Consider the following 57,671-nt stretch of genomic DNA (forward strand, 5'->3'; position numbering starts at 1 on the left):
TTCATATCTAAAAAAACATGTAAATATAGATGTAATTGAATATTATTACTTTTTAATTTCTTTCCTTTATACAGTTTTAATACCCATATTACCTAGAGCAAAGATACTAATAAGCCCTATGGATAAGAATCTATTATATAGAGTGGGTTTGAAACAAATCGATATCTTCAACTTAATATATTTAACTGATGTTTTGAAGAAAATACCAGTTTATTTAAGTTTTATAGCTATAGGTTTAGGACTTAGTTTAAACCATCCACACCCTTGGATTCTATTAGTTAAAATAATACTTTCTATTTTTTATTTTATGGTCATTTCATATGTTATTCAAATTATTTATACAAATATAAAGGTTAAAAGTAATAGGAAAATAGCATCCATTTCATATTTTTTTATTAATATAATACTAGGTATAGCAGTTGCTATTATCGGTTTTGTGATTGCTTTTCTGATTTTAAATATTTTTATAAGACCATTTTTAATCTTCTCGGCGCACGTTTTAAAAATCAAAGAGAAATTTGAATGGAGTAACTATTTTTATAGTGTTAAAAATCAATTATTTGATATACATAGTAAAGCAACTGTTATTCTAGACGTTATATCACCTCATACAATATTTATAAAAATTAATATTTATAATGTAATATGGCTTATTTTAGTGTGTTTATTATTAGTGATATTTTATCGTTTTAATTTGGTTGGATATTGGTATAGGAAGGACGATATATATAATTCTTGTTTAAACAGAGATGTTTCTTTGCCTAATTCACTTTTCTTTGTACAGTTGAAACAGTTACTGAGCAATAGAGAAGAAATAAATTTACATAAACCATTTATTTATATAAGTTACTCTATTTGGTTTTTTTTAGGAGTTATAATTTACTTTTCACAATTTTCAAGTAGTCAGTTAGCAAATGCAATGGCATTTTTGATGATTCTTAACACAGTAACTCGTGACAGTTTCTCGGCTGGAGTGGATTTGTTTACCAGAACTTTAAGATTTGATTCTGATGGTAAAAGTATAGGTCTATATAGAATGTCCAATACTAAATTTCAAAAGATTTATGAAGCAAAAATTCTCTTAATTCGCTTTTTAGGAATTAAGGAAACAATTATAATTGCTATTTTATTGTCCATATTTTTTGATATGGATATATACCTATACTTCGTTCTAATACAGATTATTGTTATCAATGCTATCATAATTCCTAATTTATCACTACTTCCGTCATATCTATCACCTCACTTTAATTATCAACATTACAGTGAATTTGATTATTTTGAAGATCAAAGTATTTTAGAAGATTCATTGTTTGATAAAATTAAAAATTTCATTTCATCATCCTATTTCTTTATTTTTTTTATAGGTTTTTTATTACAACGTGAATATGTTGATATAATATTTTTTATTATTATATATAACATTTTACTGTTTATAATACTTATTTATTTTATATATTTTTCTAAGAGTAAAATAACTAAAAAATGGGAAAAGAGGGATTTATATCTATAATGTAAATTACAAAAAAATATTTCTTTTTAATTTGTCTATCTTGGTTGTGGGTTTTTTAATAGGAATTTTACTTTATTACTTCTTAGGTGTAGACCTAGGTAAGGCAGTAATATCTGAAGATTTGAATGTTAAAGATTTATTTGTTCACAATTTGACTTATTTTATAATAGCGGTTTTCGGTTTTTTATCTTTGGGTATTTTGAATGTTGTAATGATATTTTTAAATTCTGCTATAATAGGTTTTTTTATAGCTCACGGCATAAAGAGTGGTCAGACAATTAAAGTCATTTTAGCGTTAGCTCCGCATAGTGTATTTGAGATAGGGGCATTATTGATAGCTTCTACATTTTCATTAGGTTATATATCATACTTGTATAATAAATTTATTAAAAAAAGGGAAATTAAAACTAAAATATACAGAGATTTTGTTCTCGTAATTTTACTTGTATTAATATTAACTCTTGTTGCAGCGTTAATTGAAAAATATGTAAATTTAATATAAGAGGGGCTATAAGCGTGTTAACTGTAAAAAATGTACAAAAAAAATTCGGAAAATCAATATCTGTTTTAAAAGACGTAACTATAGATTTTGATGAGAACAGTATAAATTGCATAGTTGGCGCAAACGGTGCTGGTAAAACAACTTTACTAAATATAATTAGTGGATTAATACTGCCTAGTAATGGCAATATATTTTTGGATGACAAAAGTATACTTAAAAATGTTAGTTTAAGAAACAAAATTTTTTATGTTCCTGTTGACCCTTTTTTTTATGAAAAATTGAGTGCAAAAGATAATTTGGAAATAATAAGTAATTTATATGGAAAGAATATTGGTTCAGAATTAGTAATACAGACTTTAGAAGAAGTTGGTTTAAAGAGAGAAGACTTAAGAACTCCGGTTCAAAATTTTTCTACCGGTATGAAACAAAAGCTTAATTTTGCATCTATGTTGTTAGTAGATGTACCCGTTATATTATTAGATGAGCCGTTTAATGCGTTAGATTCAATTACACAATCTAGGTTTTCAAAAATTTTGAAGGATTTAAGGAGGAAAAAGAAAACTATAATATTTACTAGTCATTTACCAAGTACAATTTTAGATCTCGCTGATAATATATATTTTTTAAAAAAGGGAATTATAGTTGAGAAAAAAAGAAGGGATTTTTTTGACAGAGAAAGTTTAGAAATATGGTTATCTGATAATCAAAGGGAGGAGAATCAAAATGAAGAAGAATGATTTGTTAGTAATGCTAGTAATTTATGTTATTACTTCTGTAGTTATGTATATTAGAGTGGGGGTTAGTTTTCAGTTTTTTATGTACTTAATTTTATTCCCAATAGTATTCATGATTTTTGCATCAATCATGAATATCATTAAGAAAAAGTAGTATTGAGATGAGTAATATTGAATAATAAAGTAAAATTTGAAAGAATCGCACTTTCTATGACTCAAAAAGATCTTGCAAAAAAAGTTGGAGTAACAAGACAAACTATATCCCTTATTGAACAAGGTGATTATAACCCTTCATTAGCACTTTGTAAGAAAATTTGCTTTACCTTGGGGAAAAGTTTAGACGAACTATTTGGAGAAGATATGAAATGAAACATTATTTTACAAAGAAAATATTGCCAAAAGACGAAAGGAAACGCGAAAATATACTCTATACGATTTCAGAATCTACTATAATATTCTTTGTGGCCTTATTTATTTATGCTATTATCAATAGATCTTCATTAAATGGTACATTAATGGATAAAATGGTTATTGGAAGTATTATCTTCTTTATTTCGTTTATATTCATTAGATATATAGCAAGTGAAGTAACTAGAGATGATATTGATACAAAGCGAAAATTTTATTTTCAACTATATTTCAAAATGTTATCGAACTTTATAATTTCTATGATTATATTATTGTTTATCGCTTTTACAAATATTATTTATTTTAAATTAATTACATATATAATTATGTTTTTCTGTTTTTTTATTCCTCTCATGATTGTCAGTTATTTAGAGTTGTATATTTCCTATAGAGCTAGCAAGAATCTATTTAAAGAGTGATTACGGATTTATATTATTACTCACTTTTTAAAATTCAAAATAAAGCAATTGGACTAAAGTATTAATATGAGGGGCTGGGACATAGGGTTTCAGTTCCTAAGAAAAACACCACAAAAATCTTTTGAAATGATTTTTGTGGTGTTTTTCATTTGAATTCTACTTGAAATTAGCACTTATCGTGCTAATTTTCTTATGTTTAGAGCCATAAGGGCAATTCCAATTTCACATTCGACTTTAGATTGGGTGCGTACGGATAATCTTTTGAAACCCAAATTAGCCTTCAGATTTCCAAAAGCTGATTCGACATCTATTTTACGTTTTTTGTAGATGCCATTCATTTTAGGATCTGAAAGCAATTGTTTAGTATAGTTTTTTAGATATTCCCATGTGAAGTTTTTCAGTAATTTTTTATTTGTATTCGGATTTTTAGTTTGTTTCATACATTTGCTTCGCAATGGGCAATCGAAACAATCTTCACATCTGTATTCTTTGAAATCTCGACGATAACCATAATAATCATGTCTAATTCTATATTTGAAGAAATGTAACTCTTTATTATTCGGGCACAAGTAATAGTCGTCTAATTCATTGTATCGCCAATTTGCAGAGATAAACGGATCATTTTTAAATTTCTTTTTCCCTTCTTTAATATACATTCCATAAGTGATTAGTGGCGCCTTCTCAAAATCATCTAGTATCATTTTATAATTACTTTCACTACCATAACCTGCATCAGCTACAATATACTCCGGAATGCCACCATATAATTCTTTCATTTCATTCAAAAACGGATCCAGTGTTCTTGTATCTCCCGGTTTATTATACACGCCGTAGGCGAGTACAAATTGATTATTCGTTGCTATTTGTAAGTTATATCCTGGTTTTAATTGTCCATTTTTCATGTGGTCATCTTTCATTCTCATAAATGTCGCATCATAATCTGTTGTTGAATAGCTCTTTCTGTCACCATAAATTTCTTTTTGATTCTCATATTTAATTTTGCGTTCTCTAAATCATTAATTGCTTTTTTGCTTTTTTTAATTTGGGTTCGCTGTTTTCTCAATGTTTTACGTTCTTGAGTATTGGCCGTGTTTTCGATTTGAGAAGTCAAATTTTTTTCTTTGTTCTCTAGATAGGTTTCGATTTGATTCATCTCTTCTTTAGACAACTCTTTTGAGGATTCTTTTTTTATTTCCTCAGCTACTAAAGTTTCGTAAAGTGTATTAGACTTTTCAACAACCGATTGGCTGAATATTTCGGTATTTGCGAGCCATTGAAACGTATATTTATTGGCATTTGCTTCAAGCTTAGTTCCATCGATGTAAACAACATCTTCAGATATTAATTTATCTTCGATTAACTAAGCTCTAAAACCAACAAATAAAGTTTGTAAAATTCCCATCATGTGTGGATTCATTCTGAACCTATTTATAGTTCTGTAAGAAGGTGTTTGCCCTTGGGCAAGCCACATGAGACGACAGCTATCTTTAAGAAGGAATGCTATTTTGTGTCCTGAAAAAACAGATTGAGAATAGCTATAAAGAAGTATTTTTAACATCATCTTGGGATGATAAGAAGAGGGGCCCCTATGATTGTAATAGTCATTGAATTCTGCGTCAGGGATGGACTCAACAAGATGATTAATAATAGTAGAAACATCATTTTCTGGAAATGTAATTTCCGTTTCAATTGGTAGTGTTAGTTGAGACATGTTATAATTTTTATACATATAAAGTTCCTCCGTATCATTTTGTTTGTGGTTATTCATTATTATACGCGAGGACTTTATTTTTTTGGAATAATATATAAAGGGAATCGTTTAAGTAAAAATGATTTTACCTAATCGATTCTCTTTTTGGGCTAGGAATTATGTCCCAGCCCCTTTTCCATTTAAGTAAATAAAGAGAATGAGAGAACAACAATAAAATGAATGACCGCTAAAACGGCAGACCACTTTTTAGAAAGGTGACACGTAGAATGTAAAATCACGCCGAATAACCAAGCCGTCAAAATATTTTGGATGTTAATCGCTGCAAGTTGCGGTTGCCCTGGTGAAAAGATATTCAAAGAGGCGATATTGATATCAGGTAATTTTAAGCCGAACATCCATTGAATCAGTAGGGCCACAATAGCCACCACAGATAAAATAACAAGCATGAGTAACGTGGACGCCCAAATACTTTTAACGGACACATCAGATTTTGCGATTTTAGCAATGATTAACACAATCACAAAATAAATGAGCCAGTTAAAAAAATTACCAAAAGGCACACCAATGCCGGTTAATATAGGCATTATAGTCGTCATGCCATCAATTTGTTCTTGTGGGAGCCCTTGTTCTTTAAAAGTGGCCGTGAAATCTGTGACAAAGGGTGTAAGAATCCCTGCGATGATAGATAACACAATTAATAAAAGAAGGTTTCGAAGTAGTTTCGGATGATGGCGCTTTTTTTCAAACGCATCGATATGTAATAAGTTGCTATGATTCATAGTTTGTCATTCCTCCTAATCATGTAAATCTTACTTTATATAAACGATACGATAAAATAATTAATTAATCAACGTCAGTTTTAAAGGGGAGCATTGTTAATCAAATTAAAATTATCGTAAAAAATTCTACAATTAGGTTTCGCATGATTGAAAAATCATATAAACTTAAAATAAATAAAGTTGTGTTGTTAGAAAAAAACATCTACGACTAGTTTTAAAGATTATTAAGTGAGGAGAGAACGTTTTGAAGAAAAAATCAATGATTATCTTGTCGATTGTCGGGATTGCCCTGTTAATCATCGCAGGATTTATCGCAAAAGCAGTGACAGGCTCGAACAAAGATGACAAAGCAGCTTACGATACATATCAGGTGAAGACTGAAAGTCCGATTAAAGTGACGGGCAAGGTTTCGCCAGAATCTATTAAAACATATCAAAATAATGCCCAGTTAGGCGATTTCGTCAGTGTACAAGTCAATGAAGGACAACGTGTGACACAAGGGACCCCTCTAATCAACTACGACATTAACCCGAATAAACGCAATGAGTTATACCAACAAGTGCGTCAAGCAGAAGCGAAAGGCGATCAAACAGCCATCAATGAAGCGTGGAAACAATTGAATCAATACGATAGTCAAGTAAACGATAGTGTCTATGCGACGTTCAATGGGATTGTATCGGATATTAAAAAGACAAATGTGGGTAAAGGCGAACCGATTTTGAAATTAATCGCCGATGAACCTCAAATTAAAACGACGGTCTCGGAGTTTGATTTAAACAAAATCTCAGTCGGTGACGACGTGAATGTTACCGTGACTAGCACGGGTAAAAAAGGAAAAGGCAAAATTAAAAGCATTTCTGAACTCCCAACAAGTTATGACCAAGCTCAACAAGCAGGTGGACAAGGTGCGATGAGTGGAGCCGACCCAAGTGGAGATTCTGGAGAAGGACAAGCGATGACCGCGTCTAATCCGACGGAAACCAATCCAACTGGAGGAGATGACAGCGCGTCTTCAAAATATACTGTGATGATTGGGGACTTAGATTTTGATGTGCGTAACGGTTTCTCAGTTGAAGCTGAAATCCCCCTCGACACGATTAAACTCCCATCGTCTGTGCTGACGAAAGATGATCACGTGTATGTGGTGGATAAAGACGGTACAGTTGATAAACGACAAATTAAATATGATGACAATAATGGGGACCTCATTTTGAAAAAAGGTCTGAAGAAAGGTGACAAACTCATCAAAAATCCTGATAGCGATTTAAAAGACGGGAAAAAAGTTGAGGTGTCCTCATGATAGAACTCAATCATGTGAACCGAAGTTTTAAAAACGGCAACGAAACGAATCACATTTTAAAAGACATTCACTTACGAATCGATGCAGGTGAATTTGTGGCGATTATGGGGCCTTCAGGTTCAGGGAAAAGTACGCTTATCAATATTTTAGGGTTTATCGATCGCGGATACGAAGGCGACTATTTGTTTGACGGCCATAATTACCAACAACGTTCAGATAATGAACTGGCCGCCATCCGTAACCGTACCGTTGGCTTTGTGTTCCAAAACTTTAAACTGATTCAAAACAATACGATTTTAGAAAATGTGAGCATTCCCTTACTCTATGCCGGCCTTTCTGCAAGAGCCCGTAAAGAACGTGTGCGAGCGATGTTACATGAAGTTGGTCTTTACGATAAAGAACAACTTGTGCCGAACAAGCTTTCAGGAGGCCAACAACAACGTGTCGCTATCGCAAGGGCGATTGTTAATGAACCTAAGTTTATCATTGCGGATGAACCGACAGGGGCGCTAGACTCAAAGACTTCACAAGATATCATGACATTGTTTTTAAAGTTAAACAAAGAACAAGGTACAACCATGATTGTAGTCACGCATGATCCGAAAGTCGCCGCACAAGCCGATCGCGTCATTCATATTTTAGATGGTCGTATTCAAAAAGAAGAGGTGAACGTACATGAGTAACTTTAACAATATTATTCACGTTGCCTTACGTTCTATCCTGAAAAACAAACGTCGTAATATATTTACGATGATTGGGATTATTATCGGTATTGCCGCGGTCATTACCATCATGTCATTGGGAAACGGGTTTAAAGAAACCGCCAATAAGCAGTTCAATGATGCAGGGGCCTCTAAAAATACCGTGCTCATTGATTATATAGACAATCAAATGGCCGAAGGGAAACCCCCGGCGAACACGACACCTTTCACGGCCTCAGATTTAGATCTTGCCAAACAAGTGAAAGGGGTACAAGATGCGAAACTGAAGAAGAATGACCAAGACGGATTAAGCAGTGAAGCCCGGAGTGTTAATAAAAAATCTGACATCACGATTAAACCAAAAACGTCCGCACGTGAGACCCAACAAGGAAAAGGATTCACGTCTGATGATAACGAGACCTCAGACCGCGTCGCAACGATTAGTTCCGAAGTGGCTGACAGTCTGTTTAAAGGAGATGCGGTCGGCAAGACGATCTATATTGATGGGATGGGATTTGAAGTAGTTGGCATTCAAAATGAGATGGTCACACCGAATCTTGTTCAAATCCCTTCTAATACATTGAAACGTTATTTGCCGAACTTAACTTCCGCAACGCCGCAACTAGAAGTAAAGTTTAATGAAAGTATGAGCAAAAAAGACGTGGCCAATGCGGTCGCAGATAAATTAAACAAAAGCGGCTCGGCTGTGGGCAGCGGAACCTACCAATACACAGATATGGAAGCGCTCATGAAAAACATCAACAAAGTATTTGATGCGATTACGTACTTTGTGGCAGCGGTGGCAGGTATTTCCCTCTTTATTGCCGGCATCGGTGTCATGAACGTGATGTACATTTCTGTGGCGGAACGTACGGAAGAAATCGCCATTCGACGCGCATTTGGCGCAAAAGGACGTGACATTGAACTTCAATTTTTAATTGAAAGTGTCATTTTATGTTTAATCGGAGGCATCATTGGTTTAGTCATTGGAATAGCGATTGCCGCCCTCGTTGATGCGTTAACGCCAGATTATATTAAAAGTTCAGTTACCCTAGGATCAGTCCTCCTTGCGGTGGGCGTCTCCTCCTTAATCGGTATTGTCTTTGGATGGATTCCGGCCCGTGCGGCATCTAAGAAAGAACTGATAGACATAATCAAGTAAGTTTAATGAAGATCTAGTAAAATTGCATAATTCTACTAGATCTTTTACTCTATGGTGTGAAAATCAGACAATTGAAGTTGGTGTGAAATTTGAAAGAATTACTTTCTACAATATTAATGATATAACTATAGGTACATTAATTTTTTTGTTGTTTTCTAATTCTCTGCTAACGCTAATAGGAAAAGTAATATTTAACTTTTTGTGTGTAGCATTAATACTAATTTATTAGAAAGATTTTCTTTTAGAGACCAAGTGTCTTATTTTAATTTAGTTATTATTAAGCCTAGAAGAAGCCAAAAAGACAACACCAAATTCTTATGATAATATCATTATGAATGTTCTTACAGTTATATCTTACAACTAAAAAGGGGATACTTGGAGGTAAGAAGATGGACATTAGAGATTTTAAATTATATGAAATTATCTTTTTAATAATTTCTATGCTATCAATTATCACAGTATTTCTTAATGTTGCTGATATATTAAAAATACCAATACAATGGCAATATTGCTTTCAAGCAATGATATTTTTATCTTTAGGTATATTAACTATAAGAAAAATGAAAAAAGGTGGAATTATTGCAATTATAGCTAGTATCGTAATAATATCGGCTATTTTTTATTGATTCTATACTTTTAACGGTTGGTGAGTTGTTCACTAGCCGTTATTTTTGTTTTAAATTCAAAAATAGTACACACAAATATCTCTATAATTGGGCTCTTTGTCAACGTCGGCTGATATAAGTCAAAATGTATGTTAATGATATTAACTCTTTGTGAAAAGATAAAAATCAAGAGTATTAATACTGGAAATAGAATGAAAATAGTATAGAATATTTATGAAAGATAGGACAAGATTCAATTTATGATATGATGAAGTGCTATCGAATAATTGAAAAAGGAAATAAGAAAGTGAATAAACAAAGAAAATCATTAATTATGAATATAATCGTCGGTTGTATTGCTTTAGCCATTTTGCTTGGAAGTGTGAGTGTTTATCGCCACTTAAAAAAACGTCATGAACAAGAATGGGCAAATTTACAAACAAGCCAACAAGATAAACCAGCGGCGCATGTGACAGATATTCCACGGCTTAAAACCGTGATGGACGCGCACAATCCTGTTTATCCTCAAATTGATCGCTACTTAGAGCGTGAAAATTTTAATGGATCTATAGCTATTTATGATAATGGCCATTTGAAAATGAACAAAGGTTACGGCTTTCAAGATATTGAAAGTGGAAAAACCAATGATGCCAATACGCTCTTTTTAATTGGATCTGCACAAAAGTTTTTTACGGGCATTATGCTAAAGAAATTGGAAATTGAAGGTAAAGTTAATATTAATGCGCCAGTTACCCAATATTTGCCACAGTTTAAAACGAAAAAGCCGATAACGTTGAAAGATTTAATGTTACATCAAAGTGGACTTTATAAATATAAAGGGTCGAAAAATAGATTGAATTTAGATGAGGCCGTTACCGCCATTCAGAAAAAGGGCATCAATCGAAAATATTATCACAAACATTTTTATAATGATGCGAATTATCTCGTATTGGCGAAAGTCATTGAAAAAGTGACGCATCAAAGTTATACCGAAAATTACTACAAACACTTTGGAAGTCCTTTAAACTTGAAACATAGTGCCTTTTTTAATGATGTCCGTTATCAAGAAGATATGGCCAAAGGATATAAACGCAATAAAAATGTACCGGTCTTTACGCCGACGCTCTTTTTAGATCAATATTATGGTGCAGGAAATTTATATATGTCGACACACGATATGGGATTAGTTGTTAGAAATCTTCAAATGAATCGTATGTTTCCTGAAAACGTCACCCAACCTTATATTCATGAAATTAACACCGCACGTTATCCTGAAAATTATCGCTATGGTTTTTATGCGTTCCCAGGCTATAATCGCATCAATGGGGTCTTTTACGGACAGACGTTCACCACTTATTTTAATGACCGCTATATTGTGGTCATTGCGACAAACTATGAAAACAATAAACCGAACCTTTTGGAAAACAAAATGAAACATATCTATTTTAATATGTTAAAACAACCGAAAACGCGTTAACTGTTCAAATGCAAAAGCCATCAAAATTTACATTCAAGTAGATTTTGATGGCTTTGCTTTTTAAACAACGTTTCCACACGGACCACGTTTTAAGTTATTTCGTAAAGTGGTATATAATGATAGTGATAAAGCTAAAAAATAGGAGGAAGAAACTTATGAAAACATTTTGTAAAATAGGCGCTTATGTAGCAGGAGCCATCGGTGTCGCAATGCTTTGGGGTGTGGCAATTTTAACGTTACAACAATATCGTGAAGATGAACATATGCTTGAAGACACAAAAGCATCATAAACAACTGAGAAATGTGAGGGGATTGGATGAAGGTCTTGTTGATTGAAGATAACCACATGATTGGCGAATTACTTCAAAATATGTTGAAGTTACGGCACTATAGTGTGGATTGGTTAAAAAGTGGCGAAGAAGTTGCACTTTATATGAACCAAATTCATTATGATGTGCTTCTTGTGGATTGGATGCTTCCCGATCAAAGCGGTGTGGATATTATTCGTGCCATTCGTGCGCAACATGAACCTATCCCCATCATCATGTTAACAGCGAAATCACAAACCGCAGATAAAGTGGAAGGTCTAACGGCTGGGGCGGATGATTATGTGACAAAACCCTTTGAATTTGAAGAACTAGAAGCTCGGATGCTTGCGGTGATGAAGCGGTATCACGCAATGGATACGCACAAGAAAACGATAGGCAATGTGACGTATGACTATCAAAAACATCAATTTTTAATGTCAGCACAAGTTATGGACTTAACACAAAAAGAGTATCAATTACTAGAATTGTTGTTTTTAAATGCCGTTGTTTCGCGCACGCTTATTATTGAAAAAGTATGGTATTTGGATCAAATCGTTTCAGACAACAATGTGGATGCGCTTGTCCGCCAACTACGCAAAAAGTTAACGACCTTAGGAGCCACTCTTCAAATTAAAAGCATCCGTGGCGTCGGCTACAAATTGGAAGTGATATCATGACAGAATATCGCTTCTGGCCAGCCTTCATCAAATATGCCGGGATGTTATTTGTCTTATTAAGTACGCTTTTTTTAATAATCGTCATTTTATTCAGTTATAAATTGAATCAAGAAATGAGCGAAACAGCGAAGCGTCAGACCGCAAGCGTTCACCACGCAATTGAACATCAGCAAAATGTAAATGCGTCACACGATTATTTTATTGTCAAAGAGGGGCGTATCCAAGAAGCACGGACGCCATTTTCAAAGGATACGTTAGAAGATCGATTTGTGCATGCCTCAGAAAAGCTACCATTTATTGATGAGAGTGCGCATGGTGTGTTTGATGTGCGTAAGGTTCCATTATCGGACCATCGGACATTATATAGTTTGACGAATGTGAGTGACTTTCATGAAACAAAAGGGTTTTTAGTTGCCGTATTAATGGGGAGTTTTGGTCTTGGCTTCTTAATGATGATGGCGTTAGCTTATTATTTGGCAGCACGCCCTGTCCGAATTTATGAACAGTTGATGCAAGACCAACGGCTTTTTATTCAAAACGCCTCGCATGAGATGAAAACCCCGATGGCCTCGTTATTGCTTGGCACACAGTACATAGAAATGCTAGATCGTGAAAATCTGAGTGAGACAAGTCAACACACCTTAGGACAAATGAAGTCAGAAGTCACGTATATGCAACAGTTGATTGATTCAATGCTTGAGATAGAAATGAATGTACAAGATTTAGAGGCGATTAATATTAGTCCAGTTTTAGACGATGCGGTGCACTCTATCGAAATGGCTTATGGCGTTCGGATACAACGGTTGTATGCCCACGATTTGACCTATCCTATCTTACCATTCCATTTAAAACAGATGGTGAATATTTTATTAGAAAATGCCGTGAAACATAACACCTCAGAGGTGCATATTTCTATAAGCGCCTCAAAATTAATTAATGGCATAGAACTGCGTGTTCATGATGATGGTATGGGGATTTCTAAAGACGCGCAACAACATATTTTTAAACGTTTCTACCGCGGTAACGTTGTCCAAAAAGGCTCAGGCATTGGGCTGTCACTTTTACAAGCGCGTGTTCAACAATATGGTGGGACAATTGAAGTCATTTCCAAAGAAGAAAAAGGAACAACTTTTTTAATAAAACTTTAAAATTTTCAGGTTCATTTCAGTTTTCTTCAGTATATTAACCTTATTAAGAAAACAAGGGGTTGATATACATGCCATTACATCCATTATTAGTACACTTCCCAATCGCATTATTAACATTTGCGACATTTTTGGCACTATTAGCTGTTATTTTGAAGAAAAAAGATTTATCCTTTTCATTAGCACTTTTACTTATCGTAGGGATGGTCACAGGGGCCATTAGTTACTTACTTGGCGATAGCGGAGAAGCATACGCGATGCAACATTTTAATCCACAGCATGTAGAAAGTTTGGTTCACTTACACGAAACGTTCGCAATGTTAGCATTGATTGTTTACGGTTTAGCAACAGTGATCCAACTTGGGGGAATGTGGTTTAAAAACTACGCCACTTATTCAAAATGGGGCGTACTCATTTTAACAATTATCGGATTTGGACTGCTCATCATTACGGGACATCTCGGCGCGAGCATTACTTACGGAAATTAAGGGAGGATACGGCTATGGCAAGAAATTATTATTTCCACCATGTAGAACATCGAAAATCTCAAAAAAGTTCTAAAAAGACGTTATGGGCATCACTCATCATTACACTCTTTTTCACAATTGTAGAATTTGCAGGAGGGATTATTTCTAACTCTCTTGCTTTACTTTCAGATTCATTTCACATGTTGAGTGATGTCGTTGCGCTTGGTTTATCCATGGTGGCCATCTATTTTGCCAACCGTAAACCGACCGCAAGATTCACATTTGGTTATTTACGCTTTGAAATTATCGCAGCCTTTTTAAACGGGTTAGCTTTAGCATTGATTTCGCTTTGGATTTTTTATGAAGCTATCGTGCGCATCATTTATCCAAAACCTGTTGAAAGTGGACTTATGTTGGTCATTGCGACAATTGGTCTGATTGTGAACATTATTTTGACACTCATTTTGATGCGTTCACTCAAAAATGAAAATAACATCAACATTCAAAGTGCATTATGGCATTTTTTAGGCGACTTGTTGAATTCTGTCGGTGTCATTGTCGCGGTGGTGTTAATTTATTTTACGGGTATCCAATTGATTGACCCAATTTTAAGTATAGTGATTGCGGTAGTCATTTTACGCGGGGGCTATAAAATCATGCGAAATGCCGTGTTGATTTTAATGGAATCTGTACCTGAACATTTAGATACAGATGAAATTATGGACGATATGAAACAAGTGGACCAAATTCTAGATGTCCATGAATTTCATCTTTGGTCGATTACGACAGAACACTATTCTTTAAGTGCCCATGTCGTATTAGACAGTAAAAATGGGAAAGATGCTTATGAAACGATCAATAAGTTAGATCGTTTACTCAAAGAAAAATACGGCTTAGCTCATACAACACTTCAAATAGAGCACTTAGAAGTCAATCATCTCGACGAAGCTTATTTTGAAGAAATTAAATAAAAGTATAAAGTAAAAGCAAGTTGAAAGCGGATCAACTTGCTTTTTATGTTGTGTTTTTAAACCGAATACGGAAGTGTATAGTGGTATGATGGTGAGAAAGGGGGAGTTGGATGTTTGGGACGTTTTATAATGTCATTATGATTGTTATTGGCAGTCTGATTGGCGCAATGTTGAAAAAAGGGTTACAAGAGGCTTACCATACAATATTAATGCAAGCAATGGGACTTGTAGCTATAGGTCTTGGAATAAACGCAATCGTTCAACATTTACCTAAGAGCGACTTTCCTATTTTGTTTATTGTGAGTTTAGCGATAGGCAGTGTGATTGGCCAAATGTTGCAGCTCGAACAACGATTTCAAATAGGCGTCGCACGTTTTTCAAAAGGTAATTTGGCAGAAGGTTTAGCGACCGCTGTCTTACTTTACTGTATTGGGGCGTTGTCCATTTTAGGCCCGGTTGAAGCAGCATTGCATGGTGACTATACATATTTATTAGCTAACGGGACGCTCGATGGTATTACGTCTATTGTGTTAGCTTCAACGTTTGGGATAGGGATTGCTTTTTCCGCTATTGCGGTCTTCCTCTGGCAAGGGGGCATTTATGTGGTGGCGTTGTTTATGAAAACCAGTTTGAGTTTGTCTTTGATGAATGAAATTCAAATTATTGGAGGCATTTTAATTTTAGCAACGGGTCTTAATATTTTAGGAATGGTAAAAATCAAAACCATGAATATGTTGCCGGCATTAGTCATACCACTCGTTTTTTTCATGTTGTTAAATCTTTTCTAAATGACTGTGAAGGCTTGCCAGCAAAAGTTTTTAAGAAACGGTGCATCTCTGTGATTAAGACAAATCGTTGATATCAATACAAACATTTATTTAAAATTAGAAAGCCATCAAAATTGACTAATAAATCAATTTTGATGGCTATTTTAATGAAACAAAAAAGCGTCGTTCATCATGAATGTTCGGTGTTTTGTGTCGCGTTATGTTTGGCTTCAGGTTTGTTGCGACCCGCAAGTAGTAACAACCATGTCACGAGGACGAATGGAAGTGTTAAGATCGGAAGACCGAACGGTTCAAAAAGGGTTGCGATTGCCCCATAAAACATAGGTGTCATAACAATGACAAGCACAAACATCAAGTAGCGATTCCAAAATGTGAGTTGTCGGAACGTCACGGCTAGCGCAAGCACACCTAAAATCAAGTTATAACCAAATAAGCCATGGTTGAGTGACATGATGTCTGAACCAAGTAAGTAAACAAATACGAGGGAAAGCGCATTGGCGATAACAACGAACACGCCTGCCCATCGAGAAGCGACGAAAAAGGCTACGATGATAAGAATTCCTGAAATCACATTTTCCACTAAGAAAATTTGACTAATGCCATTAAAAAACGCTGCAATCGGATGTAACGGTTGTGTTAAATCAATCGCGTTCACATGTTTAAGCGGAAGTAACTTCACGGTGCTTTTTAAAAAGCCAAACTGTGAATTCATTAAGAGCACAATCCAAGTGACGACCACAAATGGCATTGTCAATTCAGGTAAGCCTATGTGCTTCAGTACACTTTGCATCGCTTTCGCAAAAGGCATCGCAAGTAATACTGCGAGGAGTGACACGATGAGGGTTTGCCAAGTCATAATCATAAAAATAGAGAGCGCAATTGCTACAAGGACACTGTTAAATCCTGCTAATCCTGAATGAATTTCTTCTTTTGTATAGCCGAACCACGGTGCAGTAAGTAAACTGAGAAGACTTCCAATCATCGCAGCCAAGCCTACTTTCCAATCTCCAATCCATAACGCAATTAAAATGAGTAATCCTGTCCAGACATTTTCAAGTAACACCACTTGAGAAATGTTTTTCAAAAAAGTTTGAAGTGACAACGGCATAAACATTCCTTCTTTCTAAATCATTGTGCGATAAAGCGAAAAATAAATTATTGTTTCATAACTTTAGGAAACGTGTATTGTATATTTAGTTGATTATTTCTTTGGGAAATACTTTTCAATAATAACATAATTATTTGAAGAGCGTCATTTAAAGGATTATAATTTGTATGTAAGTTTTTTCAAATTCCATTGAGGAGTGAGGGTTATTAATGAATTTTACACAGCGTGAACAAGATAAATTAATGATTGTTGTTGCTGCTGATTTAGCACGACGACGTAAAGAACGCGGCTTAAAATTAAATCATCCAGAAGCAGTCGCTTTAATTAGTTACGAAATTTTAGAAGGCGCGAGAGACGGTAAGTCTGTCGCTGAATTAATGAGTTACGGTCGAGAAATTTTAAGTAAAGAGGATGTTATGGAAGGTGTCGAATCGATGGTCACAGATATTGAAATCGAAGCGACATTTCCAGATGGTACAAAACTTGTAACCATTCACCATCCAATTGTATAGGGGGGCCAATGATGAAACCAGGTGAAATTATCGTTCAATCCACTGAAATTATGATTAACGAAGGTAGAGAAAATACAAAAATTAAAGTGAAAAATAGTGGGGACCGCCCAATTCAAGTCGGTTCACATTATCACTTTTTTGAAGCAAACCCAGCATTAGACTTTGACCGTGAACAAGCTTACGGTAAACATTTAGATATTCCAGCAGGGGCGGCTGTCCGCTTTGAACCAGGCGATGAAAAAGAAATCCGTCTCGTACGTTATGCGGGCGATCAAAAAATATACGGATTCCATGGTGAAGTGGACGGACCACTTGATCAATCACGCATTACAGAGCCGAATATGAAAGAGGGGAGTGAAGTCAAATGAGTTTCAAAATGACTGAATCACAATATACAAGCCTATACGGACCGACAGTAGGGGATTCGATTCGTTTAGGAGATACCAATCTTTTTGCGAAAGTTGAAAAAGACTACGCCAACTACGGAGATGAAGTGGCATTTGGTGGTGGTAAATCTATCCGTGATGGTATGGGACAAAATCCAAATGCGACACGAGACGATAAAAGAGTGGCAGATTTAGTCATTACAAATGCAGTCATCATTGACCACGATAAAGTCGTGAAAGGCGACATTGGTGTGAAAAATGGCTACATTATGAAAATTGGTAAAGCCGGCAACCCGGATATTATGGATGATGTCGATATTATCATCGGGGCTTCTACTGAAATTATTGCAGCAGAAGGGAACATCATTACAGCAGGTGGTATCGATACACACGTACATTTTATTAACCCAGAACAAGCAGAAATCGCACTTGAGAGCGGAATCACAACACAAATTGGTGGGGGGACAGGAGCGACTGAAGGCACAAAAGCGACGACAGTTACACCGGGACCATGGCACATTCACCGCATGCTTCAAGCAGCTGAAGCACTACCAATCAATATTGGTTTTACAGGGAAAGGCCAAGCGGTTAACCCTACCGCACTCATCGAACAAATTCATGCAGGTGTCATTGGCTTAAAAGTGCACGAAGACTGGGGTGCAACACCTTCAGCATTACGTCATGCATTAGAAGTAGCGGATGAATATGACATTCAAATCGCGCTTCACGCCGATACCTTAAACGAAGCGGGATTCATGGAAGATACGATGAAAGCTATTGGTGACAAAGTATTGCATATGTATCATACAGAAGGGGCCGGCGGTGGCCACGCACCAGACTTAATTAAAGCGGCATCATACCCTAACATTTTACCTTCTTCAACAAACCCAACATTGCCATATACACACAATACGGTAGATGAACATCTCGACATGGTTATGATTACGCACCACTTAAATGCATCTATTCCAGAAGACGTTGCATTTGCGGATTCACGTATTCGTAAAGAAACGATTGCAGCGGAAGACGTTCTCCAAGATATGGGCGTATTCAGTATGGTAAGTTCAGACTCCCAAGCGATGGGTCGCGTAGGGGAAGTTATTACACGAACTTGGCAAGTCGCACATCGTATGAAAGAACAACGTGGACCGCTAGAAGGTGACGGTGAATATAACGACAACAATCGTATCCGTCGTTACATTGCAAAATATACGATTAATCCTGCGATTACACATGGTATTTCAGATTATGTAGGTTCTATAGACGAAGGCAAATTAGCCGACTTAGTGATGTGGGATCCTCGCTTCTTCGGTGTGAAACCGGCATTAGTCGTAAAAGGCGGACTTATCAATGTTGCGATTAACGGTGATGCGAACGGTTCTATCCCAACATCCGAACCTATTAAATATCGTCCAATGTATGGTCAATACGGTGGCAACATACAAAGTACGTCATTAACATTTGTGTCACAAGCGGCTTATCAAGACGGTATTCGTCGTACACTCGATTTAAAACGTCATGTGCGTCCAGTGAAAAACATCCGAAACCTCTCTAAAAAAGATATGGTGAACAACGACGCACTTCCAAAACTTGATGTAGATCCAGAAACATATGAAGTGTTTGTAGACGGTGAAAAAATCACAAGTGAAGCGGCAACTGAATTACCATTAACACAACGTTACTTCTTATTCTAATCACATCATCTATAGATAAAAATGCTTGCAATATTGGTTTTAAAATCTATGTTGTAAGCATTTTTTTTGCTTTTTTAGAATTCACTTTTATTTGGCACTTGCACATAATTAAATTAAAAATTTAAGTCAGTTAAGCATAAGGTAGGAAGTTGTGAAACTGATAAAAATTTAGCCTCTAAATAGAATAAAAGAATGTCTTGTATAGTCATTTTAGACATGATAAATTTAAAAATAGGCTTTATCAACGTAACGATTACGATTTATAAAAAGAAGATAAGAGGTGTACACATGATTTTGTCTGACAATGACATCAAAGCATATATTCAATCTGGAGCGCTTAAAGTGACGCCTTTTTACACATCACATGTAGAACCGGCCTCTATCGATTTAACGTTAGCAGATCATTTTTTAAAGCCGATACATCCTAAAAATGGAACGCAAAAACTCAGTGAACCAATTCAATATGAAGATGTTTATCAAGAGAGCGTTGTCGTGCCAGCACATGGTTTTATTTTAGCGACAACTGCAGAGTATTTGGCGTTACCTGACAATTTAACAGGATTTGTCGAAGGCCGCAGCTCCATTGGGCGTGCGGGATTATTTATTCAAAATGCAGGTTGGATTGATCCCGGTTTTGAAGGCGCCATTACGTTGGAACTATATAATGCCAACGACTTCCCACTAGAAATTGAAAAAGGTCAACGTATTTGTCAAATTGTGTTAGCTGAAACAAAAACTACGCCAAATCATATCTATGCTGGGAAATATCAAGGACAGGCCACAACCACAGGCAGTCGTGTTTTTAGAGACTGGATGAAGGATGGTGACTATTAATGGAGATTGTTATCGTGACCGGTTTTTTAGGTGGCGGCAAAACGTCAACGCTAAACTTTTTGATTCAAGATACTTTGGATCAAAACTTAAAGCCCGCCGTTATTATGAATGATTTTGGCGAACGTAATGTGGACCAACATTTTATTCACGAACCAATACATATTAAAGCAATGACGAACGGCTGTATTTGTTGTACTTTTAAAAAAGATGTCGCTGCACAACTCCATGAAATATATCTTGAACATCAACCAGATATTATTTTCATCGAGTGCAGTGGTCTTGCGCATCCATTAGAAGTTTACGATGCGTGTTTAACACCTGTATTAACACCTCTAATTGAGCGTGTGCGCATGATTGGTGTGATTGATGCATCAGTTTATTATCAAAAAGAGGATTATCCTGAAGATATTCAAACACTTATTAAAGAACAAACGCAATTTTGTAGTCATTTAATTTTGAATAAAATAGATTTAATGGAAACAGAAGCGCTTCTCAACGTGGTTAATCGTTTAGAAATAGATTATCCAGAAATTCCTTATTTGCTCACACAACATGGAGAAGTCACACTCGCAGAAATGCCTGAACAAACCGTGATTGCTAAAGAAGAGCGCCCTAAAACGCATGGGGCATTGACGCAATGTTTCCATGAATTTAATAAACCGATTAAACAATCTGCATTGATTGAAGGACTCAAACAACTTGAAGGTCATGTTTATCGTGTGAAAGGCTTTTTAGAACTGGAAGGCATGGACCAACCCTGCATCATGCAATATGTTCCTGGACATCTTGAACTCAAACCGTGTCAACTGGATATGCCGTCGTATCTCGTTGTCATAGGTTATGAGTTGTGTCAGACGAGAGTGAACAATACGTTTGATGATATTGAATTTGCCTCATAATAAAAATTACAGCAGTGAATTTACATGCATCATAAAAGCCATCCTAATTCGTCTCTATATGAATTGGGGTGGCTGTTTGAGTTCAGGAACTTGCGAATACCGTCTATATTTTTCCATCACACTATGCAGGAGGTGCATTGACTAAACTCATTATTAAAGTGAAACTTTTTGATGTAGATTTACTTATATTAGTATTGTTCATTATGCTATTTACTGTGCTGAATATCCTCGAATTGAAAAAATAGCGCATTGTGTAAGCACTAAGTGAAAAGTTGAGCAAGCGCTTTCAAAGTGATAAAATAGAAGTGTAGAGTTAGACGTAAAAAGAAATTGAGAGGTGATATTTCATGTATGAACATGTACTTGTCCCATATGATTTTGGAAATAGTTTCAAAAATGTACCAGAACAACTTAAAAAATTAACTCAAGGCGCTTCAACGTATAAAATTGTGATTTTTAATGTCATCTCTGAAAATGAACTTGCCAACTATGTGCGTTACCAAGGCAAACATTTCGAAGATGTCGTTCAAGAGAAAAAAGAAGAAATGCGACCATTTTTAAAAACTTTAGAAGATCAAGGTTTAGATTATCAAATTAAATTTACAACAGGAAGTCCAACAAACGAAATCGTCAATGAAATTGAAGGCGAAGGTTATGATATTGTCGTGATGAGTAATAAACGCTCAGAAGTAGATATCAAGCATGTGTTAGGTCATGTTACACATAAAATCGCCAAACGCGTCAATGTTCCTGTATTGATTATTAAATAAGACGAATGCAAATAAAAATTTAGAAGGTGAATGTGCAACCGTAGTTGTGCGTTCACTTTTTTTGATATGAATCTTATTTACACTTTACATTGTTAAAGTGTTTTCATATAATGAACAAGTGATTTTAAAAAGGAATTCCATTAAATATTCTGAATATTTAATATAATACGGTTACTGACATAGAAAGGGAATTTTAAGTGAAAAAATTTGTAGTAATTTCAGGGTTGATGTTGTTTTCTTTGTTTTTTGGTGCGGGAAATCTCATTTTTCCACCCATGCTCGGTCATATCTCAGGAGATTTCGTTTGGCGTGCCATGTCCGGCTTTATGGTAACAGGAATCTTGTTACCGTGTTTAGCAGTGATTATTGTGGCTTATTATAACGAAGGGGTTGAAAGTATTGGGAACCGGATTCATCCTATCTTTGGCGTGACGTTTGCTTTTATTGTTTATTTAACGGCAGGGGCTTTTTATGGTATCCCAAGAGCGTCGAATGTGGCATATGAAATCGGCGTCGCACCGATTTTACCGGTACAAAATACATTTACGCTTGTAAGTTTTGCCATCATATTTTTTATAGTTGTAACATTTTTAGCGTTGTATCCAACACGTATTATGGATATATTAGGCAAGTATTTAACACCTATCTTACTCTTTATTATCGGTTTATTGTGTGTTTTAGCGATTGTGAATACCCATCATGCTCCAGGGCGTGCACAAGGTAAGTTTACTTCACAACCTGTCTTAAATGGGATTCTTGAAGGATATTATACGATGGATGTTTTAGCGGCTTTGATTTTTTCTGTTGTCATTGTGAATCAGTTTAAAGGGCAAGGGATAACTTCAGCACGACATATCACTCTACGCGTGTTACAAGCGGCGATGATTGCGGCGGTTCTTTTAGCAACAGTATATATGGCTTTAGCTTGGATGGGGGCGGTCACACCAAGTAGTCACACGATTAAAAATGGCACCGCAATTTTAACCTTGCAATCCACACAAGTATTTGGAATGTTTGGCTATTATTTATTTGCATTGATTGTTGTTTTGGCTTGTTTAACGACATGCGTTGGGTTAATTACAGCATGTGCGTCATTTACTTTGCACTATATTCCAAAATTAGGGTATCGTCGACTCGTCTTGATTTTTTCAATGTTAGGATTAGTATTTACAACATTCGGACTAAATATGATTTTGAGTATTGCTGAACCGATTCTATTATTTATCTACCCGATTGCCATCGTCCTTGTATTGGTGTCACTCATTAATATGATTTTTACGTATCGATTGAGATGGGCTTACATCCTTCCGACAATGGTAACGATGCTTTTATCCATCATACAAGTCGCTCTAACCTTTAAAATAGAGATCCCATGGTTCACTTCGCTATATGAACAAATACCATTAGCGTCGGCACAACTCGGCTGGCTCATTCCATTTTTAATATGTATGATTCTCGGCTTGATGATTGATTTTACATTACAAAAGCGACGCTTACCCACTGTATAATCACATTAAAAAAACGGATTGGCGTTTCCCAATCCGTTTTTTTATGAGAGTAAGTCTTTTAATATGATTGCTTGGTTGTGTTTTGTATCTTTAGCGCCGTATAACAAAATAACATCGTCGTCACTGTCATTAACAATGGCTTTTAATTGATCAAACGCCTCTTTTTGTGCTTGGTTTTCTTTGAGTTCCTGTTGATATTTGGATTTAAATGTTTCAAATTTTTCGGCGTCATGATTAAACCATTTTCTTAATGCTTGAGAAGGACCAATTTCCTTAAGCCAATGATCTAAATGCGCATCTGATTTGGAAATCCCTCTCGGCCATACGCGGTCGACTAAAATACGTTGTCCTTGTGATTGCTTTTCACTATAAATACGTTCAGTGTGAATCTTCATAGGTCCACCTCCTTTGTAGGACTATTCCCTAGAACGTTTGAACTAATGCAAAAGGTGACACATCAAAGTGCAGGATCGATATGACAAATTTATGACACCTTCTATGTGAAAAGGGTTCTACCATATCTCTTGAAGGAGGGATTGTGCTAAAATAGGTTTATCATAAAATTATGTGGAGGTGTGCCATATAATGAATTTCATTATAGGTATATTGGTTGTACTCATGGTGATTGCTTGGATTATGGCCATTCGTGCGGGTAAAAAAGAAGGAGAAGCGGCGAAAAAGCAATTGAACTTATGGGTGATGATTGGTGCGGTATTAACAGCTTTATCATTCTGTTTAATGTTTATCGTCTCTCAAAATACGTAAAAGACGTATAGATATAGTGGGGAGATAAAAATAGGGATTAATCATTAATTCACTAAGACTATACGACATTCATAGTTAGATTTTTATTGCTAAACATACTATAATGAATTTGTAAATAAATAAGGCAACGTGCTGTCACACGTTGCCTGTAAGCCCGTTAAAAAGACGGTAGCTGTTTTGATTGTTATAAAATAACCATTAACCGCCTAAAGTTAGATGGTTATTTTTTTGGTTTTGATGACTGATTAAGACTAAACTGATGATGGTTAATAAAACCCAATCATCATGTGTTATCCAACCGTTAAACATATAAAACCCAACGTTATGTAGTCATTCCCTCTCACTTTTCTTTTTTATTATGCATTCAATGGAGCCTCTTTTTTAAAATTTCATTAAATATTTCAAAAAATGCTAAAAAATTATATAAAATAGGAAAATGTGAATGTTAAATACGGGATGGTGACATATGTTTTTCTTTAATACACTCATTATTTTAATTTTATTTTTAGTTATTGGTTATCTTGTCGGGCATGAAGAAGGGAAATTAGTCTTTTTGAAGGCGATTGCGATTGGAGCGTTACTTGTATTTCTCAGTTATATTACGATACTTATAGGGTCCTTTATCGTTTGGTTTCCAACGGTGCTTTTTTTTGGATTTTCGGAGAGTCTGTTTCAAATCGGCCTTATGACGATGTTATTAAGTGGCATTATTCAATATATCTTTTTAAAATTTATGAGCCGTAAAATTATGATTAGTGATACGCTCATTACGATCCTTGAATATTTTATTCAATGGCTTTTAATATATTTCACGTTGTATCAATTTATTGCCAACCAACTGAAAGGGCTCTCAGATATTGATGTTCACCAATTATTTTCGAATATTTTATCGATGGATAGCATCAATATTTTCATTTTGCCATCGTTACTTGTGAGCTGGATCTCAATCTCTATGGTAAGAATGAGTCGTAAACAATATCAAAATAGCAAGAAAAATGAGTCTTAAAATGTAACATTCGCGTTGCATTTTAAGCTTTTTTTATTTCAAAATGAAAAATCATATTGTTTATAAAATGATTTGATGCTACACTCTAATTGATAATGATTTTCATTATCATCGATGTAAGGTTGAAAAGGAGACAGAATGATGCGTTATTTAATGAATGGTTATGTGTTATTAGCGCTTCTAACAATCCTTACTGTGTGTTCTTTATTTATTGGCGTGAGTAGTGTGCCCATTACAGCGCTCTTTCATCTCAATGAAAACCAACTGAATGTGTTATTTGCAAGTCGAATCCCGAGGACCGTCAGTATTTTAATTGCTGGGAGCACGCTCGCTTTAGCTGGACTGATTATGCAACAAATGATGCAAAATAAATTTGTAAGTCCAACGACGGCAGGCACGATGGAATGGGCGAAATTAGGTATTTTGATTTCATTAATTTTCTTTCCCGCAGAGCATATTCTGCTCAAGTTATTATTTGCTGTTTTATTAAGTGTGGCGGGAACGTTTCTGTTTGTTCAAATGGTGCACCGTATCCGTTTTAAAGATGTCATTTTTGTGCCACTCATTGGCATTATGTTAGGGGGCATTGTTTCGAGTTTTACGACGTTTATCGCGTTAAAAACGAATGCCGTCCAAAGTTTAGGCAACTGGATGACGGGGAACTTTGCAGTGATTACGAGCGGACGGTACGAGGTCTTATATCTCAGCATCCCTTTACTCATCCTGACCTATGTTTTTGCCAATCAATTTACAATTGCAGGCATGGGACGTGATTTTAGTAAAAATCTCGGTGTAAACTATGATGTCATTATGAATATCGGTTTATTTATCACCGCAACGATTACCGCATTGGTTGTCGTGACGGTTGGAACACTTCCCTTCCTTGGTCTCATCGTTCCGAATATTGTTTCAATGTTTAAGGGAGATCATCTTAAAAATGCACTTCCTCATACGGCCATGTTAGGCGCTATGTTTGTGACGTTTTCTGATATCGTGGGCCGTGTCGTCGTTTATCCGTACGAAATTAATATTGGACTGACCATTGGCATATTTGGCACAGTGATTTTTATTTTAATGCTGATGAAAGGACGTCGACATTATGCACAATAAGCCCTTAAAAAAACTCGTCATTTTAATGAGCGTGACTTTAATATTAGGTGCCCTGTATTTATTTGTAGGACTGGATTTTGAGATTTTTGAATATCAATTTAACAGTCGATTACGAAAACTGTGCCTCATGTTGCTTGTAGGTGCCGCCGTTGCAGCGTCGACTGTCATATTTCAAGCGATTACGGTCAACCGTTTGTTAACACCTTCAATTATGGGACTAGATGCCGTTTATTTATTTAGTAAAGTTCTCATTCTCTTTCTTTTTGGCACGAGCTCCATTTTCATTACCAATTTTTATCTTAACTTTACAGTCACACTTGTGGTGATGGTTATTTTTGCATTGGTATTGTTTGAAGGGATTTTCAAATACGGTCAATTTTCGGTCTACTTTATTTTATTGATTGGCGTCATACTTGGCACATTTTTCAGAAGTATCACCGGATTTTTAGAATTGTTAATCAATCCAGAAGATTTCCTCGTTATTCAAAGTGCGATGTTCGCAAACTTTGACGGGGCCAATACCACTCTAATGACAATCAGTGCCATTGTGCTCGCTGTATTACTTCTCATTACGGTGGTGATACTCCCGTATTTAGATGTCTTGTTACTCGGACGTGCACAAGCGATAAATTTAGGCGTGCATTATACGCAAATGACACGATGTTTATTAATCCTCGTTGCTTTAATGGTAGCCATTGCGACAGCACTTGTCGGGCCGATTACCTTTTTAGGTCTGCTTACCGTCAACTTGGCGCATGAACTTATCAAAAATTTTGAACATCGTTATATTTTACCTGCAACCTTATGTATCAGTTGGATCAGTTTATTTATTGCACAGTGGATTGTCGAAAATGTGTTTGAAGCGACAACACAAGTAAGTATTTTAATTAACCTTATTGGGGGAGTTTACTTCATTTATCTACTTATGAAAAGGAGGGAAGCGGCATGATTCGCATTGAACATTTAAATCAATTTATCGATGAAAAACAAATTTTGACAGATGTAAGTGTGGATATACATAAAGGGCGCCTCACGTCCTTAATTGGGCCAAATGGTGCTGGTAAAAGTACATTATTGTCAGCTATGAGTCGCCTAAGAGTGTTTCAAGAGGGACATGTGGAAATTGAAGGTACAGCACTTCAAGATTATACGACGCAAGCATTATCTAAAAAATTATCGATATTAAAACAGACGAATCATACGGAATTAAATATTACCGTCGAACAATTAGTCAATTTTGGTCGTTTTCCGTATTCTAAAGGCTATTTAAAAAAAGAAGATAAAATCAAAGTAAATGAAGCCATTGAACTTTTAAAGTTGGAAGACATTCGACATCGTTATTTAAAAACATTGTCAGGAGGTCAGCGCCAACGTGCCTATATCGCAATGACCATTGCACAAGATACAGAATATATTCTTTTAGACGAACCGTTAAACAACTTAGATATGAAACATTCTGTTCAAATTATGCAAACCTTACGCGAACTCGCTGCGTTTCATGACAAAACCATCGTTGTAGTTTTACATGATATCAATTTTGCATCGGTCTATTCGGATGACATTGTGGCCTTAAAAGATGGAAAAGTCGTTAAAGCTGCACCTAAACAAGAAGTCATCTCACAAACCGTTTTAAAACAACTGTATGATATGGATGTCAAAATTGAAACCATTCGAGGTCAACAAATTTGTATTTATTTTGATGAGTTACCGTGTATGTACCACCAAATGGGACAAAAAACATTCGTTTAATATTAGGAGGACCCCCATGAAAAAACTTGGTTTATTATTAATGGTTGCACTTGCATTTGTTTTAGTCGCATGTGGCAACAAAGAAGAAAAAGCAGCTTCATCTAAGAAAAGTGATGCAAAAGAAATGATAGAAGTCAAAAATGATTTTAAACTGCGTGGTAAAGCAGAGGACGGTAGTGAAGATAAAGCCTATTCAGATACAGTAAAAGTTCCAAAAAATCCTGAAAAAGCAGTCGTTTTTGATTACGGCGCATTAAAAACAATGGAAGAGATGGATCTTGAAAGTAAAGTGGCTGCATTACCAAAAGGTGAAAACAATGCGCAATTGCCTGAGTTTTTAGAGGATTTTAAATCTGATAAATATCAAAATACAGGCTCATTAAAAGAAATTAACTTTGATGTTGTAGCCAAAGTCAAACCGGATGTCATTTTCTTATCAGCACGTACAGCAAATCAAAAGAATTTAGATGAATTGAAAAAAGCAGCGCCAGATACACCTGTAGTTTACATGGGAGCAAAAAATGATCGTTTTGTAGAATCAATGAAAGAAGATACGGTGACACTTGGTAAAATCTATGACAAAGAAAGTAAAGCAAAAGCATTAAACAAAGAATTAGATCAAAAAATCGCAGAAGTTAAAGCCAAAGCAGAAAAACTAAACGAGAAAGCAATGTACCTTCTTGTGAATGAAGGTGAATTATCAACATTTGGTGCAGGGGACCGTTTCGGTAATCTTGTGTTTGACACACTTGGATTCCAACCTGTAGATGAAAAAATTAAGAAAAGTAGTCATGGTCAAAACGTCACAAATGAATATGTTAGTGATAAAAATCCAGACATCATTTTTGCGATGGACCGTGGTAAAGCCATAGGTAAAAAATCAACAACACAACAAGTTTTAAGCAATGGTGTGATTAAAAACGTCAATGCGATTAAAAATGACAAAGTGTTAGAATTAGATCCGAAACTTTGGTACTTTGCTTCAGGTTCAACAACAACAACAATTGAACAAATTGAAGAAATTGAAGAAGGTTTAAAATTAGATAAATAAACAACACTTCAAAAATAGGTAGAAAAGTCGCGATATTGAGAAATCGAAAAGCCATCGAAATTTATCTTTTAATAAATTTTCGATGGCTTTTTTGTAGGATTAACTAAAGAATACGTTTTTGATTACGCGGAAAAATGATACGATGAGTTGAAAAACGTCTGCTGTCATGGGTTTTGCCTCCAATCTTATGGATTTTATTTAGATGAAGTTAAGGATTCGCTTTGAACTAAATCATCGGCCAATTGATGCCAAAACTGTTGTAATTCTGCGCGTGTACGTTTTGTATCCGTACTGTCTTGACCTACAAAGTCAACGTGATCCCAATCATGTTTTGTAGGTGTCACTTGCCATACACCTTTTTGATTTTTATCTGTTGCTGGTGTGAATGCTTCATTAAATGGATGTTGTGAAGAAATAACAGAAACGAGACCGTCATTTTCACGCCATTCTTTTTCAGTCGCTTTACCAATTAAATTACCAGTCGCTGTGAACGGGAAGAACATGTTGTAATCTGATTTTTGTTTACCACCAATTGAAGCATGTGTCGCTTCGCCTGTGTATGTTTTATAGACGATATTCGGATTGACCGTTGTTTTACGATTTAAATCTGTCGCACCATCACGTGTTAAATCGTTAAATCCGTTGTCTTTTGATTTCCATAATTTAGAGTTTTGCACCCGTTTCACATAGTCAGCATAAGATTCATTCGGTTGTTGTTTTAAGCCCCAATGCGCAAGGCCAAAGTCGACTCTTGAATCTTTATTACCAAATTGTTTCGCGACATCAAAGACAAGTTGACGCACAATCGGTTCATTGCCGGCTAAGTCAGAAGCGTGCGTTCCGTTATGAGGTGTTCCTAATGTCGTGATGGAGGAGACCATATTGTCATGTCCGCCTTTAAATAATGGAGAGATGTCGCCTCCGTGTTCTTTTTGGTAAGCAACTTCTTCGGGACTACCATTTTTGAGTAATTCTTCTAATTGACGGATGGTTTGCCCCCCCATACTGTGACCGACAAGATGTACTTTTTTACCAGGTTGCCACTCTTTATAAACCCCTTCGTATGTTTTACCATAACGCTCGTGACCATATTTAGCAGCATGTGCTGCTCCGTAATCGACACGACCGCCCTTAAGGTAATAGTACAATTCAACGGCACGATCATAGTTACTACCAAAAGCACTGATACTTGCTTCATAAGATTCATAACCGTTTTCTTCTAAATCTTGGCGAATATTCATTTTATCGCCACCCCAATAGTGAGAAAGCATGGCAGGGTTAATGTCATCTGTAAAGCCGTTAAAGCCGTGGACTAAAATAATGGGATCATGGTTTTTAGCAGAATCTTTATTTAAAGTGGGTGTATTCTGTTGATTTTGATTATGTAAGGTCGTATTAGGTTGTGGAGCAGGTTCTGCTGCTTGTGCTGTGCTTACCCCTACAAATAATGATTCCGTGATTAAAAGTGCTGAAGCTATTACACTAAAATGTTTAAATTGCCTCGTTTTAATTTTTCTCATCGAATGCCCCCTAATTAGATAAGTTTAGATGAAGATGTTAATTAACAATCTAGGGATAAAACCAAAAACCTTACTGATAATCGCTTTGAACTGTTCCATAATAAATACACCTCCTCTCTTCATCGGAAAAGAAAGCGCTTCCGAGAGTTTATAAAAAAAATCCCTGGTGCTAATCTAGAAAATAAACAAAATATAAAAAACTTTTTTGTGTGTATTACAATAACTTAATTTCACAATTCTGTCAATATTACCATTAAATTTAAAAGTTAATAACAAATCATACTGATATATGTAGATTGTCGATATATAGTGATTCCAAGATATAATATATACTATTTTACATAAAATATATAAAAATTTAACAAAAATAAAAACCACCAAATTGAATAAATTTGGTGGATATTAGTATGGTTTATTCAAAGTTATTCTTAATAAAGCGCTCTAAAATAGAGATAAGTTGCTCCATATCATCGCCTTCGAAATTTAATTCTTTATAAACTTCTTCAGTGACTTCATGTAGATAATGTTGGACTTTTAGTCCTTCATTTGTTAATGAGATGTTAAGATTTCGTTCGTCATCTTCATCGCGTACTTTTTGGACTAATCCTTTCTGATCTAACTTTTTTATCAGTGGGGTTAAAGTACCAGAATTTAAATAGATACGATTTCCTAAAGTTTTAATATTAACGACTTCATCAGGTTGTATTGATTTTAAAGTAATATAAGATGTGTAGGTCAAATCGTATGACTTTAAATGTGTCGCATATTTTTTGATAACTTCTTTGGATGCAACATAAAATAAGAAACACAGTTCGCTTTTTAAGTCATCGTGTTTTAATGTCATTTTTTGGCCTCCTTGCGCTCTTTGTAATAGTATAACACTTTTTTCTTGATAGACGTGAAATCGTTACATATAATTGAATTGAACTTAATTTAATTTGGTTTTAATCTAATTATAATAAAGGATGTGTAGCGTAGAAATGAAAGAATTTAAAGAAGTTTTAGAAAGTCGACGCTCAGTAAAACAGTATGATCCGAATGTGAAAATTCCCCGTGAAGAAATGAAAGAAATGATAGAGTTAACAACAAAAGCACCGTCTTCTGTTAATATGCAACCTTGGCGCTTTGTAGTTGTGGATACACCCGAAGGGAAAGAGACCTTACAACCTTTAGTTCAGTTTAATACGCGTCAAAACGAAAGCTCTGCGGCGATGATCGTTATTTTTGGCGATATGAAAAACTATGAATATGCGGATAAAATCTATGACGAAGCCGTAGAACGTGGATATATGCCGAAAGAAGTTAAAGATGTTCAAGTGGCTAAATTTGTAGAAATGTATGAAGCGTTAGATCGTCCAAGTATGAATGATATTGTCAAAATAGATAGTAGTTTAGCCGCAATGCAGTTCATGCTTGTTGCTCGTTATTACGGTTACGACACAAACCCTATCGGTGGCTTTGACAAAGAGAATATTTCAGAAGCTTTAGGGCTTGATCCAGAACGTTATGTACCAGTAATGATGATTGCAGTTGGTAAAGCCGCAGTAGAAGGACACCAATCTGTACGTTTACCTTTAGATGATGTCTTGTCATTCCGATAAAATATATTTTTAATTCAATATAAATATTTCACCTCGTATAACTATCATATTTTTAGCCAAAGTAGTACATTATTAATGTAGATAGAAAGTACGAGGTGAAAGTATGTTTGTAGAAAAAAATGTACCGATCAATATAGAGAACTTAAAAAGTGAAATTGCATCTTATACGAAAAAAGCCGTGCAATCTGAAGATAATTTAGAAGAAGTTGTTCAGTTTATTAAGTTAGAACATATATATAGCGCAGCACTTGAAGAAATAAGCACGAAATTGCATATTTTAGACCAAGATTTCCAATTGAAAAATGCGCACAATCCAATTCATCATATGGAAAGACGTGTTAAAAAAATTCCAAGTTTACTTCAAAAGCTTGAACGTAAAGGATTTGAAGTGTCAGCAGCATCTGCACAATCTAACATCATGGATATCGCGGGTATCCGCGTCGTATGCAATTATATGAGTGACATTTACAATGTTGAACAACTGTTGTTACAACAATCAGATATTAAATTACTAAAGCGTAAAGATTACATTCAATATCCAAAATCGAATGGCTATAAAAGTCTACATATCGTGGTTTCGGTTCCTGTATTTCTTACAGATGGGACGATTGAAGCTCCTGTTGAAATTCAATTACGGACGATAGGCATGGATATGTGGGCGAGCTTAGAACATCAATTGCATTATAAATCGACCAACGGAGATAGTGAGAGCTATCGTCAAACATTAACCGAATGTGCCCTTGAAATAGGGGATGTTGAACGCAAAATGGAACGTATCCATCAAAACTTACAACAAGATCAATTGAATCAACGTTAAAAAGCGTGTCCTTCCTAAAAAAAGGAGGACACGCTTTTTATGTGAGTTGATAAAGACTGCGTTGTTTTTTAGGTAATGTATCAATAAACGGTTCAGGATCTTCAGCATAACGATTGCTGGCGCCCCCCTTCATACGTTGAAAGTGAAGGTGAGGGCCTGTAGTTTGACTCCCTGTATTGCCAGATAACGCCACGATATCCCCTGCTTTCACGATATCACCCGCACGCACATTAAACTCATTTAAATGCATGTACCATTGATAATAAGGCTGATTCGCTTCTTTAATCTCTAAAACGTTACCACCATATTCATCTTGAAAGGTACGTGTCACTTGGCCATCTGTTGCCGCTAACACACGCGTGTCTTCAGGTAAGCGGTAATCAACTCCGTAATGACGGTCATCACCATTAAAGCTGAGTCCACGACTATATGTGCCAAACCCATGCGTTTTTCGATCTTGATGAAAGGCATCATTAGATTCGTATTGCTGTTGGATAGCGTCTGAATATTGTTGTATATTATTAGAATGAAAGAAAAAAAGTAGAGGTAATACTATAAGAATAACGAGAAACAGTAAAGTTGTAAAAAGCGTAGTTATTTTGTTCATAATGAGACTCCTTTTTAAAGGGTGAACAATATTGTACAAAATATCTAAAGGATGTCGCAAAAAAAATGCTCAACATGAAAAATAAACATCGAACGATGTAAATATAAACACTAAAAAGAGAATTAGTGAAAATGCGTTTATAAATTTTTTTCACAAAGACACGCTTTTCTGGGAGTATTACAGAAATCTATTTGATTTTGTAAGCTTAAGTTATTTAAAGTTTGGCCAAACGCAATCTAGTCAGCAATTATCATTTTTCATTATAAGAAGTTAAAACATTAATAGATGATTGGTTTCGAGCTGACGTCTTACTACACTCAATTGAGTAAACAATCAAACTTGCTGTTGTTATTAACAAGCGGAAATTATCAAATTCTTTTTACTGTTTTAGTTGCATTAAAATAGCCATCAAATTTAGCAGAGTGTAAATTTGATGGCGTTTAAGTTATTGGTGAGCTTTATGTCCAACCATATGATTATTGTCTCAATTTAAAATTTTCTATAGCTAATTTAATCTCGTCTCTAACACGCTGAAATTCTGACCATTCTTTACCTGCTGGATCATCAAAACCCCAATGCTCTTTTTTTACGTTTGGGGGTAAAATAGGACAATTATTGTCTGCATCACTACATAATGTTATGACCAAATCTGAATGTTTTAAAATATCATTTTCAATCAAGTCTGACGTATGGTTTGAGATATCTATATCTACTTCTTTCATAGCTTCTATGGCTTTAGGATTAACCCCATGTGTTTCAATGCCAGCAGAATAGACATGCCAATCTTCACCCAATATTTTCTTTCCCCAGCCTTCAGCCATTTGGCTACGACAAGAGTTTCCTGTACATATAAAATAAATTGTTTTCTTATCCATTACTGAAGCCTCTTTTCTTAAAAAATGATTAGTGTAAGGTATAAACCAAAGAGTGTTACAAACAGGACTGGAATAGTAATGATAATTCCAGTTTTAAAGTATGTTCCCCACGAAATCTTGACGCCTTTTTGTGTTAAGACATGTAGCCACAATAATGTTGCTAAAGAACCAATTGGTGTAATTTTAGGACCTAAATCAGAACCTATGACATTCGCATAAATCATCCCTTCTTTTAATATACCTGTAGCATTAGATTGACCAATCGCTATTGCATCTATTAAAACAGTTGGCATGTTATTCATAATTGAAGATAAGAAAGCAGCGATAAAGCCCATACCCATGATACTGCTAAATAACCCATAACCTGAAAGATTTGTGAGGACATCCCCAAGAATCGTTGTAATGCCTACGTTTTTTAAGCCAAATACAACAAGGTACATACCAATAGAGAACACAACAATATTCCATGGTGCACCTTTAATGATTTGTTTGGTATGTACAGCCCTAGACTTACGCGCTAATAATACGAATATTAAAGCAATGATACCAGTAATCATTGATACGGGAATATTAACAATCTCACTTACTAAATAACCGACGAGTAAGAATAGTAATACAATCCATGAAATCTTAAATAATTTGGGATCTTTAATTGCACTTTTAGGAGCTGTAAGATTTGCTGTATCGAACGTTTTTGGTATAGATTTTTTGAAATATAACCATAAAATGAAAATACTAGCCATTAGAGAGAAAATATTAGGAATAATCATGCGACTAAAATATTCAATAAATCCAATATTAAAGTAATCAGCAGAAACAATGTTGACTAAGTTACTAACAACTAAGGGCAGTGATGTAGTATCTGCAATAAAACCACTGGCAATAATAAAGGGGAAAATCACGTTTTTATTAAATCCTAGATTTCTTACCATGGCTAATACAATGGGCGTTAAGATTAAAGCTGCACCATCATTTGCAAAAAATGCTGCTACTATTGCCCCTAATAAAATGACATAAACAAACATTTTTAATCCATTACCATTTGAAGCCTTGACCATATGTATCGCAGACCATTCAAAAAATCCAATTTCATCTAATATTAGTGAAATAAGAATAACCGCTACAAATGTTAAGGTCGCATTCCAAACAATACCTGTTACTTCTAATACATCGGAAAAACTGACGACTCCTGTAATGATAGCAATGACAGCTCCAATTAAAGCGGTAATACCAATATCTAACCCCTTAGGTTGCCATATCACAAAGATTAAAGTTAAAAGAAAAATCACAACTGCTAAAATGGTCATAAACAATCACCTGATTTTATATTTTTACATATACATCTTTGATTAGATGTATTAATGATGTTTAAGTTTTGGATAATATCATCTAATACAACATGATTAAGTTGATACCAGTGTTTATTACCCTCTTTTCGTATTGTCACTAATTTGCTATCAACTAATGATTTCATATGATGACTTAATGTAGGTTGTGAGAATTGAAAGTGCTCTAATACGTCACAAGCGCATAATTCGCCACAAGAAAGTAAATCTAATATTTCTAATCTACTCGAATCTGATAATACCTTTAATAATGTTGAGAGTTCTTTATAAGGCATAAATAAACCTCCTAGTCATTAAATAGATTAACATCTATATAGATTATTGTCTATGTATTTATGTTAAATAGTTATGTGTGCAGAATTAATAACTTTAGTTATAGCACTTAAAGATTTATCTTGTTAAAGTAAATAGACAATGAATAACTTTTACATTGAAAATCGGAATTTAAGTCACGCTTCTTGGTACAGTTTTAAGAGGATAAAGAATTATTAAACTCGCCTGGCGTATTCACATTAGGAAAAATTGGGAATCAACTATTAAAAAACACTAGGATTCAGGAAATAAGAAGGATTTGTAGGAATGTAATTTAGACATTATGAAAGAGATTTAATTATCAAAGACTATTAAAGAATTTAAAGCTACTAATGCTTATTTGCTAATTCAAGTTGTATTAAAAAAGCCTTCAAAATTTATGTGAAAATAAATTTTGAAGACTATCTAAATTAAAATGGATAGAGTAATTCATCCCAATATCTATTAATTTAATCTTATCTGTAAATGAAGTTTTGTGTAGCTGCTTGGCTAGCTGATAATGTACGAGATGTAACGACGCCTGCACCGTGACCGTAGTTCATTTCAGATACTGTTACAGAACCGTTAGCGCCAACGCTTTCAACGTAAGCCACGTGTCCGTAAGGTCCTACAGATGTTTGCATGATTGCACCAGCTCTTGGAGTGTTGTTTACAGTGTAACCTGCAGCACGCGCAGCGCTTGCCCAGTTACTTGCGTTACCCCAAGTGTTACCGATACCGCCACCTACACGATCATATACGTAGTAAGTACATTGACCGACAGTGTAAAGGTTAGCACCACCAGTTGAAGTGAAACGTACAGGTGCACTTGTTTGAGCTGTTGCTGGTACTGAAGTAGACGCAGCAGGTGCTGTTGTTGTTGTGTAATTATAGTTTGTAGTTGAAGCAGTTGGTGCTTGCACTGAAGCTTGTGTATTATATGATGCGTACTGTGGTGTCGCCGCATTTGTGTAAGTTGTTGTTTGACCAGTGTATTCTGTGTAGTTTGTGTTGTCACGTACAACTGGTGTAGCAACAGTATTGTAAGCAGTAGCGTAGCTGTAATCTACAGCTTCGTTAGAGTAGTAGTAATAGTCATAAGTTCCGTTTGCATCGTATGTGTAATATACGTATTGCATTGATGGGTTCCAGTTACCGTCTAAAGTGTGGTGTTTGTTACCATTTTCGTCGATAGTAATGTAGTCATGAGTTGCTTCTGAGTAAGAAGTCGTATAAGCAGAAGTTGGGTTTTGTTCTGCAGCTTGTGCGTCTTGTGCAGCAACTCCTAAAGTAACCAAGCCGAATGCAGCGATTGTAGCAGTAGTTAATTTTTTCATAGTAAAAAGTCTCCCTATCAAATTTAATATTTATTATCGATTTTCTAAGTGCTTTTTGTAATCCTCTAGAATCATAGCATATATAATTTCTAAGTAAAGCATTGTAAACAATTTTAAGTGGTACTGTAACATAAATGAAACAAAAGACAACAAATCGTCTCATTAAAACCTATGTGGAAATATAAAATTATAAAGTTTTGTGGTATAAATTTGCTGTTTTTGAGAAAAGAAGATCTAAAAATAAACCTGAGTTATCGGGTGTGAAAGGAAAATAAAATTTTGAAATAAATTAGCCGTTTTTATTAATGGTTAATTTATTTATAGAATGTATAAAATTTATACCAAAGTCAACCCTATAAAAAAACAGACGATTTGAGATTATAATATAATAGAAGAAAGGCGTCACGTTTTTTCATTTCGAACAAAACGGTGGATCAAATTTTAGTAATCACATTTAAAAAAAGTGGTTTTTTTTTTTTAAAAGTGGCTTTTGAAAATTAGAAAGCTAAACAGTGTTTATATAAGAGGCGAAAAAATAGATCTCTTAAAAAGAATTGATAGAGTTTTAATTTCAAGAGGTGAGATTAGGGATAATAAATATATGGTTTGGATACAGTTTTTATAATCAAGCGCATGCTTTTTGACATACAAAAAGAACCGATGAAGTCATTGACCTCATCGGTTCTTTATATGAGCTTGGTATTAAACCAGAGCAGTTTATTTAAGCATTAAATTATGCTGTTACCCAGTGACTTGGGCCTTCAGTGTCATATAAGTGTTGCGCAAATTTATCTTGAACTGCAGCTGGAGCTTGTGCAGGGTTAACACCTACGTATGAAGGGTCAACTTGTTGTGCTACAGCATCCCATGTTGATGGTAAGAATTGGTAAGCACCTGCAGCACCTGATGAAGGGTTAACTGCTGAGTAGTCGCCACCTGATTCGCGGTCTCTGATAGATTGTAGATGAGAATTCACGTCTGAACCACTTGTAGAAGTTTGAGTTGTTTTTGGTGCTTCTATTGCAGCTGGTGCTTCTGAAGATGCTTGTTGAGTTGTGCTTGCAGCTGTGTTAGATTCTGATTGAGTTGATGCTTGGCTAGCAACATCTTGGATTTGAGCTGGTTGAGCTACTGAAGTTTGTTCAGAAGCTGTTTGTCCACCAAATCCATTGTAAGACCATCCGAATTGAGTACCATCTGACCAGAAGTGGAAGTTTGTACCTTCGTATGTGAAGTTGTAGTCGTATGCACCTGCTTGGATAGGTGATTCATTTAATGATTGATCGTTGTTTAATGCTTTTTGTGCTAATTGTGCTTGATCGATTGAAGATTGAGTTGCTTCACTCGCATGAGCGTCTGTTGTATGTGCAGCGACACCTGTCGCACCGATTGCTACTGCTAATGATGATGCTAATAATGTTTTTTTCATAACTTATAAGTCCTCCAATAAAATAATTTTTTCATTTTCAAAAGTTTGCTTAACTAAAAATTTCAACAACCACACTCTAACAGGCTATAGAAAAGATGTAAATTACGAGGGAATAACAAAACATTACAGCCATATTGCAAATCTCGTTTATGTAATATCATTGTTATTTGATTTATATATTTTAATTAATAGGAATAAGTATAAAAAGGGTGCTCATAGTTTTCAAAATATTGTCTGAAAATTAAAATAAGAATGAAGTATATTACAAATATTACAACGTTTCATCTAAATGTAACTTAGATGACGAGGAAAGCGCCTTAATAAATAATGAAAAATCACTATAAAACTGAAATTTCTCAAATAATGTTTGATTGCATTGATTCCTAAACCGTATAATTAATATCAATCGAGGTGAATATAATGAAAAATAAAATCGAAGCTTTACAACTTAAAGCTGCAAAACTAACACGAGAAACGCACGCATTAGGCATCCCTGTGATGATTGTCTTTGAAGGTGTCCCGGCATCAGGGAAAACACGTTTAACGAACGACTTGTTACTCACATTAGATGCCAAATACACACAATTTATTGCGACAAAAACGCCTTCTGAACATGATTTACGGTTTCAATTTCTACAAAACTTCTGGAACACATTACCTGCTAAAGGCCATATAAATATTTACTTTAGAAGTTGGTATGCGCATTATATTGATTATAAAATTCATGAAATCAAAAAAAGTACGTTCAAAGTTTACGATAAACTGAAAAATGAAATTTATGAATTTGAAACGATGCTTCGTAATGATAAACACGAAATTATAAAATTTTACATCCAAATTAATGAAGAAAAGCGTCAAGAACATATTGCCCAAATGAAAGATAACCCGCTCACACATTGGAAAGCGCAAGAATATGAACAAGTTATTCCTATAGTGACTTATCAAGAAGAATTTCAACATTTACTTGATAAAGAATGGGAAGTCATTGACTATACACGTCGTGAACATGCCATTCAACAGATGTATGAACATTTAATAGAACGTTTAGAAAAAGCCATCAAGCATTATCATCAACGAGAAGAGAAAAAAGAAGGTGATTTTACGCCTGATTTTGAGACAGACATGTTTAATGTAGACATTCAAAAAGTGAAAAAACGTGACTATGACGAATTGGTGCTTTCCTTACAATTACGCTTAAGAGAGTTGCAGTTCGCTTTGTATGAACGTAAAATCCCTTTGATTTTAGTCTACGAAGGAATGGATGCGGCAGGTAAAGGCGGAAATATTAAACGGATTCGAGAATATTTAGATCCCACAGGTTATGAAGTCAACGCCATCAGTGCACCAACCGATGTTGAGTTAAATCATCATTATTTATGGCGTTTCGCCAAAGACATGCCTAAAAGTGGCCACATTGAAATATTTGATCGGAGTTGGTATGGTCGCGTGCTCGTTGAACGTGTCGAAGGATTTGCTTCACATGATGAATGGACAAGAGCCTATGACGAAATCAATGCGTTTGAAGAAATGTGGGTCAATGAAGGTGCGATTTTATTAAAATTTTTCCTTACATTAGATAAAGAAGAACAATTAAAACGATTTAAAGATCGTGAAGAGGACGTCAATAAGCAATGGAAAATTACAGATGAAGATTGGCGAAATCGAGACAAATGGGACCTTTATTTAGAAGCGAGTCATGATATGATTCAAAAAACGAATCAACCGCATGCCCCTTGGCTTATTGTTCCGGCTGATCACAAAAAGTCAGCACGTATAGAAGTGTTAAAATATGTCATTCAAAAATGTGAAGAAAGATTGTGGGGCGTAAAACGATATTAAAAAATACGCCTTATGTCTTATGCATTTTTAACGTATTTCTACTATAATAATAGATAAACTAATCGTTCCGATGTATATTACAAAAGTTAGAAAAGAGACTGAGGAAATTTCATGTTATTTAATCACTACGAGCCATACACAGTTAAATTATCGCAACACGGGGATGACATTTTAGAAATGGTCACGATCGGAAATCATGAATCAGAAAATGTCATTGTACTTCTCCATGGCGCCATTATGAACTACAAAATTATGACCGTCTTCGCCAAATATTTGCATCATGCGAAATTAATTTTTATTAATAGTCCGGGAAGAGGCAAAAGTAGTGCGCTCACGCGAATGGACCACAACTTAGAAGACTATGCGACACGTATTAACGAAGCACTTCAATTAGAATTAGCAGGAAGCCAAATTAAACGCATGGCCATGATTGGCTATTCAATGGGTGGACTGATTGCGACAAAAATTGCGGGCTATAATACGTTACCGATTACCCATTTAATCTATTTAAATAGCGCAGCCAAAATAGATTATAAAGAATTGCGCCTCTCGAAGTTATTTTATGAGTTGATTAAAGATATTAAACCCGATCAACAAGATGGTATGATTAAGAGTATTCCTGAATTTATTTTAGAACAAGGGGTCTCTAAAAAACACAATGATAAATTTAACTTTACGGAGTATCTAGCACCAGTTGATGCCATGATTACAGATTTAATGTATACGTTGAAAGCAGACTACTTGGAGGATATTGATAAAATCGAACACATGCCAAAAGTGTTGTTTTTATTAGGTGAAGATGATGTCATTTTCCCAAACAAAGACTCTGCGATTACAGTTGAAAAATTTGAAGCGCGCAATGCCGAGGTGAAGTCGATTATTTATCCTGAAGTAGGCCATCTTGATTTTCTACGTGTGTTAGATCAAGATGCCGGCAATAATTTAGGGAGTATTGAATACAACATTAATATGTGGTTGAATATGGGGGAGTAGGACAGTAAACCGTCTTACTCCTTTCATTTTCTATCCTAAAATGAGGAGGAACGGGAACATGTGGATTGATATTACGCATCAACTTTCAAAAGACTGGGCCCCTTGGCCGGGAGATCCTGCTTTTGAACTTCATTTTTTTGAAACGAAAGCGAATAACGGGGCAACGAACATTGCAAAATTAGCGGGAAGTACCCATATTGCAACGCATGTGGATGCGCCACGACATGTCGATGATAAAGGGGCTACCGTTGATCAATTGCCAATAGACCCCTTTATTGGTCGAGCGACGGTTATTGAAATTTTAGACACACCAAGAATTGATGAATCTATATTAAAAGAGGATGTAATTGAAGGGAAAATCGTTTTATTTAAAACCCAATCCCACACTAATCCGAGTCAATTTCCTGAAACGGTCCCTGTGCTCACCACTGATGCCATTGATTTTTTAGCTCAGCAAGGTGTGCAAGTGATTGGAGTGGACGTCCCCTCCATTGATCCTATCGACTCAGAGAGCCTTGAAAATCATCATCATATGATAAACAACGAGATATTTAATATTGAGAATTTGCGGTTAGCGCATGTTTCACCAGGTGTGTATGACTTTATAGGATTGCCTTTAAAAATTGTCGGGGGTGACGCCTCTTATATCCGTGCAGTCCTCCGTCCTCTCCACTCATCACAGGATAGAATATGATACAATAATGAATATTTTCATAAAGAATCGAGGAAAAAAGTATGGAAAAGCAAGGAAAAACGCCATCCATGCCGATATTGTTCATTATTTTACTCGGGACAATGACAGCATTTGGCCCTTTATTATCTGATATGTATAGTCCAGCGTTACCCCTTGTCCAAAAAGATTTAATGACGACAACTTCACAAACACAGTTGACGTTATCTATTGCGATGATTGGGATCGCATTTGGACAGTTTATTTTTGGAGTGATGGCTGACCGCGTTTCACGTCGTAAATTAGCCCTCTCCATTTTAGTGTTACTCATCGTGGCTTCTCTGATTATAGCGATGAGTGCTTCAGTGCAGTTGTTATTGGTATTACGGTTTATCCAAGGTTTGGCTGGAGGAGGTGCCATCGTTATTGCGCGTGCGACAGCCGGTGAAAGTTTAAAAGGGGCGCATCTTAGCCGCTTCTTCACGGCACTCATGGTCGTTAATGGGATTATTTCGATTTTAGCGCCACTCGCCAACGCCGTGTTACTTTCCATTGGGTCATGGCGTTACATCTTTTTAGCGTTGGCAGGGATAGGGGCGCTCTTATTTATAGCTGTTGCGCTTCATCCCCATATGAAAAAAGTCCAACAAACACAGACGAAACAAACGAAACTCTCACTTGTTTTTAAAGATTTTGGTCGTTTGATGAAGGCCCCTTCCTTCGTCTTGCCGATGCTTTTACAAGGTGTGACGTATATTATGATTTTCAGTTTTGGGGCGGGCGCGCCATTTATTACACAAAATGTTTACGGCATGACGCCACAATCATTTAGCTTATTAATGGTCTTCATTGGCATTGGCCTTATTATTTCAAGTCAACTTTCAAACCTTTGTTTACGTTGGTGGTCACAACTGAGTGTTTTAACATTATTTATGATGATTCAAGTGTTAGGCGCCATCATGACGATTATTGTGTTACTTTTACATTTACCACTAGTTATGTTAATCATCACTTTATTTTTTGCAGTGACGCCAGTAACGGCGATTGGACCGCTCGCGTTTTCATTAGCGATGCAAATGCGAACAGGGGGTAGCGGAAGTGCCTCTAGTCTTTTAGGGTTAGTGCAATTCATTTTAGGAAGTGCCATTGCGCCATTGATTGGGATTCAAGGCCCAGAAAGTGTGGTTCCGTACAGTGTTGTATTAGGGGCGACTGTTGTTTTATTACTCACGTTAGGTCATTTCACTTATCATCGATTAAAACATCAAATTGCATCATAAAGACACAGGACGAGTATTCATCTAAAGTTAGAAAGCCATCAAAATTTATCTGAGAATAAATTTTGATGGCTATTTTTATATTATAAAGCGTCGTAAGGGATGCTGTTTAACGCTTGAGATGGTAGGATCTGTAATGTGGAAAGTTGGTTTAGGGTGTCCGTGAGTCGACTATGCCAAATATCAAAGTTTAACTGAGGCAGATATTGTGATTGTGGCGTCCAACCAAAGTATTGCGCAGAGGCATAAATGAGACCTATCCCGACAACAGCACGTAATAAAATTTTCATAAATTCACTTCCTTTAAGTTCTTATAAGTCTACTATACAGGTTGAAAAAGCGCATAGCATGGGGCTTTTGGAATATTTTATTCTCAACCTAAAGAAGGAGTAATGTCAGTGATGCATTAAAAATAGAATTATAAATCACACGATAAAATTTACTTTCATGCTTTGGTGTTTACTGTTACTATATAACTATCGAAACTATATTGAAGAAAATATATGTAAAAGGAATGAACGATTTGGATACAAAACGCCCAAAGCAATACCCACGTGCACGACAAACTTACGCCATAAGGAAATTTAATATTGGTCTTGCCTCAGTGATGTTTGGCACATTTTTATTTTTAAGTGTGACAGATCATGTAAAAGCTGCTGAATCTGACAATGGCGCTACAACTTCAGAAAATTTACTCCCTGACGTGCATAAAGAAGTGATACAACCTTCAGAAGCTACGTTGGAAAACGATAAAGTTACTCCAGAAAATGACGCATCACAAACTACAGATACCGTCACGTCTCAAGTAGAGCAACCAAAGGAACCATCAACGCCAAATACACCGCAAGAGTTTACCGCGGACAATGCATCACTAGAAAAAGCACCACAAGAGACAACAGCTGCTTCATCACCAGAAGTCAATTCTCAAGATGAGTCCTTAAAAGATGAGACGCCAGTGACAAAGCAAAATGAAGCAACGGCTCCCCCAACATCTGAAAAAGAACAAGGCGAGTCTCAACTTAGAGCGACAACTAACACAACTGTGGTTCCAGCCGTTAACGAACCTGCTCCAGAGGCGAACGCTACAGAAGTCTCCGTGGACGGTATTGAAGAACGTGTGTATCAAAAATCCATTCCTGTCTTAACGGGCTCAAAAATAGCCCGCACCATTGGTATGGGAAGAGGAAATAGCCAGGCGCGTGAAAGTCTAGGCGTTGTCTTGCCGGCAGATACAACATTATATGTCCGTCAGGCAAAACCTACGAATGAAGCGGATTTGAAAGTTAATTTGGTCACAGACGATAGCCAAACGAATCAAACAGCTGTCGTTTCTAAAGACGGCACGTGGACAAGTATTCGCACGACCGTGGATAGTGCGGCGTTCATGTATATGCCAAGAGGGCTTGAATCTGAACCTTTAATTGAATATTACATTGAAAACAATTTGTTCCAAGCGCTACCAACTTATCGCAAAGGACAAAATCAAGAAACATTCGAAACACAGTGGGTAGATCAAGACGCGAGTTTCGCCTATGTAGATGGTGATAAACATGCAATTTTAATCCCACGTGTCGATCGAGACCGTGTACTCGCAATGAAAACGAATACGTCTAAATTTTTATTTACAAGTTTAGATGAACTTATTACGTATTATGATGATGTCGTTACGCACTATGATCAATGGGCAGGATTAATTGATGATCCGACTTCAGTGAGTTACAACTTTGGACATAAATATTTTACAATGCCAGACAAAAATGGAATCGGGACGGCCTACTGGTCGAATGATCATATGGGGATGAACAGTAATTCTGTTTATGGTTATTTGGAAAAAGGATGGTTGATTTTACACGAAATTGGTCATGGTTATGACGGCGTGATGGCACAAGACAAAAACGTGAACTTATTAGAAGTTATTAATAATGTGTATGCCCATCATTACGAACAAGAGGTTCAAAAGCTTGGCAGTGATTGGTTATATCAAAATAAACAAACTGAAGCACAACAACGGATTCATGACACATATTTATCAGGCAATACCGATTTTACGTTCAACAGTTTAGGGGGGCGAGAAAAACTTGATTTTATGACGCGTATGACACGGTTTGCGGGTATGGATGCATTTGCAGGAATGCTTCAACAAATGCGTGAACAAGCCGCAAGAGAAGGTTTACCGACAGATGTGCCAAGATGGTTAGGGGAATATATGTTAGCTCAAAATGGTGCCAATGCCCTCGCTTATTTTGACTTGTTCCATGTCCCGACGTCTCCACAATTGGAAGACCGTTTAAACACTTATAATAATAGTTACATTTATACATTAGCATCACTCATCACTGATGAGGCAGAACGTCAAAAATATGTCGACCGTCTGGATTTAAAAACGATCTACGAACTCGTCAAATCTTCAGACCTCGAAGATACGACGATACAAGCCCCAGCGACGATTACTGTTAATTTAAATGGTCAAACATTACCGCCACATGCGAAAGTACAACTTAAAGATGGGTCAACCATTGTCGCAGAAGCGGTGGTTCAAAATGGACGTGTATTATTCGATTCCGTGCGTGCAGGGGTTTACAAAGTGGTGGCGCCCGTATCAACAACATATGCCTTACCAGAACATACTTACCTTATTGTAAGCGAAAATGGAGAAAATACGGCGACATTGAACTATCCTGAAACGTCAGATGTACAAAAACTTATGACACAACAAATCGCCATTAAAGGTCTTAGTGATGGCGTTGTTTCTACCATTACGTACAATCCAAGCACAAAAGAAGTCGCATACCGACATAATAACGGACAGCCTCATATTTATTTTGAAAATCAACCTTATGCACAAGTCACAATTCAAACACAAAATGGAGAAGTTCTCCTAGATAAAATATTCATTGGCGATGAGAAATTAACAGCGACAGAACAAACTTTTACAATGAATTATGGAGATACGATTACAGTGATGCACAAAGAGGCTGAGTCACGACGCCAAGTGCTACGTCCTGAAACAGGAGAACGTCTCAATTTCCAAGATGCAGCGATGCAGACGGTGACGTACACACTGACGGATAAAGGGTTTATCGTGAATAATGAAACACAAGCAGATGCGGATGCGCGTTATTTAGATGCATTAGAAAGTGACATCGAGCGCGTCATAACTTTGATGGATGCGCATCCTGAACGTGATTATCGCACGCAATTGTATCGTATCGCTGAAGGCTTGCCTTTTACAGATACGGCAAATCAAACTCGCTTACGTGCACTATTAGCGCCATACTTAGATCAAGCCCAACTTGATGCGCCGAAAGTCAATCCGGTGCAACTGGATCAGCGCCAAGTCTATGGTACGGCAACACCTCATGCGACGATTACGGTTACATTACCGAACAACGAAGTCCTTCAAACCACAACAAATGCGCAAGGGGTTTGGGGAGTGACTGTTCCAACAACGACGCCACTTCAAGTGAATGATACCCTTGCGATTACAGCGTCTATGGAAGGCTTACAAGCGTCTCAAGCGGTCGCAACGAAAGTCATTGATACAATTGCGCCGAATACACCGAATATTTATACGCCTCAAGCAGGAACTGATGTTGTAAATGGGTCAGCCCAACCGAATATTATGGTCAAAGTTACATTTGCGAATGGAGAGACTGTTGAAACAACAGCGTTAGCGAACGGAACTTGGTCTGTTCAAGCGCCTGCACCGTTAATGTTAGGGGAAGCGATTTCTGCTTCAGCACATGATGCGGCTGGAAATACATCGGGAACAATGTCGACACAAGTCATAGATACGATTCCACCACAAGCACCGGGGGTCTCGAATTTAGAGTACGGTGATAACATCGTGAGAGGTACAGGCGAGCATTATCGCGATATCATTCTTGTGAGATTCCCGGACGGACAAATTATGCAGACGAAAGTTGGGAAAAACGGCACGTGGATGGTCGGCGTGCCTTATGAAACACAAGTGCAATTAGACGTTGGCGATGTGATCTATGTCTTTGAATATGATCAATCTAACAACCGTTCTCAACCTGCGTATGCTTACGTTGTAGATACGACAGCACCAAAAGCACCCGTAGTTAACACAGTTACTGAAGGAGATAGCGTTATTACAGGTCAAAGTGAGCCTAACAGTCATATTTCCATCGCGCTTAATAATGGCGAAGTGATAGAAACCTACACAACGGCGGACGGAATATTTACGATAGATGTGCCTAACAGTGTCGTGTTACTAGAAAATAACGGTTTTAATGTGACGGCTACAGATATTTATGGAAATGCTTCAACACCAACGGTAACAACGGTTCAACCGAAAGAAGAGGTTGTACCACCAGAACCAGAAGTAGCAGAAACTTTCCCAGAACCAGTCATCTTCCCAATTCGTGAAGGCGACCGTACAATCAGTGGGACAAGTGTGCCATTGAGTCGTGTCATGATTGTGATAGAAGATACGAATGCCTATGGTGTGACGGCAGATGAAAATGGCAACTATACTTTACAATTGCCAGATGCGATACAATTATACGAAAACAATCGTATTAACGCGTTTGCGACAGATACAAAAGGACATGATTCTGGATTAATCGTGACGTTTGTGGAACCGAAAGCAGAAGTTCCTGTTGAGCCAGAACAACCGAGTGAACCGGAGCCACCAGTAGTGGAGGAACCAACGGAAGAAACACCGGACCAACCAAGTGAACCGGAGCCACCTGTGGTAGAGGAGCCAACAGAAGAGACGCCAGAACAACCAAGTGAGCCGGAGCCGCCGGTAGTGGAAGAACCAACAGAAGAGCCACCGGCACAACCAAGTGAACCGGAGCCACCAGTAGTGGAAGAACCGACAGAGGAAACACCGGAAGAACCAAGTGAACCGGAGCCACCTGTGGTAGAGGAGCCAACAGAAGAGACGCCAGAACAACCAAGTGAACCGGAGCCACCAGTAGTGGAAGAACCGACAGAGGAAACACCAGAACAACCGAGTGAACCGGAGCCGCCGGTAGTGGAAGAACCAACGGAAGAAACACCAGAACAACCAAGTGAGCCAGAATCACCAGTGGTAGAGGAACCGACTGAAGAAACACCGGAAGAACCAAGTGAACCGGAACCACCAGTAGTGGAGGAACCAAGTGAGCCAGAACCACCACTCGTGGAAGAACCAACGGAAGAGACACCGGAACAGCCAAGTGAGCCAGAGCCACCGATAGTGGAAGAACCAAGTGAACCAGAACCACCGGTAGTGGAGGAACCGACAGAGAAAACATCGGAACAAGCAAACGTACCGGAATCCTCTACAATGGAGACCTCAACTGTGGAAGTGTCACCTATCACTTCTCAACTTGAGCCATCCGCAACCGTGTCTAATGAAGAAATTCAGCAGCCAATCATTAATAAAGTGGGAGCGTCCCAAGCGCATGGACTGCATGCTTTAGAATCTGAAGCAGAAGTCATTGCGCAAGTAGATGCCTATTATGAAGAGACCCTTCAAACAAAAGTGAGTGCGCCTGTTCATGTGACACAAGGAGAAAATACAAATACTAACACAACGCAAGTATTACCTGAAACAGGAGACGTATCGACTTCTACGAAAACAGGTTGGTTACTGACTTTACTCGGCCTTCCGTTCATCGTGCGTGTCTTCAAAAGACGTAAAGAAAGCTAAGTTGAAAAAACTTAATTAGGATTTAGACTGTTGCAACATGAAGGGAAAAATGAGGGGGCATTTTTCTTAAGTCCCTCATTAGAATAAAAAATAGATATGTATCATAAAGGCAAGAGGTGTCCGCTCCAAAAGACACCTCTTGCCTTTTAGTTTTGAAAAAAAGAAGTGGGTAACATCGCTACCCACTTCGAAATATTGAATGCTGTTTTATGAAGTTAAGAAGTCGCCACCATTAAGATGTAGCGTTTGTCCTGTCATGTAAGAGCTGTCTGTTGATGCTAAAAAGACATAAGATGGTGCGAGCTCTGCAGGTTGTCCGCGACGACCCATAGGTGTATCGCCACCTTGATTTTCCACTTTGTCTTCATCAAATGTTGCAGGGATGAGAGGCGTATAAATAGGGCCAGGTGCCACTGCATTCACATAAATGCCTTTTTCCATGAGGGACGTCGCAAGTGAACGTGTGAATGAAACAATGGCTCCTTTTGTAGATGAATAATCGATTAAATGCGCAGAACCTCGATAAGCCGTCACACTAGTTGTATTTATAATTTTATCGCCTGAAGACAAGTGAGGAAGAGCCGCTTGTGATAAATACATCATGCCAAAAATATTGGTTTCAAATGTTGCTTTAATTTGATCTGGCGTCACGTCGGCATAGTCATCTTGTGGAAATTGAACCCCACCATTATTGACTAAAATATTTAAGCCACCGAATTCTTTCACAACTTTATCAATGAGCACTTTTGATTCGTCAGGTTGACGTAAATCATGTGAATAAGCTTTTGCTTTAACGCCAATTTCTTCTAAACGTTTCACTGTATCTTCGGCATCGATGTGTTCATTTAAATAACCAATAGCCACATCTGCTCCTTCTTTGGCAAAAAGAATCGCAACTGCGCGACCGATTCCAGAATCGCCGCCTGTAATTAATGCGACTTTCCCTTTTAATTTGCCCGCAGGTTGATAACTGTCTAATTCGCAGACAGGTCGAGGGTTCATGTCCTTTTCAGAACCGGGTTGTGTGTCTTGCGTATAGCCTTTAATTTCATCATGTAGTTTTTGTAAATCCATTCTTATTCACCTCAAAAAGTTTATAGTTCGCCTCTGTCCCAATAGCGTGGACGTTCAAAAGCTTCGACAATCGTTTCAGGTTGGTCAGAAACGAAAACGCCAGGTTGAGACGTCTGAACACGACTTTGTGCTAAGCCTTTAGCAGCTGTTTCAGATAGGACTAAAGGTTTAAAATGTTGATAAGTTAATTCAGCAAATTCTTCAGTTTTGTTGAAAATGTCTTCTGTGTCAGAAAGGACAATTAAACTGTCGAATAATGTCGGATGAACAGTGTCGAATGTTTCTGTAATGCCAAAGTCTTCTTCAATATGTTGAGGTTTATCAGAGATGAACGCATAATTTAAATGATGCTCAGCCATTGTTTTTGCATAGGATTTTAAAGTGTCCGCATTGATGTTGCCATCGACAACGATACCGACAGAATGACCTCGAAGCGGACGATCAAATTTTTCCATCGTTAACTGACTGTCTGATTGTTCAAGTTGAACTTCTTCGTTTTCTTCTGGTACTTGAACGCCAATATTTTCTGCTACACGTTCAGCCAGTTTTCTAGAAACTTTATTCAGTTGATTTACCGCATTTTGTTTTACCATCACGCTTTGACATTTACCAAGTTCAAATGAAAAGCCGTCAACCGTATGATTAAATTCAGGTTCCGTTAAACTATTCAAGTAGAGACGAGCTTGCGTATAGTAATCTTTAAAACTTTCGCTACGTTTTTGAATTTTATGTCCTTCGACTTTTTCTTGATAATGCTCAAAACCACCGTCTTCCACAGGTGTTTCATGCGGGTCGTTGTGGTTGAGGGCATTGTTGTGGTATGACGTTTGTCCTTGATGAATATGCATTTGATGCATGCCATCACGTTGGTTATTGTGCACAGGACTGACAGAACGATTGATAGGAATTTGATGGAAATTTGGTCCACCTAGGCGTGAAATTTGTGTATCCGTATATGAGAATAATCGTCCTTGTAAAAGAGGATCATTCGTAAAGTCAAGCCCTGGAACAATATGACCTGGGTGAAAGGCAACTTGTTCCGTTTCAGCAAATACGTTTTCGACATTGCGATTTAAAGTCATTTTACCCACAATTTTGACAGGAACTTCATCTTCTGGCCAAATTTTAGTTGGATCTAATATATCAAAATCAAAACGGAATTCTTCACTTTCTGGAATAATTTGAAGCCCGAGTTCCCATTCAGGATAATCGCCTTTATCAATCGCTTCAAATAAATCTTGACGATGGAAATCAATATTTTTACCAGAAACAATTTGCGCTTCGTCCCAAACCATTGATTCTAACCCTTGTTTTGGTTTCCAGTGAAACTTCACAAAGTGCGCTTCGCCTTTTCGATTAATTAAGCGGAACGTATGCACACCGAAGCCTTCCATTTGACGGAAGTTTTTAGGAATACCACGGTCACTCATCGCCCACATTGCAGTATGTGTTGATTCAGGATTTTGCGCAAAGAAATCCCAAAATGTATCATGGGCAGAGCCGCCTTGTGGAATTTCATTATGAGGTTCAGGTTTCACCGCATGAATTAAGTCAGGAAATTTTATCGCATCTTGAATGAAAAAGACGGGTATATTGTTGCCGACAAGGTCAAATACCCCTTGATCCGTATAAAACTTAGTCGCAAAACCACGCACATCGCGCACTGTATCTGGAGATCCTTTAGAACCTTGTACAGTTGAAAAACGCACAAACACAGGTGTTGTTTTGTCAGGATGTGTTAAAAAGTCAGCATACGTATACTCAGATAAATCTTCATACACTTGGAATTCCCCATGGGCACCGTAACCACGCGCATGTACGATACGTTCTGGAATACGTTCATGGTCAAAGTGTGTCATCTTTTCTCTAAAGTGAAAGTCTTCAAGTAAACTTGGGCCACGGTCACTTGCGCGTAACGTATTTTCATCTTCAGACACTTTAAGACCTTGGTTTGTCGTCATTGCTTGGCCGTCATTATTTTTGCGAAATGCTTCTAAATCTTTATCTTTTTTGTTTGTCATCTCTGATGTACCCCTTTCTTTCGAAAATTTCGTAAAAACGAGACGTTTCTCTATACCATAAGTATGAATTTTTAAAACACGGATGACGACTTTTTATGATAGTCATCAAGATTGTTAAATCCTTTATATGTGAAACACCCTAACTAAGATGAAATGATTTATTTAAAGAAATGCTTACTTTTCCTGTCGTTTTCATTAAAAATTTACAATCTTACGTTAAAATAAAGATGGGGAAAATTTAAGGAGACGTGTGTAATGAAAATTACGTTTGATGACATCATCAATCAACAAGGGTTTATTCAAGCGCATTATTATGACGATGTTCATATGGGAGACATTCGTTTTGAAATGGCTGACCCTATAGATGTAAGAAATGATTTAGTCGCTGAGGCATTAGGGGCACTATGTGGGCAATACTATGACGAAATCGAGATGGCATTTAAAGTCTCGACAAAAACAAAAACAGAAATCGAGAAACGTACAGGTGCGACGTTAATTTGTAGTACGGGTTTACGCTTTTGGAATTTAAATAAAATGATTAGTAATGAAGTGAAAACCATCAATTTCAATGGAGATGTGGCTAATTTATCTGCATTAACATTGACACCAGGTGAAACAAATAAAGTCTCTCTCGATTTTGGTAAAGAATCTATACATATGTACGATATGTTTGATCGATGGAACAGTCGCATTGTCAAAACCAATGTGATGGACACGCATTTTCCAGAGATTACCTCAGATTATTACGCGATTGGGACTATTTTATATAAAGATTATTTCAACACGAGCTATATGATTACCGGACTCCAACTTGACCCGATGACGGCCAACATGACAAAAATAGAAGCTGAGCAAGCCATTGCTGGAATGGTTAATTTGCCACATACATTAGGGTTAACCGCTGTGGGCCATACAAAAATTGCATGTCAACGTTGGGGAGATGAATTAAACGAAGCAATCCGCGCCGTAAGAACTTCGCAACAAGAAGTTCTTACGCAACAACACCTCTTAGTCGAAATCGAAAATGATCTTAAACGCTTAGGGCTACCACTAGATAAAAAGCCTATTCAACCGACAGGCATTTCATGGGGACACTCTATGAAATTAGACTTTTTGGCCTTATATATTTTAAAACATCGTGGGCGTGAATATGCGTCGTATTTAGTTCAAAATATTCCTGAGGCCGCCGAACAATGGATTGCAAACTATCGGTTAGATTTTTATGAACGCTATTATCCTGGTGTCCTTACGTATATGCCAGAAGAAGTTAAAAATTACGTTCTACAACAACTTGAACGTTATGAGATTGCGCTCTATAGTGAAGCGGACTGGCAAGCCTTTATAAAAATCCGTGAAAACTTGCGACAGACAAGACAATAATATTTGATGAAGAAACCTTTATTATCGGTATGAGCGACGGATAATAAAGGTCTTTTTTATTCATTATTATATTAAGATAACATTATGAAAAATTTGTTAAAATACTTGGGAAATTATGTTGCCTTTAATACATTTATACCGCACAATGATACCTAACACCATTACATTTTGTGAGGGGATTCACCGTCATGCGTGTTTTATTCGTTTAAGGGGAGGTTATTATTTTATGAAATTAGTTGGAAAATTATTAGCGGGGATAGTCTTAGGGATAGCGATTGGACTTTTGGATATTGAAGTGCTTCATCGCTTACTCGTCACGGTCAAAGGTGTGTTTGGACAAGTGATCAATTATATTATTCCACTCATTATCTTTTTCTTTATTGCCGCAGGGATTACGTCCCTTGGAAAAGGTTCAGGACGTTTGGTTGGTTTAACTGTAGGCGTCGCTTATACATCGACGATTATCGCAGGATTAATTGCGCTTACTGTCGCATACATATTGATGCCGTTGATTGCTTCAGGTGGCAAGGTACCTGGGGAACCGCCGGAAATTAAACCCTTCTTTACTTTTGAATTTGAACCATTAATGGGTGTGTTAACCGCACTCATCACGGCTTTCGCGTTTGGTATTATTGCACACGCGGTCAATGCGACAACGATTGTTAAAGTGATAGATGAAGGACAACGTATTGTAGAAGTACTTATCGAAAAAGTGATTATCCCATTTTTACCGGTCTATATCGCAACAATTTTTGCAGAAATGACTGCACAAGGTACTGTCGTTAGCATTTTAAAAGTTTTCGGTCTTGTCTTAGTAATTGCGATTTTACTGCATTGGATATGGTTATGTGTGTTATACACAATTGCGGGCGTATTAAATCGACGTAATCCGTTTGCCATGTTAAAAAACATGCTTCCTGCTTACTTTACAGCAGTAGGAACAATGAGTAGTGCGGCAACGATTCCTGTTACATTAAAGCAAACAAAGCAAAATAAAGTCACACCTGCCTTAGCTGATTTCAGTGTACCATTACTTGCGACGATTCACTTATCAGGTTCAACGATTACGCTTGTCAGCTGTTCAGTTGCGGCGATGATTGTGTTACCAAGTTTATCATTAGTGAGTGTGCCGACGATGATTGGGTTTATATTCATGTTAGGCATTATCATGATTGCCGCACCCGGTGTTCCAGGAGGGTCAGTCATGGCAGCCAGTGGTATTTTAGGTTCTATCTTAGGATTTAATGAAGCGGCCATTGGTTTGATGATTGCCTTATATATGGCACAAGATAGTTTCGGTACGGCAACGAATGTTACTGGTGACGGCGCTATATCAGCCATTGTGGATCGATTGGGATATAAAAAATAATACGAAATAAACACGTACAACTTGAAAAGCTGTACGTGTTTATTTTTACTGATCTTCCTTATCAACGATAAACATGATGGCGAAAAAAACAATGCCGGCAGGTATCCCGATGATGGGCCCGAATAAAATAGAGAGCAAAGTAGGATAAAACACTAAAAAAATAACATCAGTCAGTGACCATGAGTAATTCATCAATTTTTGAATAAGTTCATTTATAGACATGTGATCCAACCTTTCATTGTTTATTTGATGGACTTGTGAAAAGGCGATAAATGATAAATAAAATTAAAAAAATAAAACTGAATGAAATGCCTACAAAAAAAACTAAAAAATAACTAGGAACAATGAACAAGAAAGTCAGTACAAATGAATCAAACGATTGGAAGCGGACTCGCTTTAAACGTGGCCACCACGATTTCATCCTATGTTGCTCCTAATAACGTGAGCGATTGCGCATCGCTTGTTTTTCTTCTTCTGAGATATGGAAGTAATAAAAAATTGCAATGCCGAGAGGAATGCCGATAAATGGGGTTACCGCCATGCTGAAGAAGATGGTATACAACGCAACGAAAATAATTTCTTTTAATGTCCATTGATGGTTCATCATACCTTCGAAAAATTGTTTGATAGACATCATTTGTCCTCCTATAAAAAACGTATTTGATTGGATTGCTTCTATTATAACATGTATCGGCCAACGTTTCTTATATGAATGAACGGGAATAGAAGTGATATCAAAATAGAAGGAAAGAGGGAGAATAAATGGCTAAAAAACAAAATCCTTTAAATCAATTTTACAATGAAAAATTTGAAGAACAGCCTCAACCTTATCCAGGTATTCAAAGTAAAATGACACCTGTGCCTGATTGTGGCGAAGAAACATACAAAGGATCTGACAAACTGACAGATCGAAAAGCCCTTGTGACTGGTGGAGATTCAGGCATTGGACGTGCTGCTGCCATTGCTTATGCGAAAGAAGGGGCAGATGTTGCAATTGCGTACCATCCGGATGAACAGTCAGATGCTGAAGAAGTGAAAGCTGTTATTGAAAAAGCAGGACGCAAAGCTGTGTTACTTCCTGGAGATTTACGTGATGCAGATTACGCTAAACAAATGGTCAAAGATGCGCATGAACAATTGGGTGGTTTAGATATTTTAGTTCTCAATGCAGGCATGCAACAATATGAATACGATATCCAAAAATTATCCTCACAACAACTCACTGACACATTCGAAGTGAATGTTTTCTCTAATGTGTATTCTATTCAAGAAGCGCTTAATTATATGGACGAAGGCTCAAGTATTATTATTACGTCTTCTATTCAAGGTGTGAAACCTAGCGCGCATTTATTAGATTATGCGATGACGAAATCATGTAATATTTCTTTAACTAAGGGACTTGCGGCACAACTTGGACCTAAAGGTATACGAGTGAACGCGGTTGCACCAGGTCCTGTTTGGACACCATTACAAATTTGTGGAGGCCAACCTCAAGAAAATATTCCTAACTTTGGTCAAAAAGAGCCTTTACAACGTGCAGGACAACCGGTAGAACTTGCAGATGTTTATGTCTTATTAGCATCTGAAAATGCAAGCTTCATTACAGGACAAGTGTATGGTATTACTGGTGGATCACCTATCAATTAATATACAGTTTAACAGTCTCCACCTATAGTGAATAAAGCGCCCTCAAAATTTATCTGAGTATAAATTTTGAGGGCTTTTTTATGGCACTTGTGATTGTCTTTTTCACAAATATGTAAAGGGTGTGAAGTGAATTTTAAGCTAAGATTAAAAAATGGTTATAGAGGTTATTTTGAATAGATTAAGCTAAATTTTTTTAATATACTATGCCCAAATGAAAGAAAAGGAAGATGCTTCATGTGGGCAATCAAACGTTATCAATGGGTACTCATTGGTATTTTTGTTTTTTACTTGATTATGAGTATGTTGACACCTTTAATTCATGATGATCTTCAGTGGGCGAACCCCTATGGCATCGAAATGTTAAATGAAGGGTTTCAATCATTGAACGGCCGTTATTTAGGAAATCTACTTGAAATTATTGCGGTGCGTCTACCGTTATTTCGTTATATAACCTATAGTGTCTTTGCGCTACTCATCATTCGCATAATTTTTCAATATATTGTAGATATGAAACGCCAAGAATGTGAGCGGAGTTTTACGTATCTAACTATTTTTATGTTCATCCTCATGATTCCAACGACTATTTACAGTCAAATTTATGGTTGGTTTGCGGGGTTTTACAATTATGTGCCAGCCACACTGTGTTCTCTCTACATTTTGCGATGCAGTTTAAAACTGTTTGAAGGATGGCACTTAACACGTACAGAAACATTCGCTTGGGTGACTGTCGCACTGTTAGGGCAATGGTTTATGGAAAATATGACACTATTTAATGTCGCGATCGTTAGCCTTTTACTCATAGGCTTGTTTTACAAATATAAACATATTCCAACTCGAGCGATTGCGGTAGGGGT

Annotated in this window: 54 protein-coding genes and 2 pseudogenes (1 of these 56 running past the window's edge); 39 read left to right on the forward strand and 17 right to left on the reverse strand. The window is 36.6% G+C overall.

The window, feature by feature from the left end; translation table 11 throughout:
• Positions 1 to 142: 142 nt before the first annotated feature.
• The 4 genes from PYW36_RS01530 to PYW36_RS01545 all read left to right on the forward strand — a co-directional run bounded on the left by PYW36_RS01530 (position 143) and on the right by PYW36_RS01545 (position 3,118).
• Positions 143 to 1,513, forward strand: a complete 1,371-nt coding sequence (locus tag PYW36_RS01530) for a hypothetical protein (protein WP_229717298.1) — start codon at positions 143 to 145, stop codon at positions 1,511 to 1,513.
• 46 nt (positions 1,514 to 1,559) lie between these two features.
• Positions 1,560 to 2,015, forward strand: a complete 456-nt coding sequence (locus tag PYW36_RS01535) for a stage II sporulation protein M (RefSeq protein WP_229717297.1) — start codon at positions 1,560 to 1,562, stop codon at positions 2,013 to 2,015.
• Between the two features lie 14 nt (positions 2,016 to 2,029).
• The gene (locus PYW36_RS01540) at positions 2,030 to 2,752 is read left to right on the forward strand and encodes an ABC transporter ATP-binding protein (protein WP_103159632.1); all 723 of its coding nucleotides are present in this window, start codon (positions 2,030 to 2,032) and stop codon (positions 2,750 to 2,752) included.
• A gap of 165 nt (positions 2,753 to 2,917) precedes the next feature.
• On the forward strand, positions 2,918 to 3,118 hold the full coding sequence (locus PYW36_RS01545; RefSeq protein WP_198645704.1) for a helix-turn-helix transcriptional regulator: 201 nt from the start codon (positions 2,918 to 2,920) through the stop codon (positions 3,116 to 3,118).
• A 631-nt stretch (positions 3,119 to 3,749) separates the two neighbouring features.
• Here the strand turns inward: PYW36_RS01545 and PYW36_RS01550 are convergent.
• A pseudogene (locus PYW36_RS01550) lies at positions 3,750 to 5,305 on the reverse strand (IS1182 family transposase).
• Positions 5,306 to 5,466: 161 nt separating this feature from the next.
• Entirely contained in the window at positions 5,467 to 6,066 is a 600-nt protein-coding gene (locus PYW36_RS01555) for a YIP1 family protein (protein WP_103159629.1), read from the reverse strand.
• Between the two features lie 259 nt (positions 6,067 to 6,325).
• On the opposite strand from PYW36_RS01555, the gene PYW36_RS01560 reads away from it, so the two are divergent.
• The 11 genes from PYW36_RS01560 (at position 6,326) to PYW36_RS01610 (ending at position 15,667) form a co-directional block, all read left to right on the forward strand.
• Complete coding sequence (locus PYW36_RS01560; protein WP_172458456.1) at positions 6,326 to 7,366, forward strand: efflux RND transporter periplasmic adaptor subunit; 1,041 nt, start codon at positions 6,326 to 6,328, stop codon at positions 7,364 to 7,366.
• Positions 7,363 to 8,049 carry an ABC transporter ATP-binding protein gene (locus tag PYW36_RS01565; RefSeq protein ID WP_037575988.1) on the forward strand — a complete coding sequence of 229 codons (687 nt, stop codon included), beginning with the start codon at positions 7,363 to 7,365 and terminating at the stop codon, positions 8,047 to 8,049. The genes PYW36_RS01560 and PYW36_RS01565 overlap by 4 nt, the downstream gene beginning before the upstream one ends.
• Positions 8,042 to 9,229 carry an ABC transporter permease gene (locus PYW36_RS01570; protein ID WP_103159627.1) on the forward strand — a complete coding sequence of 396 codons (1,188 nt, stop codon included), beginning with the start codon at positions 8,042 to 8,044 and terminating at the stop codon, positions 9,227 to 9,229. The genes PYW36_RS01565 and PYW36_RS01570 overlap by 8 nt, the downstream gene beginning before the upstream one ends.
• A 389-nt stretch (positions 9,230 to 9,618) precedes the next feature.
• The gene (locus PYW36_RS01575) at positions 9,619 to 9,855 is read left to right on the forward strand and encodes a hypothetical protein (protein ID WP_037575984.1); all 237 of its coding nucleotides are present in this window, start codon (positions 9,619 to 9,621) and stop codon (positions 9,853 to 9,855) included.
• Between the two features lie 247 nt (positions 9,856 to 10,102).
• Entirely contained in the window at positions 10,103 to 11,311 is a 1,209-nt protein-coding gene (locus PYW36_RS01580; protein ID WP_422784797.1) for a serine hydrolase domain-containing protein, read from the forward strand.
• A gap of 155 nt (positions 11,312 to 11,466) precedes the next feature.
• Entirely contained in the window at positions 11,467 to 11,601 is a 135-nt protein-coding gene (locus PYW36_RS01585) for a hypothetical protein (RefSeq protein ID WP_255201448.1), read from the forward strand.
• Between the two features lie 26 nt (positions 11,602 to 11,627).
• On the forward strand, positions 11,628 to 12,296 hold the full coding sequence (locus PYW36_RS01590) for a response regulator transcription factor (protein WP_103159513.1): 669 nt from the start codon (positions 11,628 to 11,630) through the stop codon (positions 12,294 to 12,296).
• Entirely contained in the window at positions 12,293 to 13,444 is a 1,152-nt protein-coding gene (locus PYW36_RS01595; protein ID WP_103159512.1) for a sensor histidine kinase, read from the forward strand. The genes PYW36_RS01590 and PYW36_RS01595 overlap by 4 nt, the downstream gene beginning before the upstream one ends.
• A 68-nt stretch (positions 13,445 to 13,512) precedes the next feature.
• Complete coding sequence (locus tag PYW36_RS01600) at positions 13,513 to 13,929, forward strand: DUF2231 domain-containing protein (protein WP_037575979.1); 417 nt, start codon at positions 13,513 to 13,515, stop codon at positions 13,927 to 13,929.
• Between the two features lie 14 nt (positions 13,930 to 13,943).
• On the forward strand, positions 13,944 to 14,879 hold the full coding sequence (locus PYW36_RS01605) for a cation diffusion facilitator family transporter (protein ID WP_103159511.1): 936 nt from the start codon (positions 13,944 to 13,946) through the stop codon (positions 14,877 to 14,879).
• Positions 14,880 to 14,989: 110 nt separating this feature from the next.
• Positions 14,990 to 15,667, forward strand: coding sequence for a DUF554 domain-containing protein (locus PYW36_RS01610; protein WP_103159510.1), 678 nt, complete (start codon positions 14,990 to 14,992; stop codon positions 15,665 to 15,667).
• A gap of 169 nt (positions 15,668 to 15,836) precedes the next feature.
• Here the strand turns inward: PYW36_RS01610 and yut are convergent, their stop codons facing one another.
• Positions 15,837 to 16,775 carry an urea transporter gene (yut, locus tag PYW36_RS01615; protein ID WP_103159509.1) on the reverse strand — a complete coding sequence of 313 codons (939 nt, stop codon included), beginning with the start codon at positions 16,773 to 16,775 and terminating at the stop codon, positions 15,837 to 15,839.
• A gap of 209 nt (positions 16,776 to 16,984) precedes the next feature.
• Here yut and PYW36_RS01620 point away from each other — a divergent pair, with 209 nt between their 5' ends.
• The 7 genes from PYW36_RS01620 (at position 16,985) to brnQ (ending at position 23,378) form a co-directional block, all read left to right on the forward strand.
• Complete coding sequence (locus PYW36_RS01620) at positions 16,985 to 17,287, forward strand: urease subunit gamma (protein ID WP_037575964.1); 303 nt, start codon at positions 16,985 to 16,987, stop codon at positions 17,285 to 17,287.
• 11 nt (positions 17,288 to 17,298) lie between these two features.
• Complete coding sequence (locus PYW36_RS01625; protein WP_037575963.1) at positions 17,299 to 17,655, forward strand: urease subunit beta; 357 nt, start codon at positions 17,299 to 17,301, stop codon at positions 17,653 to 17,655.
• On the forward strand, positions 17,652 to 19,367 hold the full coding sequence (ureC, locus tag PYW36_RS01630) for an urease subunit alpha (RefSeq protein WP_103159508.1): 1,716 nt from the start codon (positions 17,652 to 17,654) through the stop codon (positions 19,365 to 19,367). Before PYW36_RS01625 ends, ureC begins: the two co-directional genes overlap by 4 nt.
• A gap of 288 nt (positions 19,368 to 19,655) precedes the next feature.
• Entirely contained in the window at positions 19,656 to 20,201 is a 546-nt protein-coding gene (dcd, locus tag PYW36_RS01635; protein WP_103159507.1) for a dCTP deaminase, read from the forward strand.
• A complete protein-coding gene (locus PYW36_RS01640; protein ID WP_103159506.1) occupies positions 20,201 to 21,100 on the forward strand; it encodes a CobW family GTP-binding protein in 900 nt (299 codons plus the stop codon). Before dcd ends, PYW36_RS01640 begins: the two co-directional genes overlap by 1 nt.
• Positions 21,101 to 21,447: 347 nt before the next feature.
• Positions 21,448 to 21,870, forward strand: a complete 423-nt coding sequence (locus PYW36_RS01645; RefSeq protein WP_037575946.1) for a universal stress protein — start codon at positions 21,448 to 21,450, stop codon at positions 21,868 to 21,870.
• Positions 21,871 to 22,067: 197 nt separating this feature from the next.
• Entirely contained in the window at positions 22,068 to 23,378 is a 1,311-nt protein-coding gene (gene brnQ / locus PYW36_RS01650; protein WP_103159505.1) for a branched-chain amino acid transport system II carrier protein, read from the forward strand.
• Between the two features lie 41 nt (positions 23,379 to 23,419).
• Here brnQ and PYW36_RS01655 read toward each other — a convergent pair whose 3' ends face one another.
• Positions 23,420 to 23,773 carry a DUF488 domain-containing protein gene (locus tag PYW36_RS01655; protein ID WP_103159504.1) on the reverse strand — a complete coding sequence of 118 codons (354 nt, stop codon included), beginning with the start codon at positions 23,771 to 23,773 and terminating at the stop codon, positions 23,420 to 23,422.
• A 190-nt stretch (positions 23,774 to 23,963) separates the two neighbouring features.
• On the opposite strand from PYW36_RS01655, the gene PYW36_RS01660 reads away from it, so the two are divergent.
• The 6 genes from PYW36_RS01660 to PYW36_RS01685 all read left to right on the forward strand — a co-directional run bounded on the left by PYW36_RS01660 (position 23,964) and on the right by PYW36_RS01685 (position 29,059).
• Positions 23,964 to 24,143 (forward strand): hypothetical protein, encoded by a 180-nt coding sequence (locus PYW36_RS01660; RefSeq protein ID WP_037575940.1) that lies wholly within the window; start codon positions 23,964 to 23,966, stop codon positions 24,141 to 24,143.
• A 466-nt stretch (positions 24,144 to 24,609) separates the two neighbouring features.
• Positions 24,610 to 25,149 (forward strand): SA1002 family membrane protein, encoded by a 540-nt coding sequence (locus tag PYW36_RS01665; protein WP_103159503.1) that lies wholly within the window; start codon positions 24,610 to 24,612, stop codon positions 25,147 to 25,149.
• Between the two features lie 141 nt (positions 25,150 to 25,290).
• Positions 25,291 to 26,259 (forward strand): ABC transporter permease, encoded by a 969-nt coding sequence (locus tag PYW36_RS01670; protein ID WP_103159502.1) that lies wholly within the window; start codon positions 25,291 to 25,293, stop codon positions 26,257 to 26,259.
• Positions 26,249 to 27,208 (forward strand): iron chelate uptake ABC transporter family permease subunit, encoded by a 960-nt coding sequence (locus tag PYW36_RS01675; protein WP_103159501.1) that lies wholly within the window; start codon positions 26,249 to 26,251, stop codon positions 27,206 to 27,208. Before PYW36_RS01670 ends, PYW36_RS01675 begins: the two co-directional genes overlap by 11 nt.
• On the forward strand, positions 27,205 to 28,008 hold the full coding sequence (locus PYW36_RS01680; protein WP_103159500.1) for an iron ABC transporter ATP-binding protein: 804 nt from the start codon (positions 27,205 to 27,207) through the stop codon (positions 28,006 to 28,008). Before PYW36_RS01675 ends, PYW36_RS01680 begins: the two co-directional genes overlap by 4 nt.
• Before the next feature lie 16 nt (positions 28,009 to 28,024).
• Positions 28,025 to 29,059 (forward strand): ferrated catecholamine ABC transporter substrate-binding lipoprotein SstD, encoded by a 1,035-nt coding sequence (locus PYW36_RS01685; RefSeq protein ID WP_103159499.1) that lies wholly within the window; start codon positions 28,025 to 28,027, stop codon positions 29,057 to 29,059.
• A 194-nt stretch (positions 29,060 to 29,253) separates the two neighbouring features.
• Here the strand turns inward: PYW36_RS01685 and lip are convergent.
• Positions 29,254 to 30,450 (reverse strand): annotated as a pseudogene (gene lip / locus PYW36_RS01690) (YSIRK-targeted triacylglycerol lipase); the annotation flags it as partial.
• Positions 30,451 to 30,991: 541 nt separating this feature from the next.
• Positions 30,992 to 31,423 carry a MarR family winged helix-turn-helix transcriptional regulator gene (locus tag PYW36_RS01695; RefSeq protein ID WP_037575924.1) on the reverse strand — a complete coding sequence of 144 codons (432 nt, stop codon included), beginning with the start codon at positions 31,421 to 31,423 and terminating at the stop codon, positions 30,992 to 30,994.
• 136 nt (positions 31,424 to 31,559) lie between these two features.
• On the opposite strand from PYW36_RS01695, the gene PYW36_RS01700 reads away from it, so the two are divergent.
• Together PYW36_RS01700 and PYW36_RS01705 are read left to right on the forward strand one after the other, a co-directional pair.
• Positions 31,560 to 32,180 carry a nitroreductase family protein gene (locus tag PYW36_RS01700; protein WP_103159161.1) on the forward strand — a complete coding sequence of 207 codons (621 nt, stop codon included), beginning with the start codon at positions 31,560 to 31,562 and terminating at the stop codon, positions 32,178 to 32,180.
• 103 nt (positions 32,181 to 32,283) lie between these two features.
• On the forward strand, positions 32,284 to 32,997 hold the full coding sequence (locus tag PYW36_RS01705) for a GTP pyrophosphokinase (RefSeq protein WP_103159160.1): 714 nt from the start codon (positions 32,284 to 32,286) through the stop codon (positions 32,995 to 32,997).
• A gap of 37 nt (positions 32,998 to 33,034) precedes the next feature.
• Here the strand turns inward: PYW36_RS01705 and PYW36_RS01710 are convergent, their stop codons facing one another.
• The 6 genes from PYW36_RS01710 to PYW36_RS01735 form a co-directional block, all read right to left on the reverse strand.
• Positions 33,035 to 33,604 carry a M23 family metallopeptidase gene (locus PYW36_RS01710; protein WP_103159159.1) on the reverse strand — a complete coding sequence of 190 codons (570 nt, stop codon included), beginning with the start codon at positions 33,602 to 33,604 and terminating at the stop codon, positions 33,035 to 33,037.
• A 476-nt stretch (positions 33,605 to 34,080) separates the two neighbouring features.
• Entirely contained in the window at positions 34,081 to 34,479 is a 399-nt protein-coding gene (arsC, locus tag PYW36_RS01715; protein ID WP_103159158.1) for an arsenate reductase (thioredoxin), read from the reverse strand.
• Between the two features lie 17 nt (positions 34,480 to 34,496).
• Complete coding sequence (gene arsB, locus PYW36_RS01720) at positions 34,497 to 35,786, reverse strand: arsenite efflux transporter membrane subunit ArsB (RefSeq protein WP_103159157.1); 1,290 nt, start codon at positions 35,784 to 35,786, stop codon at positions 34,497 to 34,499.
• The gene (locus PYW36_RS01725) at positions 35,783 to 36,100 is read right to left on the reverse strand and encodes an ArsR/SmtB family transcription factor (RefSeq protein WP_103159156.1); all 318 of its coding nucleotides are present in this window, start codon (positions 36,098 to 36,100) and stop codon (positions 35,783 to 35,785) included. Before PYW36_RS01725 ends, arsB begins: the two co-directional genes overlap by 4 nt.
• 492 nt (positions 36,101 to 36,592) lie before the next feature.
• Positions 36,593 to 37,453 (reverse strand): CHAP domain-containing protein, encoded by an 861-nt coding sequence (locus tag PYW36_RS01730; protein WP_275113506.1) that lies wholly within the window; start codon positions 37,451 to 37,453, stop codon positions 36,593 to 36,595.
• 733 nt (positions 37,454 to 38,186) lie between these two features.
• On the reverse strand, positions 38,187 to 38,882 hold the full coding sequence (locus PYW36_RS01735; protein WP_103159548.1) for a transglycosylase family protein: 696 nt from the start codon (positions 38,880 to 38,882) through the stop codon (positions 38,187 to 38,189).
• A gap of 420 nt (positions 38,883 to 39,302) precedes the next feature.
• On the opposite strand from PYW36_RS01735, the gene PYW36_RS01740 reads away from it, so the two are divergent.
• The 4 genes from PYW36_RS01740 (at position 39,303) to PYW36_RS01755 (ending at position 43,664) form a co-directional block, all read left to right on the forward strand.
• On the forward strand, positions 39,303 to 40,721 hold the full coding sequence (locus PYW36_RS01740; RefSeq protein WP_103159549.1) for a phosphate--AMP phosphotransferase: 1,419 nt from the start codon (positions 39,303 to 39,305) through the stop codon (positions 40,719 to 40,721).
• Between the two features lie 111 nt (positions 40,722 to 40,832).
• Positions 40,833 to 41,714 carry an alpha/beta fold hydrolase gene (locus PYW36_RS01745; RefSeq protein WP_037575900.1) on the forward strand — a complete coding sequence of 294 codons (882 nt, stop codon included), beginning with the start codon at positions 40,833 to 40,835 and terminating at the stop codon, positions 41,712 to 41,714.
• Between the two features lie 58 nt (positions 41,715 to 41,772).
• Positions 41,773 to 42,408 (forward strand): cyclase family protein, encoded by a 636-nt coding sequence (locus tag PYW36_RS01750; RefSeq protein WP_157946234.1) that lies wholly within the window; start codon positions 41,773 to 41,775, stop codon positions 42,406 to 42,408.
• A 41-nt stretch (positions 42,409 to 42,449) separates the two neighbouring features.
• Positions 42,450 to 43,664, forward strand: a complete 1,215-nt coding sequence (locus PYW36_RS01755) for a Bcr/CflA family efflux MFS transporter (RefSeq protein WP_103159551.1) — start codon at positions 42,450 to 42,452, stop codon at positions 43,662 to 43,664.
• Positions 43,665 to 43,744: 80 nt separating this feature from the next.
• Here PYW36_RS01755 and PYW36_RS01760 read toward each other — a convergent pair whose 3' ends face one another.
• Positions 43,745 to 43,951 carry a hypothetical protein gene (locus tag PYW36_RS01760; RefSeq protein WP_103159552.1) on the reverse strand — a complete coding sequence of 69 codons (207 nt, stop codon included), beginning with the start codon at positions 43,949 to 43,951 and terminating at the stop codon, positions 43,745 to 43,747.
• 233 nt (positions 43,952 to 44,184) lie between these two features.
• Here PYW36_RS01760 and PYW36_RS01765 point away from each other — a divergent pair, with 233 nt between their 5' ends.
• On the forward strand, positions 44,185 to 49,326 hold the full coding sequence (locus PYW36_RS01765) for an Ig-like domain-containing protein (RefSeq protein WP_172458428.1): 5,142 nt from the start codon (positions 44,185 to 44,187) through the stop codon (positions 49,324 to 49,326).
• 207 nt (positions 49,327 to 49,533) lie between these two features.
• On the opposite strand, the gene PYW36_RS01770 is transcribed toward PYW36_RS01765, so the two are convergent.
• On the reverse strand, positions 49,534 to 50,400 hold the full coding sequence (locus PYW36_RS01770) for an SDR family oxidoreductase (RefSeq protein WP_103159554.1): 867 nt from the start codon (positions 50,398 to 50,400) through the stop codon (positions 49,534 to 49,536).
• Positions 50,401 to 50,420: 20 nt separating this feature from the next.
• Complete coding sequence (locus PYW36_RS01775) at positions 50,421 to 52,421, reverse strand: catalase (protein WP_103159555.1); 2,001 nt, start codon at positions 52,419 to 52,421, stop codon at positions 50,421 to 50,423.
• Between the two features lie 255 nt (positions 52,422 to 52,676).
• Between PYW36_RS01775 and PYW36_RS01780 the strand changes: the two genes are divergently transcribed.
• Positions 52,677 to 53,801, forward strand: coding sequence for a hypothetical protein (locus tag PYW36_RS01780; RefSeq protein WP_037575886.1), 1,125 nt, complete (start codon positions 52,677 to 52,679; stop codon positions 53,799 to 53,801).
• A gap of 226 nt (positions 53,802 to 54,027) precedes the next feature.
• Positions 54,028 to 55,170 (forward strand): dicarboxylate/amino acid:cation symporter, encoded by a 1,143-nt coding sequence (locus PYW36_RS01785; protein WP_103159556.1) that lies wholly within the window; start codon positions 54,028 to 54,030, stop codon positions 55,168 to 55,170.
• Between the two features lie 45 nt (positions 55,171 to 55,215).
• On the opposite strand, the gene PYW36_RS01790 is transcribed toward PYW36_RS01785, so the two are convergent.
• On the reverse strand, positions 55,216 to 55,392 hold the full coding sequence (locus tag PYW36_RS01790) for a VraH family peptide resistance protein (protein ID WP_142382081.1): 177 nt from the start codon (positions 55,390 to 55,392) through the stop codon (positions 55,216 to 55,218).
• 211 nt (positions 55,393 to 55,603) lie between these two features.
• Positions 55,604 to 55,804, reverse strand: a complete 201-nt coding sequence (locus PYW36_RS01795; protein WP_037575879.1) for a VraH family peptide resistance protein — start codon at positions 55,802 to 55,804, stop codon at positions 55,604 to 55,606.
• Positions 55,805 to 55,932: 128 nt separating this feature from the next.
• On the opposite strand from PYW36_RS01795, the gene PYW36_RS01800 reads away from it, so the two are divergent.
• Entirely contained in the window at positions 55,933 to 56,817 is an 885-nt protein-coding gene (locus PYW36_RS01800; protein ID WP_103159558.1) for an SDR family oxidoreductase, read from the forward strand.
• Positions 56,818 to 57,051: 234 nt separating this feature from the next.
• Positions 57,052 to 57,671 carry the start of a hypothetical protein gene (locus PYW36_RS01805; protein WP_103159559.1) on the forward strand. 835 nt of this gene lie beyond the right edge of the window, so 620 of the gene's 1,455 nt are visible here — the first part of the coding sequence; its start codon is at positions 57,052 to 57,054; its stop codon lies off the right edge, out of view.

It is taken from the genome of Staphylococcus chromogenes (assembly GCF_029024625.1).
GTDB classification, from domain to species: Bacteria; Bacillota; Bacilli; order Staphylococcales; family Staphylococcaceae; genus Staphylococcus; species Staphylococcus chromogenes.

What these genes read in the sequence shown, in the direction of transcription:
- PYW36_RS01555 (WP_103159629.1), bottom strand. Translation starts at nt 6,066, where the DNA reads ATGAATCATAGCAACTTATTACATATCGATGCGTTTGAAAAAAAGCGC.
- PYW36_RS01560 (WP_172458456.1), top strand. Translation starts at nt 6,326, where the DNA reads ATGATTATCTTGTCGATTGTCGGGATTGCCCTGTTAATCATCGCAGGA.
- PYW36_RS01565 (WP_037575988.1), top strand. Translation starts at nt 7,363, where the DNA reads ATGATAGAACTCAATCATGTGAACCGAAGTTTTAAAAACGGCAACGAA.
- PYW36_RS01570 (WP_103159627.1), top strand. Translation starts at nt 8,042, where the DNA reads ATGAGTAACTTTAACAATATTATTCACGTTGCCTTACGTTCTATCCTG.
- PYW36_RS01575 (WP_037575984.1), top strand. Translation starts at nt 9,619, where the DNA reads ATGGACATTAGAGATTTTAAATTATATGAAATTATCTTTTTAATAATT.
- PYW36_RS01580 (WP_422784797.1), top strand. Translation starts at nt 10,103, where the DNA reads ATGAAGTGCTATCGAATAATTGAAAAAGGAAATAAGAAAGTGAATAAA.
- PYW36_RS01585 (WP_255201448.1), top strand. Translation starts at nt 11,467, where the DNA reads ATGAAAACATTTTGTAAAATAGGCGCTTATGTAGCAGGAGCCATCGGT.
- PYW36_RS01590 (WP_103159513.1), top strand. Translation starts at nt 11,628, where the DNA reads ATGAAGGTCTTGTTGATTGAAGATAACCACATGATTGGCGAATTACTT.
- PYW36_RS01595 (WP_103159512.1), top strand. Translation starts at nt 12,293, where the DNA reads ATGACAGAATATCGCTTCTGGCCAGCCTTCATCAAATATGCCGGGATG.
- PYW36_RS01600 (WP_037575979.1), top strand. Translation starts at nt 13,513, where the DNA reads ATGCCATTACATCCATTATTAGTACACTTCCCAATCGCATTATTAACA.
- PYW36_RS01605 (WP_103159511.1), top strand. Translation starts at nt 13,944, where the DNA reads ATGGCAAGAAATTATTATTTCCACCATGTAGAACATCGAAAATCTCAA.
- PYW36_RS01610 (WP_103159510.1), top strand. Translation starts at nt 14,990, where the DNA reads ATGTTTGGGACGTTTTATAATGTCATTATGATTGTTATTGGCAGTCTG.
- yut (WP_103159509.1), bottom strand. Translation starts at nt 16,775, where the DNA reads ATGCCGTTGTCACTTCAAACTTTTTTGAAAAACATTTCTCAAGTGGTG.
- PYW36_RS01620 (WP_037575964.1), top strand. Translation starts at nt 16,985, where the DNA reads ATGAATTTTACACAGCGTGAACAAGATAAATTAATGATTGTTGTTGCT.
- PYW36_RS01625 (WP_037575963.1), top strand. Translation starts at nt 17,299, where the DNA reads ATGAAACCAGGTGAAATTATCGTTCAATCCACTGAAATTATGATTAAC.
- ureC (WP_103159508.1), top strand. Translation starts at nt 17,652, where the DNA reads ATGAGTTTCAAAATGACTGAATCACAATATACAAGCCTATACGGACCG.
- dcd (WP_103159507.1), top strand. Translation starts at nt 19,656, where the DNA reads ATGATTTTGTCTGACAATGACATCAAAGCATATATTCAATCTGGAGCG.
- PYW36_RS01640 (WP_103159506.1), top strand. Translation starts at nt 20,201, where the DNA reads ATGGAGATTGTTATCGTGACCGGTTTTTTAGGTGGCGGCAAAACGTCA.
- PYW36_RS01645 (WP_037575946.1), top strand. Translation starts at nt 21,448, where the DNA reads ATGTATGAACATGTACTTGTCCCATATGATTTTGGAAATAGTTTCAAA.
- PYW36_RS01655 (WP_103159504.1), bottom strand. Translation starts at nt 23,773, where the DNA reads ATGAAGATTCACACTGAACGTATTTATAGTGAAAAGCAATCACAAGGA.
- PYW36_RS01660 (WP_037575940.1), top strand. Translation starts at nt 23,964, where the DNA reads ATGAATTTCATTATAGGTATATTGGTTGTACTCATGGTGATTGCTTGG.
- PYW36_RS01665 (WP_103159503.1), top strand. Translation starts at nt 24,610, where the DNA reads ATGTTTTTCTTTAATACACTCATTATTTTAATTTTATTTTTAGTTATT.
- PYW36_RS01670 (WP_103159502.1), top strand. Translation starts at nt 25,291, where the DNA reads ATGCGTTATTTAATGAATGGTTATGTGTTATTAGCGCTTCTAACAATC.
- PYW36_RS01675 (WP_103159501.1), top strand. Translation starts at nt 26,249, where the DNA reads ATGCACAATAAGCCCTTAAAAAAACTCGTCATTTTAATGAGCGTGACT.
- PYW36_RS01680 (WP_103159500.1), top strand. Translation starts at nt 27,205, where the DNA reads ATGATTCGCATTGAACATTTAAATCAATTTATCGATGAAAAACAAATT.
- PYW36_RS01685 (WP_103159499.1), top strand. Translation starts at nt 28,025, where the DNA reads ATGAAAAAACTTGGTTTATTATTAATGGTTGCACTTGCATTTGTTTTA.
- PYW36_RS01695 (WP_037575924.1), bottom strand. Translation starts at nt 31,423, where the DNA reads ATGACATTAAAACACGATGACTTAAAAAGCGAACTGTGTTTCTTATTT.
- PYW36_RS01700 (WP_103159161.1), top strand. Translation starts at nt 31,560, where the DNA reads ATGAAAGAATTTAAAGAAGTTTTAGAAAGTCGACGCTCAGTAAAACAG.
- PYW36_RS01705 (WP_103159160.1), top strand. Translation starts at nt 32,284, where the DNA reads ATGTTTGTAGAAAAAAATGTACCGATCAATATAGAGAACTTAAAAAGT.
- PYW36_RS01710 (WP_103159159.1), bottom strand. Translation starts at nt 33,604, where the DNA reads ATGAACAAAATAACTACGCTTTTTACAACTTTACTGTTTCTCGTTATT.
- arsC (WP_103159158.1), bottom strand. Translation starts at nt 34,479, where the DNA reads ATGGATAAGAAAACAATTTATTTTATATGTACAGGAAACTCTTGTCGT.
- arsB (WP_103159157.1), bottom strand. Translation starts at nt 35,786, where the DNA reads ATGACCATTTTAGCAGTTGTGATTTTTCTTTTAACTTTAATCTTTGTG.
- PYW36_RS01725 (WP_103159156.1), bottom strand. Translation starts at nt 36,100, where the DNA reads ATGCCTTATAAAGAACTCTCAACATTATTAAAGGTATTATCAGATTCG.
- PYW36_RS01730 (WP_275113506.1), bottom strand. Translation starts at nt 37,453, where the DNA reads ATGAAAAAATTAACTACTGCTACAATCGCTGCATTCGGCTTGGTTACT.
- PYW36_RS01735 (WP_103159548.1), bottom strand. Translation starts at nt 38,882, where the DNA reads ATGAAAAAAACATTATTAGCATCATCATTAGCAGTAGCAATCGGTGCG.
- PYW36_RS01740 (WP_103159549.1), top strand. Translation starts at nt 39,303, where the DNA reads ATGAAAAATAAAATCGAAGCTTTACAACTTAAAGCTGCAAAACTAACA.
- PYW36_RS01745 (WP_037575900.1), top strand. Translation starts at nt 40,833, where the DNA reads ATGTTATTTAATCACTACGAGCCATACACAGTTAAATTATCGCAACAC.
- PYW36_RS01750 (WP_157946234.1), top strand. Translation starts at nt 41,773, where the DNA reads ATGTGGATTGATATTACGCATCAACTTTCAAAAGACTGGGCCCCTTGG.
- PYW36_RS01755 (WP_103159551.1), top strand. Translation starts at nt 42,450, where the DNA reads ATGGAAAAGCAAGGAAAAACGCCATCCATGCCGATATTGTTCATTATT.
- PYW36_RS01760 (WP_103159552.1), bottom strand. Translation starts at nt 43,951, where the DNA reads ATGAAAATTTTATTACGTGCTGTTGTCGGGATAGGTCTCATTTATGCC.
- PYW36_RS01770 (WP_103159554.1), bottom strand. Translation starts at nt 50,400, where the DNA reads ATGGATTTACAAAAACTACATGATGAAATTAAAGGCTATACGCAAGAC.
- PYW36_RS01775 (WP_103159555.1), bottom strand. Translation starts at nt 52,421, where the DNA reads ATGACAAACAAAAAAGATAAAGATTTAGAAGCATTTCGCAAAAATAAT.
- PYW36_RS01780 (WP_037575886.1), top strand. Translation starts at nt 52,677, where the DNA reads ATGAAAATTACGTTTGATGACATCATCAATCAACAAGGGTTTATTCAA.
- PYW36_RS01785 (WP_103159556.1), top strand. Translation starts at nt 54,028, where the DNA reads ATGAAATTAGTTGGAAAATTATTAGCGGGGATAGTCTTAGGGATAGCG.
- PYW36_RS01790 (WP_142382081.1), bottom strand. Translation starts at nt 55,392, where the DNA reads ATGTCTATAAATGAACTTATTCAAAAATTGATGAATTACTCATGGTCA.
- PYW36_RS01795 (WP_037575879.1), bottom strand. Translation starts at nt 55,804, where the DNA reads ATGTCTATCAAACAATTTTTCGAAGGTATGATGAACCATCAATGGACA.
- PYW36_RS01800 (WP_103159558.1), top strand. Translation starts at nt 55,933, where the DNA reads ATGGCTAAAAAACAAAATCCTTTAAATCAATTTTACAATGAAAAATTT.